49 protein-coding genes and 1 pseudogene (1 of these 50 only partly in view) are annotated in these 56,889 nt (G+C 73.2%); 16 read left to right on the forward strand and 34 right to left on the reverse strand.

The features are described 5' to 3' along the window. Positions 1-182: 182 nt before the first annotated feature. The 3 genes and pseudogenes from ACWDD9_RS28785 to ACWDD9_RS28795 form a co-directional block, all read right to left on the reverse strand. The gene (locus ACWDD9_RS28785; protein ID WP_049657098.1) at positions 183-986 is read right to left on the reverse strand and encodes a DUF3710 domain-containing protein; all 804 of its coding nucleotides are present in this window, start codon (positions 984-986) and stop codon (positions 183-185) included. Between the two features lie 2 nt (positions 987-988). Then, positions 989-1,523 (reverse strand): annotated as a pseudogene (gene dut / locus ACWDD9_RS28790) (dUTP diphosphatase). Next, a complete protein-coding gene (locus tag ACWDD9_RS28795) occupies positions 1,520-2,098 on the reverse strand; it encodes a PaaI family thioesterase (RefSeq protein WP_049657100.1) in 579 nt (192 codons plus the stop codon). Before ACWDD9_RS28795 ends, dut begins: the two are co-directional and overlap by 4 nt. Positions 2,099-2,232: 134 nt before the next feature. Here ACWDD9_RS28795 and ACWDD9_RS28800 point away from each other — a divergent pair, with 134 nt between their 5' ends. Then, on the forward strand, positions 2,233-2,682 hold the full coding sequence (locus tag ACWDD9_RS28800) for a DUF3093 domain-containing protein (protein WP_049657093.1): 450 nt from the start codon (positions 2,233-2,235) through the stop codon (positions 2,680-2,682). A 268-nt stretch (positions 2,683-2,950) separates the two neighbouring features. On the opposite strand, the gene ACWDD9_RS28805 is transcribed toward ACWDD9_RS28800, so the two are convergent. The 4 genes from ACWDD9_RS28805 to ACWDD9_RS28820 all read right to left on the reverse strand — a co-directional run bounded on the left by ACWDD9_RS28805 (position 2,951) and on the right by ACWDD9_RS28820 (position 6,961). Beyond that, complete coding sequence (locus ACWDD9_RS28805; RefSeq protein WP_030285479.1) at positions 2,951-3,250, reverse strand: DUF4193 domain-containing protein; 300 nt, start codon at positions 3,248-3,250, stop codon at positions 2,951-2,953. Between the two features lie 472 nt (positions 3,251-3,722). Further along, on the reverse strand, positions 3,723-4,706 hold the full coding sequence (locus tag ACWDD9_RS28810) for an acyl-ACP desaturase (RefSeq protein ID WP_049657095.1): 984 nt from the start codon (positions 4,704-4,706) through the stop codon (positions 3,723-3,725). A gap of 229 nt (positions 4,707-4,935) precedes the next feature. Next, positions 4,936-6,234, reverse strand: coding sequence for a sensor histidine kinase (locus tag ACWDD9_RS28815; protein ID WP_074005649.1), 1,299 nt, complete (start codon positions 6,232-6,234; stop codon positions 4,936-4,938). Between the two features lie 73 nt (positions 6,235-6,307). Further along, positions 6,308-6,961: a response regulator transcription factor gene (locus tag ACWDD9_RS28820; protein WP_049657097.1), complete on the reverse strand. Its 654-nt coding sequence runs from the start codon at positions 6,959-6,961 to the stop codon at positions 6,308-6,310. A gap of 444 nt (positions 6,962-7,405) precedes the next feature. Between ACWDD9_RS28820 and ACWDD9_RS28825 the strand changes: the two genes are divergently transcribed. Next, positions 7,406-7,591: a hypothetical protein gene (locus ACWDD9_RS28825; RefSeq protein ID WP_030057688.1), complete on the forward strand. Its 186-nt coding sequence runs from the start codon at positions 7,406-7,408 to the stop codon at positions 7,589-7,591. Between the two features lie 189 nt (positions 7,592-7,780). Here ACWDD9_RS28825 and ACWDD9_RS28830 read toward each other — a convergent pair whose 3' ends face one another. Together ACWDD9_RS28830 and ACWDD9_RS28835 are read right to left on the reverse strand one after the other, a co-directional pair. Beyond that, positions 7,781-8,599 carry an inositol monophosphatase family protein gene (locus tag ACWDD9_RS28830; RefSeq protein WP_079272792.1) on the reverse strand — a complete coding sequence of 273 codons (819 nt, stop codon included), beginning with the start codon at positions 8,597-8,599 and terminating at the stop codon, positions 7,781-7,783. Between the two features lie 105 nt (positions 8,600-8,704). Continuing rightward, positions 8,705-9,847, reverse strand: a complete 1,143-nt coding sequence (locus ACWDD9_RS28835) for a ferrochelatase (RefSeq protein WP_449813173.1) — start codon at positions 9,845-9,847, stop codon at positions 8,705-8,707. Positions 9,848-9,978: 131 nt separating this feature from the next. On the opposite strand from ACWDD9_RS28835, the gene ACWDD9_RS28840 reads away from it, so the two are divergent. After that, entirely contained in the window at positions 9,979-11,247 is a 1,269-nt protein-coding gene (locus ACWDD9_RS28840) for an MFS transporter (RefSeq protein ID WP_449813174.1), read from the forward strand. A gap of 104 nt (positions 11,248-11,351) precedes the next feature. Further along, complete coding sequence (locus ACWDD9_RS28845; RefSeq protein ID WP_449813175.1) at positions 11,352-12,674, forward strand: D-arabinono-1,4-lactone oxidase; 1,323 nt, start codon at positions 11,352-11,354, stop codon at positions 12,672-12,674. Here the strand turns inward: ACWDD9_RS28845 and ACWDD9_RS28850 are convergent. Further along, entirely contained in the window at positions 12,671-13,552 is an 882-nt protein-coding gene (locus ACWDD9_RS28850) for a hypothetical protein (protein ID WP_449813176.1), read from the reverse strand. The genes ACWDD9_RS28845 and ACWDD9_RS28850 overlap by 4 nt on opposite strands. 517 nt (positions 13,553-14,069) lie before the next feature. Between ACWDD9_RS28850 and sepH the strand changes: the two genes are divergently transcribed. Then, positions 14,070-15,152, forward strand: coding sequence for a septation protein SepH (sepH, locus tag ACWDD9_RS28855; protein ID WP_074005654.1), 1,083 nt, complete (start codon positions 14,070-14,072; stop codon positions 15,150-15,152). Between the two features lie 55 nt (positions 15,153-15,207). Here sepH and ACWDD9_RS28860 read toward each other — a convergent pair whose 3' ends face one another. Continuing rightward, on the reverse strand, positions 15,208-16,086 hold the full coding sequence (locus ACWDD9_RS28860) for a sulfurtransferase (protein WP_449813177.1): 879 nt from the start codon (positions 16,084-16,086) through the stop codon (positions 15,208-15,210). Between the two features lie 251 nt (positions 16,087-16,337). Between ACWDD9_RS28860 and ACWDD9_RS28865 the strand changes: the two genes are divergently transcribed. Further along, on the forward strand, positions 16,338-17,081 hold the full coding sequence (locus tag ACWDD9_RS28865; protein ID WP_310593192.1) for a VOC family protein: 744 nt from the start codon (positions 16,338-16,340) through the stop codon (positions 17,079-17,081). Between the two features lie 11 nt (positions 17,082-17,092). On the opposite strand, the gene ACWDD9_RS28870 is transcribed toward ACWDD9_RS28865, so the two are convergent. The 4 genes from ACWDD9_RS28870 to ACWDD9_RS28885 form a co-directional block, all read right to left on the reverse strand. After that, complete coding sequence (locus ACWDD9_RS28870) at positions 17,093-17,749, reverse strand: thymidine kinase (RefSeq protein ID WP_049653322.1); 657 nt, start codon at positions 17,747-17,749, stop codon at positions 17,093-17,095. Between the two features lie 61 nt (positions 17,750-17,810). Further along, positions 17,811-18,998, reverse strand: a complete 1,188-nt coding sequence (locus ACWDD9_RS28875; protein ID WP_049653320.1) for an alkaline phosphatase family protein — start codon at positions 18,996-18,998, stop codon at positions 17,811-17,813. Positions 18,999-19,042: 44 nt separating this feature from the next. Beyond that, positions 19,043-19,642: a DUF5998 family protein gene (locus ACWDD9_RS28880; RefSeq protein ID WP_049653318.1), complete on the reverse strand. Its 600-nt coding sequence runs from the start codon at positions 19,640-19,642 to the stop codon at positions 19,043-19,045. Between the two features lie 91 nt (positions 19,643-19,733). Next, positions 19,734-22,550: a bifunctional acetate--CoA ligase family protein/GNAT family N-acetyltransferase gene (locus ACWDD9_RS28885; RefSeq protein ID WP_449813178.1), complete on the reverse strand. Its 2,817-nt coding sequence runs from the start codon at positions 22,548-22,550 to the stop codon at positions 19,734-19,736. Between the two features lie 228 nt (positions 22,551-22,778). Between ACWDD9_RS28885 and ACWDD9_RS28890 the strand changes: the two genes are divergently transcribed. After that, entirely contained in the window at positions 22,779-23,060 is a 282-nt protein-coding gene (locus ACWDD9_RS28890; RefSeq protein WP_049653316.1) for an HPr family phosphocarrier protein, read from the forward strand. Between the two features lie 88 nt (positions 23,061-23,148). Here ACWDD9_RS28890 and ACWDD9_RS28895 read toward each other — a convergent pair whose 3' ends face one another. The 3 genes from ACWDD9_RS28895 to ACWDD9_RS28905 form a co-directional block, all read right to left on the reverse strand. Then, on the reverse strand, positions 23,149-24,342 hold the full coding sequence (locus tag ACWDD9_RS28895) for an RtcB family protein (protein ID WP_449813179.1): 1,194 nt from the start codon (positions 24,340-24,342) through the stop codon (positions 23,149-23,151). 317 nt (positions 24,343-24,659) lie between these two features. Beyond that, positions 24,660-26,024, reverse strand: a complete 1,365-nt coding sequence (locus tag ACWDD9_RS28900; protein WP_074005706.1) for a M16 family metallopeptidase — start codon at positions 26,022-26,024, stop codon at positions 24,660-24,662. Between the two features lie 20 nt (positions 26,025-26,044). Next, the gene (locus ACWDD9_RS28905; RefSeq protein WP_049653313.1) at positions 26,045-27,394 is read right to left on the reverse strand and encodes a M16 family metallopeptidase; all 1,350 of its coding nucleotides are present in this window, start codon (positions 27,392-27,394) and stop codon (positions 26,045-26,047) included. Positions 27,395-27,691: 297 nt separating this feature from the next. On the opposite strand from ACWDD9_RS28905, the gene ACWDD9_RS28910 reads away from it, so the two are divergent. The 6 genes from ACWDD9_RS28910 (at position 27,692) to ACWDD9_RS28935 (ending at position 34,679) form a co-directional block, all read left to right on the forward strand. Continuing rightward, the gene (locus tag ACWDD9_RS28910) at positions 27,692-30,142 is read left to right on the forward strand and encodes a DNA gyrase/topoisomerase IV subunit A (RefSeq protein WP_449813180.1); all 2,451 of its coding nucleotides are present in this window, start codon (positions 27,692-27,694) and stop codon (positions 30,140-30,142) included. A gap of 191 nt (positions 30,143-30,333) precedes the next feature. Continuing rightward, positions 30,334-30,627, forward strand: a complete 294-nt coding sequence (locus tag ACWDD9_RS28915; protein ID WP_147409165.1) for a type VII secretion target — start codon at positions 30,334-30,336, stop codon at positions 30,625-30,627. A gap of 30 nt (positions 30,628-30,657) precedes the next feature. After that, positions 30,658-31,920: a WXG100 family type VII secretion target gene (locus ACWDD9_RS28920; RefSeq protein WP_449813181.1), complete on the forward strand. Its 1,263-nt coding sequence runs from the start codon at positions 30,658-30,660 to the stop codon at positions 31,918-31,920. A gap of 12 nt (positions 31,921-31,932) precedes the next feature. Next, positions 31,933-33,003 (forward strand): hypothetical protein, encoded by a 1,071-nt coding sequence (locus ACWDD9_RS28925; protein WP_449813182.1) that lies wholly within the window; start codon positions 31,933-31,935, stop codon positions 33,001-33,003. 17 nt (positions 33,004-33,020) lie between these two features. After that, the gene (locus ACWDD9_RS28930; protein ID WP_449813183.1) at positions 33,021-33,752 is read left to right on the forward strand and encodes a hypothetical protein; all 732 of its coding nucleotides are present in this window, start codon (positions 33,021-33,023) and stop codon (positions 33,750-33,752) included. Between the two features lie 24 nt (positions 33,753-33,776). Then, entirely contained in the window at positions 33,777-34,679 is a 903-nt protein-coding gene (locus ACWDD9_RS28935) for a sucrase ferredoxin (RefSeq protein ID WP_117489758.1), read from the forward strand. A 57-nt stretch (positions 34,680-34,736) separates the two neighbouring features. Here the strand turns inward: ACWDD9_RS28935 and ACWDD9_RS28940 are convergent, their stop codons facing one another. The 3 genes from ACWDD9_RS28940 to ACWDD9_RS28950 are packed head-to-tail and all read right to left on the reverse strand — an operon-like array spanning position 34,737 to position 37,550. Further along, positions 34,737-35,798: an ABC transporter substrate-binding protein gene (locus ACWDD9_RS28940; RefSeq protein WP_074005667.1), complete on the reverse strand. Its 1,062-nt coding sequence runs from the start codon at positions 35,796-35,798 to the stop codon at positions 34,737-34,739. Positions 35,799-35,833: 35 nt separating this feature from the next. Then, a complete protein-coding gene (locus ACWDD9_RS28945; RefSeq protein ID WP_375876178.1) occupies positions 35,834-36,751 on the reverse strand; it encodes an ABC transporter permease in 918 nt (305 codons plus the stop codon). Next, on the reverse strand, positions 36,741-37,550 hold the full coding sequence (locus ACWDD9_RS28950) for an ABC transporter ATP-binding protein (protein WP_049650781.1): 810 nt from the start codon (positions 37,548-37,550) through the stop codon (positions 36,741-36,743). The genes ACWDD9_RS28945 and ACWDD9_RS28950 overlap by 11 nt, the downstream gene beginning before the upstream one ends. Positions 37,551-37,825: 275 nt before the next feature. Here ACWDD9_RS28950 and ACWDD9_RS28955 point away from each other — a divergent pair, with 275 nt between their 5' ends. Both ACWDD9_RS28955 and ACWDD9_RS28960 read left to right on the forward strand, forming a co-directional pair. Beyond that, a complete protein-coding gene (locus ACWDD9_RS28955; RefSeq protein ID WP_117489753.1) occupies positions 37,826-39,421 on the forward strand; it encodes a sensor histidine kinase in 1,596 nt (531 codons plus the stop codon). Continuing rightward, positions 39,421-40,107, forward strand: coding sequence for a response regulator (locus tag ACWDD9_RS28960; RefSeq protein WP_049650784.1), 687 nt, complete (start codon positions 39,421-39,423; stop codon positions 40,105-40,107). Before ACWDD9_RS28955 ends, ACWDD9_RS28960 begins: the two co-directional genes overlap by 1 nt. Positions 40,108-40,202: 95 nt before the next feature. On the opposite strand, the gene ACWDD9_RS28965 is transcribed toward ACWDD9_RS28960, so the two are convergent. The 6 genes from ACWDD9_RS28965 to ACWDD9_RS28990 all read right to left on the reverse strand — a co-directional run bounded on the left by ACWDD9_RS28965 (position 40,203) and on the right by ACWDD9_RS28990 (position 47,399). Further along, positions 40,203-41,984 (reverse strand): solute symporter family protein, encoded by a 1,782-nt coding sequence (locus ACWDD9_RS28965; RefSeq protein WP_234348313.1) that lies wholly within the window; start codon positions 41,982-41,984, stop codon positions 40,203-40,205. Further along, the gene (locus ACWDD9_RS28970) at positions 41,981-42,430 is read right to left on the reverse strand and encodes a DUF485 domain-containing protein (RefSeq protein ID WP_181970691.1); all 450 of its coding nucleotides are present in this window, start codon (positions 42,428-42,430) and stop codon (positions 41,981-41,983) included. Before ACWDD9_RS28970 ends, ACWDD9_RS28965 begins: the two co-directional genes overlap by 4 nt. Positions 42,431-42,750: 320 nt before the next feature. After that, positions 42,751-43,443, reverse strand: a complete 693-nt coding sequence (locus ACWDD9_RS28975; RefSeq protein ID WP_049650785.1) for a response regulator — start codon at positions 43,441-43,443, stop codon at positions 42,751-42,753. Then, a complete protein-coding gene (locus ACWDD9_RS28980) occupies positions 43,440-44,615 on the reverse strand; it encodes a sensor histidine kinase (RefSeq protein WP_449813184.1) in 1,176 nt (391 codons plus the stop codon). Before ACWDD9_RS28980 ends, ACWDD9_RS28975 begins: the two co-directional genes overlap by 4 nt. 30 nt (positions 44,616-44,645) lie before the next feature. Then, positions 44,646-45,131: a DUF1453 domain-containing protein gene (locus tag ACWDD9_RS28985; RefSeq protein WP_449813185.1), complete on the reverse strand. Its 486-nt coding sequence runs from the start codon at positions 45,129-45,131 to the stop codon at positions 44,646-44,648. Positions 45,132-45,287: 156 nt separating this feature from the next. After that, positions 45,288-47,399: a DNA gyrase/topoisomerase IV subunit B gene (locus tag ACWDD9_RS28990; RefSeq protein WP_049650787.1), complete on the reverse strand. Its 2,112-nt coding sequence runs from the start codon at positions 47,397-47,399 to the stop codon at positions 45,288-45,290. 538 nt (positions 47,400-47,937) lie between these two features. On the opposite strand from ACWDD9_RS28990, the gene ACWDD9_RS28995 reads away from it, so the two are divergent. Next, on the forward strand, positions 47,938-48,171 hold the full coding sequence (locus tag ACWDD9_RS28995) for a DUF7455 domain-containing protein (RefSeq protein WP_049650788.1): 234 nt from the start codon (positions 47,938-47,940) through the stop codon (positions 48,169-48,171). 311 nt (positions 48,172-48,482) lie between these two features. Here the strand turns inward: ACWDD9_RS28995 and ACWDD9_RS29000 are convergent, their stop codons facing one another. The 7 genes from ACWDD9_RS29000 to ACWDD9_RS29030 form a co-directional block, all read right to left on the reverse strand. Then, entirely contained in the window at positions 48,483-49,283 is an 801-nt protein-coding gene (locus ACWDD9_RS29000) for a S1 family peptidase (RefSeq protein ID WP_049650795.1), read from the reverse strand. Between the two features lie 302 nt (positions 49,284-49,585). Continuing rightward, on the reverse strand, positions 49,586-51,238 hold the full coding sequence (locus ACWDD9_RS29005; RefSeq protein WP_380741608.1) for an RNA polymerase sigma factor: 1,653 nt from the start codon (positions 51,236-51,238) through the stop codon (positions 49,586-49,588). 608 nt (positions 51,239-51,846) lie between these two features. Continuing rightward, positions 51,847-52,779 (reverse strand): FadR/GntR family transcriptional regulator, encoded by a 933-nt coding sequence (locus ACWDD9_RS29010; protein WP_049650790.1) that lies wholly within the window; start codon positions 52,777-52,779, stop codon positions 51,847-51,849. A 189-nt stretch (positions 52,780-52,968) separates the two neighbouring features. Beyond that, a complete protein-coding gene (locus tag ACWDD9_RS29015) occupies positions 52,969-53,874 on the reverse strand; it encodes a hypothetical protein (protein ID WP_449813186.1) in 906 nt (301 codons plus the stop codon). A gap of 3 nt (positions 53,875-53,877) precedes the next feature. After that, positions 53,878-55,509: an ATP-binding cassette domain-containing protein gene (locus ACWDD9_RS29020; RefSeq protein WP_449813187.1), complete on the reverse strand. Its 1,632-nt coding sequence runs from the start codon at positions 55,507-55,509 to the stop codon at positions 53,878-53,880. Positions 55,510-55,846: 337 nt separating this feature from the next. Next, on the reverse strand, positions 55,847-56,125 hold the full coding sequence (locus ACWDD9_RS29025) for a hypothetical protein (RefSeq protein ID WP_387829430.1): 279 nt from the start codon (positions 56,123-56,125) through the stop codon (positions 55,847-55,849). A 207-nt stretch (positions 56,126-56,332) separates the two neighbouring features. Further along, positions 56,333-56,889 carry the 3' portion of an NUDIX hydrolase gene (locus ACWDD9_RS29030; RefSeq protein ID WP_074005708.1) on the reverse strand. Its footprint extends 202 nt past the window's final position, so 557 of the gene's 759 nt are visible here — the last part of the coding sequence; the start codon falls outside the window, past its right edge; the stop codon is at positions 56,333-56,335.

A 56,889-nucleotide genomic window follows, 5' to 3' on the forward strand; every position in this document is an offset into this window, starting at 1 on the left:
TCCGCTCCGTTTTCCGGAGTTTCATTCATCGGATTCACTTTCCGCTTTGCCGCCCCGGTCTCCCGCGGCGACTCCGGAACTGTACGGGCACCGGCACGTCACATGCAAATCGCCCCTGCCCGGGCTCCCGGGCAGGGGCGATCAGTGCCGATCAGGGCCGGCCGAAGCCGGCCCGAGCCGGGTCAGCGAACCTCGGTGATCTCCGGGCCGCGCGCGAACGGGTCGAGCGCGGTACCGCCGAAGCGGTTCTCGCCCTCACCGGCGGCGGCGGTCGCCCCGCCACCGTCGGCGACCATCTGGGCGTCCTCGGGAAGCTTCAGGACGATCGGGTCGCGGGGAGCCATCGGGGACTCGCCGCGCACGACGACCGTCTGCCGGAAGACCTGCTCCAGGATCCCGGCCATCTCCGGCTGCACGGCGGCCTGGCCCGAGATCACGCCGCGCAGGAACCAGCGCGGACCGTCGCAGCCGACGAACCGCACCAGCTGCACGCCCTGAGTGCCGTCCGGCAGCTGCACGGGGACCCGGGCGCGGAGGTGCCAGCCGAGCGGGCCCTCCTCCTCCTCGATGAGGCCGCCCTGCGAGGTGATGCCGTTGGCGATCTCCTCCCGGACCTCCCCCCAGATGCCCTCCGACTTCGGGGCCGCGAAGGCCTGGAGCTGGATGGCGCTGTTTCCGAGCACAAGGGTTGCCGCCACGATCGCGTCACCGGCGACCTCGACGCGCAGCTCCATGCCCTCGACGCCGGGGACCAGCAGACCCCCGAGGTCGACGCGCCCCTCCTCGGGGTTCTCCAGCTCGGAGTGGTCCCACGGACCGTCCGGCCGGGGGGCCGGCGGCAGGCCGACCCTGTCGGCCGGGTCCAGCTCGGTCACGTTCTCGCTCTCGGCGGAACCTTCGACGTCATCGGCCGTCTCGTCGGCGCTGATGGCGTCGTCGGCGAGCTGCTCGACAGCGTCCTCGCTCTTCTGGCGACGACGGAACACGGTCACTGCCCTTCCCGGTCCAAGACCGATGCGAATGCCTGCTCGGCTTCCTGCGAGGCCGCGGGCATGCTAGACCGCGGCATGGCCGCCGGTCGACCCGAACCCGCCCTCGGCGCGTGCCGACCCAGGCAGCTCCTCCACCTCGTGGAAACGGGCCTTCTCGACCTGCTGGATCACCAGCTGGGCGATTCGGTCCCCTCGGCGGAAGCTGACCCCCTCGCGCGGGTCCAGATTGACGACGATCACCTTGATCTCTCCACGGTACCCGGCATCGACCGTCCCCGGGGCGTTCACGAGGGCAACACCGCAACGAGCTGCCAGGCCCGACCGGGGGTGGACGAAGGCCGCGTAGCCGTCCGGCAGGGCGATGGCGATGCCGGTGGGCAGCATGACCCGCTCGCCGGGGGCCAGCTCCGCGTCGACGGTGGTGCGCAGGTCGGCACCGGCGTCCCCGGGCTGCGCGTAGGCGGGCAGCGGCAGCTCGGGGTCGATGCGCTTGATCAGGACGTCCAGCTGCGGGCGGGGGGTGTCGCTCAAGGGTTCACCTCAAAGGCTCGTGCGCGCTTCATCAGATCCGGGTCGTCGAGGACCTTCTCGATGTCCTCGGGACGACCGTGCGTGGTGAAGTGTTCCAGCTTTACCTGGATGAAGAGGGCCTGGGACCGGACGGCGACCGGCCCGTCCGGTCCGCCGATCCGCGCCTCGGCGGCGCTGTAGATCTTGCGGCCGTGCACGCCGGTGATCCAGGCGCGCAGGTGCAGCACCGAGTCGACGGGCACCGGGCTGAGGAAGTCGGTCTCCAGCCGGCCGGTCACGGCGGGGGCGTGCAGCAGCCAGTTGAGCGTGCCGAGGGTCTCGTCCATGGCGGTGGTCAGCAGCCCGCCGTGGGCCAGGCCGGGGCCGCCCTGGTGGGCGTCGCGGACGGCGAACTCGGCGGTGACGTCGAGTCCCTCGCCGGCGACCGCGTCGATCCGCAGGCCGCCGGGGTGCTGCGGGCCGCAGCCGAAGCAGTGCTCGTAGTGGGAGCCGAGCCGGGTGCCGGGGGCGGGCGCCTGGGGGTGGCGCTCCGGCAGGACGGCGTCCGGCGGCGGGGTGGTCGGGGACGGCGGTATGGCGGGCGCCGGCCGGTCGGTGGGGGTGCTGGGGGCTGTCGTACCGGTCACGGGGCCCCAGCCTACCCAGGGGTAGCGGGCCTCCGGTGGGGGTGGCGTCCCGGGCCGGACGTCAGGGCGACCACAATGGAGGCATGTACGACGAACGCCTCACGGTGCCGCGCTCCTGGTGGCTGCTCCCGATCGCGCTGGGCCTCACGTTCGCGCTGATCCTGATCCGGGTCAGCGGTCCGGCCGCGCTGATCGGACTGGTGGTCGGCATCGCCGCCGGCGCGGTCGCGATCAGCAGCTACGGCTCGGCCCGCATCCGCGTGGTCCAGGGCTCCCTGGTGGCCGGCCCGGCCCGGATCCCGGTGGACGCGCTCGGCGACGCGCAGGCGCTGAGCCCCGCCGAGGCGGCGGCCTGGCGCGGCCGGAAGGCCGATCCGCGCGCCTTCATGCTGCTGCGCAGCTACGTCCCGACGGCGCTGCGGGTCGAGGTGACCGATCCGACCGACCCGACGCCGTACCTCTACCTGTCGACCCGCTCGCCGATGAAGCTGGCGGAGGCGCTGGAGGACGCCCGGCGCGGCGCCCGCACCTGAGGCGGACCGGGCCGGCCGCGAGGCGGTCGGGCCCGGACACGAGCCGGACGGAAGAGGCCGGACAAACGGAGAGGGACGGTTCCGCTGCTGCGGGACCGTCCCTACGACTTTGTCCTGACCGGTCGACCGGCCGACTCCGTCCTCCCGGGCCCGTCCAGACGGACGATGCCCGGACCTGCCGTCCGGCCCCGCTGCCCGGGGCCGGAAGGAGCGGTGTACCGGTCCCGCGGGCGCAGCCGCGGGCACCGGGTCCTGTCCGCCGCGGTGCTCAGGCGCCGCAGTCCCGGCAGATCGGGTTGCCGTTCTTCTCGCTGTAGAGCTGGCTGCGGTGGTGCACGAGGAAGCAGCTCATGCAGGTGAACTCGTCCGCCTGCTTCGGCAGGACACGGACGGCGAGCTCCTCGTTCGAGAGGTCGGCACCGGGGAGCTCCATGCCCTCGGCGGCGTCGAACTCGTCGACGTCGACAGAGCTGCCGCCCTTGTCGTTCCGCCGAGCCTTGAGCTCCTCGATGCTGTCTTCGTTGAGCTCGTCGTCGGTCTTGCGTGGGGTGTCGTAGTCGGTTGCCATTTTTCGCTCTCCCCCTCCGGGTTGTGCGGTGTGTGCGGTATCTCCAGCGCACGTAACGCATGGGGGGTCGGTCTTGTGCCCGACCCGAGGCGGAGATTTTGCCTTACTTCAAGCCCTGTTACTCAATCGACACTCAGCCCGGGCTCCATCGGGGTGATCCCCAGGGCTGTGGAAGGCCTCACGCTGGGCCATCACCAGCCTTCCGGGGACCCGGTAAACCGACCACGCACAGTGAGCACAATCGGTGTGGATGTCTGGGGAATCCCTTGTCCATCAGGGATGCCGACCGATTCCGCGGACCGACCGGCGACCGGAATCCGGTCACGGACGGCGATCGACACCCCTGATCAGGTGATCACTCTCCGGGGTTGCCCGGAATCGTGGAGCGACACGGTGTGAGCTTGGTCACGTTCAGAATCATCCAGGGCAAACCGCGGGAAATCCACCCACTCCGACCGCTCGGTCCAGCATCTCAGCCGGCGTTCCTCCGGGCCTCCCGGCGTGCCAGCAGGGCGGCCTGGCGCTCCTCGAACTTCCGGGCCTGGCCGTCCAGCCCGTCGAGGAAGACGCCCAGCTCGTTCTGCGCCAGCAGGCCCTCCGGGCCGAGCCCGCCGATCTCCATCACCTTGAGGTGGCGCAGCACCGGCTGGAGCACGTCGTCGTGGTGGATGCGCAGGTTGTACACCCCGCCGAGGGCGATCTGCGCGGCGGCGCGCTCGAAGCCGGGGATGCCGTGGCCGGGCATCCGGAAGTCGGTGACCACGTCGGCGACGGCCCGCATGGCCTGGTCCGGGGCGATCTCCAGGGCGGCCTTCAGCAGGTTCCGGTAGAAGACCATGTGCAGGTTCTCGTCGTTGGCGATCTTCGCCAGCAGCTGCTCGCACAGCGGGTCGCCGGCGTACCTGCCGGTGTTGCGGTGCGCGATGCGGGTGGCGAGCTCCTGGAAGGCCACGTACGCGACGGAGTGCAGCATGCTGTGCGCGTTGTCGGACTCGAAGCCCTCCGACATGTGGCTCATCCGAGCCCGCTCCAGCTCCACCGGGTCGACCGCGCGGGTGGCGAGCAGGTAGTCGCGAATGGCTATTCCGTGCCGGCCCTCCTCGGCCGTCCAGCGGTGCACCCAGGTGCCCCAGGCGCCCTCGCGGCCGAACATGGTCGCGATCTCGTGGTGGTAGCTGGGCAGGTTGTCCTCGGTCAGCAGGTTGACCACCAGCGACACCCGGCCGACCGGGGTCACCTTGGAGTGCTCCAGCGACCAGGCCTCGCCGCCCAGCACGCCGTCGAAGTCGCGGCCCTGGCTCCACGGGACGAACTCGTGCGGCATCCACTCCTTCGCCACGCCCAGGTGGCGGTTGAGCTCCTTCTCGACGACCTCTTCGAGGGCGAGGATCAGCCGCGCGTCGGTCCAGCCGCTCGCGACGAGCGGGGAGCTGCTCTGCACAGGGGCGATGGTCACGGTGGTGCTCCTGAGGGGACGGCACGCGCTGGGACGGGCGCGCTGGACGGGGACACGTCGTGGACCCGTCGGCGGGGCGCCGACGGACTCACCTACGGTTGCGTAGGTTACGACACCGTAAGTTGCTCGGGCCGGAAAAGACAAGCCGCCCCCGCCAGGCCTTATGTCGTCTTGACGGGCCTGGCGGGGGCGGCTGGAAACGGTCGCCCGCGGAAGGGGCGTTCGACCCTTACGGCGAGGGGATGCGGACCCTCATGGTGAGGCCGCCGCCGGCGCGCGGCGTGGCCTCGATGGTGCCGCCGTGGGCGCGCACCACCGAGCGGACGATGGACAGGCCGAGCCCGACCCCCTTGTCGCTGCGGGTGCGGTCGGCGCCCTTGACCCGGCGGAACGGCTCGAAGATGTGCTCCAGCTCGTACCCGGGCACCACCGGGCCGGTGTTGGAGACCACCAGCTCGCCGCCGCCGGGCACCGCGGTGGTGGCCAGCTCGACCCAGCCGCCCGGGGTGTTGTACCGGACGGCGTTCTGCAGCAGGTTGAGCGCGAGCCGCTCCAGCAGCACGCCGTTGCCGGCGGCCATCGCCGGATCGAGCTTCGAACGCAGCTCGACCTCGCGCTTGTCGGCCTCGCCCCGGGTCTGCTCCAGCGCCCGGGTGGCCACCTCGGACAGCTCCACCGGGCGCCGGTCGGTCAGCTCGTTCTCGCTGCGGGCGAGCAGCAGCAGGCCCTCGACGAGCTGCTCGCTGCGCTCGTTGGTGGCCAGCAGGGTCCTCCCCAGCTGCTGGAGGTCGGAGGAGGTCGCCGGGTCGGAGAGCTGGACCTCCAGCAGGGTGCGGTTGATCGCCAGCGGGGTGCGCAGCTCGTGCGAGGCGTTGGCGACGAAGCGGCGCTGGGAGTCGAAGGAGCGGTCCAGCCGGTCCAGCATGCCGTCGAAGGTGTCGGCGAGCTCCTTGAGCTCGTCGTCCGGGCCGTCCAGCTCGATCCGGCGGTGCAGGTCGGAGGAGGCCACGTCGCGGGCGGTGCGGGTGATCCGGCCGAGCGGGCGCAGGACCCGGCCGGCCATCGCGTAGCCCGCGGCGAAGGCGATCACGGCGAGGCAGAGCAGCATGGTCAGCGACTTGCGCAGCAGGGTGTTGAGCGCGGAGTCGGAGCGCGCCAGGAAGTCGGCGGCCTGCAACTGGTTGTAGCTCGTGCTGTTCATCGTGGAGTGGACGCCGTCCGGGCCGGTGACCTGGATGCTGCCGTCGAAGACCAGGTTGCGGGGTGCCAGGTACGAGACGGCGTCCTGGAAGAACACGTACATCAGCAGCAGCAGCACCACGCCGGCCATCAGGAACATCCCGCCGTAGAGCAGGGTGAGGCGCATCCGGATGGTGGGGCGGAAGGGGAACCAGGCGAGCATGCCGTCGCCGGGGACATAGGGCCCGGGGCGGTGGACGCGCGGCGGGGTCAGGGGCTTCGGCGGGACGGCACGCGGGCCGCCGGCGGGCGCGCCGGAGGCCCCGCCGGCCGGGGGCGGGGTGGTCATGATGGTCCTCTCGGGGCGTCCGCCGGGGCGGGCGCTTACGGCGGGGAGTCTCGGGGTGGGCGGACTCCGGTCGTCAGATCCGGTAGCCGGAGCCCGGCACGGTGACGATCACCGGCGGGTCCCCGAGCTTGCGGCGCAGCGTCATCACGGTGACGCGCACGACGTTGGTGAACGGGTCGGTGTGCTCGTCCCAGGCCTTCTCCAGGAGCTGCTCGGCGGAGACGACGGCACCGCCGGCCCGCATCAGCACCTCCAGGACGGCGAACTCCTTGGGGGCGAGCTGGACGGTGCGCCCGTCGCGGATCACCTCGCGCCGGCCGGGGTCGACCGAGATGCCGGCCCGCTCCAGTACCGGGGGCAGCGGGATGGTCGCGCGGCGACCCAGCGCCCTTACCCGGGCGACGAGTTCGCTGAAGGCGAACGGCTTCGGAAGGTAGTCGTCCGCGCCGATCTCCAGGCCCTCGACCCGGTCGCTGATGTCGCCGGAGGCGGTCAGCATGATCACCCGGGTGGCCAGGCCCTGCTCGACCACCTTGCGGCAGACGTCGTCCCCGTGGACCAGCGGAAGATCGCGGTCCAGGACGACGACGTCGTAGTCGTTGACCGCGATGCGCTGGAGCGCGGCCTCCCCGTCGTACACAACGTCGACGGCCATCGCCTCGCGGCGCAGACCGGTCGCGACGGCCTCTGCAAGCAGCTGCTCGTCCTCGACGACGAGAACCCGCACGGTCGTTGTCCCTTCTCCAGGCCGGCCCCGGAAGCGGACGCACGGCTCCGACGGTGCCTCCATCCTGCCTGGTCGGGCGGTAAAGCAGCGATAAGCTGCCCCTCGGGCACGGAACCCGGGTCCGCGGCGGTCACTGTTCGCATCCGCACCACTCCGCTTGGACTGTGACACGGGCAACTTTCTCGCGCCGAAAGGTTTCCCCGCCCTGGGGGCGGGGAGGACAGCTGCACACCCGCGATCTGGCTGACGGCCGATCGCACCCACCCGCCGTGCGTTCATCCGCGCCGGCCCTGGGGCTGGGACATCACCGGGAGCGGCCGAAGGGCCGTCTCCGCACCCGTCCGGACTGCCACCACCTTCCGGCCTGGGTGCTTTCACCGGCTGGACCTTCCCCGGGGCGGAGAGCGCACGACCGTGCACGTCCGACACAGTAAGGGGGCCCGTATGGACGCCTTCAAGGCCGGAATCCTGCAGCGCATAGCCAACGCCGAGCAGGACCTGCACCGCGCGATCGAGGCCGGGGACGAGTTCCTCGCCGAGGTGGAGCAGTCCGAGCTGGACGACCTCCGCCGACTCGCCGCCGAGCACGGCGTGGACACGGTGCTGGAGCGCCACCGCACCGCTGCCTGACCCGTCCGGCACACCGACCCGTCGCCGGACCTCCGGCACCAGCGGCCCTACGGGGGCCGTGCGAAACCCAGGCCCTGGCATCCCCCGTATGTCAGGGCTCTTCGCATGTCCGGGGCCTTCGCACCCGGGCCCGTCGCACGTCCGGGCCGTCCCGCCGCCGGGGTTCCGGCGGCGGGACGGCGGAACCGGTCAGTCCGCCCAGGCGCGCAGCGCGGCCAGCCGCTCCTGCAGCGGCTGGTACACGCCCGGAGCGGCGGCCACGGTCAGCTCGCCGTCCGGCCCGTGCCCGGGCCGGCCGCCGACCAGGGCGCCGGCCTCGGTGGCGATCAGGCAGCCGGCCGCCCGGTCCCAGGGGGCCAGGCCGCGCTCGTAGTAGCCGTCCAGCCGCCCGGCGGCGACGTCGCACAGGTCCACCGCGGCCGCCCCGCCCCGGCGGATGTCCCGCACCTCCGGCATCAGCGCCAGCAGCACCTCGGCCTGCCGGACCCGCACCGGCTGGACGTAGTTGAAGCCGGTGGCGATCAGCGCCTGGCCCCAGGGCGGGGCCGGGCGGGCCGAGAGCGGGCGGCCGTCGAGGCGGGCGCCGCGGCCCAGGACGGCGTGGAACAGCTCGCCGCGGGCCGGCGCGTACACCACGCCGACGACCGCCCGGCCGTCCACCTCGGCGGCCACGCTGACCGCCCAGGAGGGCAGCCCGTAAAGGTAGTTGACCGTTCCGTCGAGCGGGTCCACGACCCAGCGGACCCCGCTGGTGCCCGGCCGCTCGGCGCCCTCCTCGCCCAGGTAGCCGTCCTCGGGGCGGCGGTCGGTGATCAGCTCCAGGACGAGCTTCTCGGAGGCGAGGTCCATCTCGGTGACCACGTCGACCGGGCTGCTCTTGGTACCGGCCACGCCGAGGTCGGCCGGGCGGCCGTCGCGCAGCAGGGCGCCGGCCTGCCGGGCCGCGTCCAGGGCGACCTCCAGCAGGTCGTCGAGGAGGCCGTCGTCGGGCAGGGCGGGGGTGGGCACGGGGGTTCTCCTCCGGGGCGACGGGACGAGCGGGACGGGCAGGACTGGCGGGACGGGTGGAGCGGGCGGGACGGGCGGGACGGGCGGGACGGGCGGGACGGGCGGTCAGCGCTCGGCGACGGCCGGGCGCGGGGCCCGCGGGTTGGGGCAGCAGGCCACCGCGCACACGTCGTGGCTGGGGCCGAGGGCGCCCAGGGCGCAGCGGGTCACCGGCTCGCCGCGCTCGGTGGCGGCGCGCTCTAGGACGAGCTCGCGCACGGCGGCGGTGAACCGGGGGTCGGCGCCGACGGTGGCGGCGCGGGAGACCGGCAGGCCGATCTCCACGGCCTTGGCGACGGCCTCGGTGTCGAGGTCGTACTTGACCTCCATGTGGTCGGAGACGAAGCCGATCGGGACCATCACCACGGCGGGCGCGCCGTCGGCGTGCTGGGCCTCCAGGTGGTCGCAGATGTCGGGTTCCAGCCACGGGATGTGCGGGGCCCCGCTGCGGCTCTGGTAGACCAGCTCCCACGGCCGGTCGGCCACGCCGGTGCGCTCGGCCAGCGCGGCGGCGATCAGCCGGGCCACGTCCAGGTGCTGGGCGACGTACGCGCCGCCGGGCTCGCCGCGGGCCGGGTCGTCCGGGGCGCCGGAGGACTCGGCCATGGAGTGCGGGATGGAGTGGGTGGTGAACGCCAGCCGGGCGCCGGCGCGGACGGCCTCGGGCAGCTCCTCCAGGGCGGCCAGGGCGGCGTCGACCATCGGCTCGACGAAGCCCGGGTGGTTGTAGAAGTGCCGCAGCTTGTCGACCCGCAGGGCGGGCCCGCCCTCCTCGGCGAGCGCGGCCAGCGCGTCGGCCAGGTTCTCCCGGTACTGGCGGCAGCCCGAGTAGCCGGCGTACGCGCTGGTGGCGAGCACGGCGATCCGGCGGTGCCCGTCGGCGGCCAGCTCCCGCAGGGTGTCGACCAGGTAGGGCGCCCAGTTCCGGTTGCCCCAGTAGACCGGGAGGTCCAGCCCGTGCTCGGCGAAGTCCTCGCGCAGCGCGGCGAGCAGCTCGCGGTTCTGCCCGTTGATCGGGCTGACCCCGCCGAACATGAAGTAGTGCTTGCCCACCTCCTTCAGCCGCTCCTTGGGGATGCCGCGGCCGCGGGTGACGTTCTCCAGGAACGGGACGACGTCCTCGGGGCCCTCGGGCCCGCCGAAGGACAGCAGCAGCAAGGCGTCGTACGGGGCGGCGCCGGACGGGGAGGGTTTGCGCGCGTCGGACATGGAACCGATCCTGCCACTGAGGGACCGGGCACCGTCGCCGGGGCCGCGCGAGTGCCCGGAAAATACCGTTTGCCAACGTACGTAAGCTGTGTTTGCCAGCCTTGTTCCTTACTCCCCCGCCCGGAGCTCCCGTGCTGTCCAGCTACCGCCAGATATTCGCCTCCCCCGGCACTCTGGCCTTCTCCACCACCGGCTTCGTCTCCCGACTGCCGATCTCCATGACCGGGATCGGCATCGTGACCATGCTGTCCCAGCTCCGGGGCTCCTACGGGGTCGCCGGCCTGGTCTCGGCCTGCCTCGCGGTCTCCGCCGCGATCCTCGGCCCGCAGGTCTCCCGGCTGGTGGACCGGCACGGCCAGCGCAGGATCATCGTCCCCGCCATGGCGCTCACCATCGTCGCCGTCACCGGCCTGCTGCTCTGCGCCCGGCTGGAGGCCCCGGACTGGACGCTGTTCGTCTTCGCCGCCGGCATGGGCGTGATGCCGAGCACCGGCGCGATGGTCCGCGCCCGCTGGGCCCACCTCTACCGCGAGGACACCGGCAAGCTGCACACCGCCTACTCCTTCGAGGCCGTGGTCGACGAGGTCTGCTTCATCGTCGGCCCGATCCTCTCCATCGGCCTGGCCACCTCCGTCTTCCCCGAGGCCGGCGTGCTGCTCGCCGGGATCTTCCTCGCCGTCGGCGTCCTGCTGTTCGCCGGGCAGCGCTCCACCGAGCCGCCGATCCATCCGGCCGCCCGGCAGGAGGGCGGCTCGGTCATCCTCAACCGCGGCCTCCAGACGCTGATCCTGACCTTCGTCGCCACCGGCGCGATCTTCGGCTCGGTCGAGGTGGTCACCGTCGCCTACGCCGAGGCCCAGGGCCACAAGTCGATCTCCAGCGTGATCCTCGCCCTGTGGGCGCTCGGGTCCTGCCTGGCCGGGGTCGTCTTCGGCACCCTCAAGCTCACCGGCTCGATGGCGGTCCGCTTCCTCGTCGGCGTCCTGTTCATGGCCGTCAGCATGGTGCCGCTGCTGCTGGTCGCCCATGCGGTGCACGGCATCGGCGGGCTGGTCGTGGTCGGAGCCGCGCTGCTGGTCGCCGGCATCGCCATCTCCCCCACCCTGATCACCGCGATGGCCCTGGTCGAGCGGCTCGTCCCGGCCGCCCAGCTGACCGAGGGCATGACCTGGACCACCACCGGCCTGGCCCTCGGCGTCGCGGCCGGCTCCTCGGCCGGCGGCTGGGTGATCGACGCCTCCGGCGCCGCCGCGGGCTACTGGGTGCCGCTGGCCGCCGGCCTGCTCGGAGTGGTCGCCGCCCTCGCCGGCCTCGGCCGGCTGCGCGCCGGCCTGACCGCCGAAGCCGGCGCCGGGACGGCCGCCGAAGGGGCCGGACGGACCGTAGACGCCGAACGGTGAACTGACTAGCCTCGCCCTACCCACGGGGCTACCCATGGGTAGGGCGGCTGCGCCGCCCCGGACCCGCGCCGAACCCGTTCGGCCACGGAGCAGGAGGCAGCGCAATGCCCCAGGCCAGTACCGCGACCCCCACCCGGTGGACCAACTGGGCCGGCAACCAGAGCGCCCGGCCCGCCCGGGCCGCCGCCCCCGGCACCGTGGAGGAGCTGGCCAGGGAGATCCGGCGGGCCGCCGAACAGGGCCGCACCGTCAAGGCCGTCGGATCCGGCCACTCCTTCACCTCGATCGCCTCCGCCGACGACGGCGTCCAGATCCGCCCGCACGCGCTCACCGCCGTCCGCGAGATCGACCGCGAGGCCGGCACCATCACCGTCGAGTCCGGCCTCCCGCTGCACCGGCTCAACCGCGTCCTCGCCGCCGAGGGCCTCTCGCTGACCAACATGGGCGACATCGAGGTCCAGACCGTGGCCGGCGCCACCAGCACCGGCACCCACGGCACCGGCCGCGACTCCGGCTCGCTGGCCGCCCAGATCCGCGCACTGGAGATCGTCCTCGCCGACGGCACCGTCCGGCACTGCTCCCCCACCGAGAACCCCCGGCTCTTCCAGGGCGCCCGGCTCGGCCTCGGCGCCCTCGGCGTGATCACCGCGCTCACCTTCGGCGTCGAACCGGCCTTCCTGCTCACCGCGCACGAGCAGCCGATGGGCTTCGACGAGGTGCTGGAGCGCCTGGACGACCTCACCGCCGTCAACGAGCACTTCGAGTTCTACTGGTTCCCGCACACCGACCGCTGCTCCACCAAGCGCAACAACCGCAGCCAGGGCCCGGCCGCCCCGCTGCCCCGGTTCAAGGAGTGGCTGGAGGACGACTTCCTCTCCAACACCGTCTGGGAGGCGGCCTGCCGGGTCGGCCGGCGCTTCCCCGGCTCGATCCCCTCGATCGCCTCGCTGGCCAGCCGGGCCTGGTCCGAGCGCAGCTTCACCGACACCGCGTACAAGGTGTTCACCAGCCCGCGCAAGGTCCGCTTCGTGGAGATGGAGTACGCGGTGCCGCGCGCGGCCGTCGGCGAGGTGCTGCGCGAGCTGAAGTCCCTGGTCGAGCGCTCCGACTGGAAGGTCGGCTTCCCGGTCGAGGTGCGCTTCGCCCCCGCCGACGACCTCTGGCTCTCCACCGCCTCCGGCCGGGACAGCGCCTACATCGCCGTCCACCTCTACCGGGGCACCGCCGACCAGGGCTACTTCACCGGCGTGGAACAGCTGATGACCGCCCATCAGGGACGGCCGCACTGGGGCAAGCTGCACACCCGCGACGCCGCCTACCTGGCCGGCGTCTACCCGCACTTCGGCGACTTCACCGCACTGCGCGACGAGGTCGACCCGCGGAGGCTGTTCGGCAACGACTACCTGCGCCGGGTGCTGGGCGACTAGGGCGTCGCCGCGTTGTTCCCGTCGGCCGGCGGCGGGGCCACCGGCGCCTTCGCCGGTTCGTTCGCCGGGGCGCTGTTCGGCGCCGTCGGCTGCGGGGTCGCTCCGCCGGTGGGCTTCCCGCCGCCCGCCGACGGGGAGGCGCCGGCCGACGGGGTCGCGCTCGGGCCGGCCGAGGGTGAGCCCGTTCCCGCGCCGGTGCTCGGCGTGTCGACCGGCTCCCGGCTCGGCCGGGTGGTCGACGGGGCGGAGGCGCCACCGGAGGGCGCGTTGTCCTGCCCGTGCTTCCCGTTCCCGCCCGGGGACGGCCGCTCCGGCGGGGCGTCCTGTTGCCGGGAAGGCTTGGGCGCCACCGAGCCGCCGAAGGACGTGCCGTTGCCGGACTCGCCCTTGACCGTCGCCGACACCGGCTGCCCGGTGGCCAGTTCGAACACCACGATCGGCGTCATCGCCAGCACGAAGACCAACCCGGACACCGCCGCGTACGTCTTCCAGCCCCACCGGCGACGCGCCCGGACCACCTGCGGCTCGTTCCACTCCGAGGTGATCACCGGCGGCTGCACCCGCGTCTGCGGCAGCTCGGACTCGACCGGCACCTGGCGCAGGGTGTTGGCGGCCTGGTTCGGCCCCCGGTCCACCGCCTCGCGCAGCTGCTCGCCGGTCCGCTTGAAGATGTGCTGGAACACCGCGCCGCCGGTGGTGGCCCCGATGCTCACCACGGCGGCGCCCAGGATCGTGCCGTACACCCCCAGTTCGGAGGCCAGCAGCGCACCCACCACCGTGGCCAGCGCACTCGCCGCGACCTGAGCCACACTCAGATCGATGCGCCTGCGCTCCTCCTTGGCCTTGCCGCCCTCCTCGGCGGGGCTCCGCTCCGGCATCAACATCCCTCGGTCCCTACGACTGTTCTTCGTACAAGGCTCTCCATCTTGCCCAAAGAAGGACACAAGGGACGAAAATGCGGTTCTCGGCGCCCGGATTGTGTGAAGATGATCACCGTCCGTCCGGCGGTGGTCCGCCATCGGGGGAGCACGCTCTTGAGATTCCCGTGAATCGCGGGAGACTTGAGCGGCGAGCCGCCCCTGTGGATGCCACGAATGGAGTACTGTTCGTAAAGCCCGAGCCTTGGGTCGACTTGTCGACTGCGCCCCCACCGGCAGCTTGACAAGGAGACACGGACCGGGCACGCACGGCGACGCCCGTCCCGGATCGTCGCGTTCACTGCGCGTGCGAGGACGGCCGGGACACCCAGGCGCGACGTCAACCGATGGCGTGGCAAAAAGGCAACCGTGCCACAGCGGCGTGCGCGGGCGTAAGCCCGACACGCCGGGGAACTCAGCAAGGTTGTGGCCAGTCGCGAGTGGGCAGGCCACACTCAGTACGGGAGCAGCGACGCAGGTGACGTCGGCAGGCACCACCCGGGAGGTAACCGTGCCCGAACTGCGGGTTGTGGCCGTCAGCAACGACGGCACACGGCTGGTGCTCAAGGCTGCCGACAGCACGGAGTACACCCTTCCCATCGACGAACGGCTGCGCGCCGCCATCCGTGGCGACCGGCCGCGCCTCGGCCAGATCGAGATCGAGGTCGAGAGCCACCTCCGCCCCCGGGACATCCAGGCGCGGATACGAGCCGGTGCCTCCGCGGAGGAGGTCGCCCAGGCCGCCGGGATCTCCGTCGACCGCGTCCGCCGCTTCGAGGGCCCGGTGCTCGCCGAGCGCGCCTTCATGGCCGAGCGCGCCCGCAAGACCGCCATCCGCCGCAACGGCGAGTCCCCCGGCCCGCAGCTCGGCGAGGCCGTCGCCGAGCGGCTCGCGCTGCGCGGCGCCGAGAAGGAGACCGAGCGCTGGGACTCCTGGCGGCGCGACGACGGCACCTGGGAGGTCATCCTCTCCTACCGGGCCGACGGCGAGGGCCGCAGTGCCTCCTGGACGTACGACCCGCCCCGGCGCCTGGTCCAGCCCAACGACGACGAGGCCCGCGCGCTGATCGGCGAGAACGTCGAGCGCGAGGAGGAGTCGGTCTTCCCGTTCATCCCGCGGATCGCCCGGCTCCCCCAGGACCGGCCGCCCCGCCCGATGATCGACCGGCCCTCGGCCGACCGCATCATGTCGTCCCGCGAGGTCCGCGAGTCGCGGGAGGCCACCGCCGACGCCCGGGACTCGCTGACCAGCCTGCTCGACGTGGTCCCCGCCTTCCGCGGCGACCTCGCCGTCGGCGCCCCCGCCCCGATCGAGCCGGTGCCCGCCGAGGTCGCCGAGGAGACCGAGGAGTCGGCCGCTGCGGCCGCCGCCCCGGCGGTCGGCGCGGGCTCGGCCTACGCCGACATCCTGATGCCGCGCGCCGTCGCCCCGCACCGCGAGCGCCTGGTCGGCACCACCGACCGGCAGGCCGAGGCGGACGGCGTCCGGCCCGGTCGCCGGGCCACCGTGCCCAGCTGGGACGAGATCGTCTTCGGCAGCCGGCGCAAGAAGCAGGAGTAACGACGCCGAAGGGGCGGGAGGCCCGGCCTCCCGCCCCTTCGGCATGCCCGGGGAATCAGCCCGGCTGGTCGGTGACCGCCACCGGACGCGCCCCGTCGCTCGACCACTCGCTCCACGAGCCCGGGTACAGCGCGGCCGGCAGGCCCGCCACCTCCAGCGCCAGGACCTGGTGCGCCGCCGTCACGCCCGAACCGCAGTACACCGCCGTCTCCCGCTCCCCCGCGCCCAGCCCACGGAACCGGGCGGCCAGCTCGGCGGATGGCCGGAACCGGCCGTCCGGGCCCACGTTGTCGGCCGTCGGCGCCGAGACCGCGCCCGGGATGTGCCCGGCCCGCGGGTCCACCGGCTCGGTCTCGCCCCGGTAGCGCTCCCCGGACCGGGCGTCCAGTAGCAGGCCGCGGCGGGCCCAGACCGCGGCGCCGTCCCCGTCCACCGTCGGCAGCTGCCCCGGCACCGGCTTGAAGTCGCCCTCGCCGGGCTCCGGCAGCTCGGCCGTCACCGACAGCCCGGCCGCCTGCCAGGCCGCGAAGCCGCCGTCCAGCACCCGGACGTCCCGGTGCCCGGCCCAGCGCAGCAGCCACCAGGCCCGGGCCGCCGCCATCGAGGCCGCGCCGTCGTACACCACGACCGGGCGCCCCGCGCTCACCCCGAAGCGGCGCATCGCCGCGCCGAACTCCTCCGGGTCCGGCAGCGGGTGGCGCCCGCCCCGGCCGGGGGCGCCGGGCGGGGCCGCCAGGTCCCGGTCCAGCTCCACGAAGTGGGCGCCGGGCAGGTGGCCGGCCCGGTACTCCTCGGCCGCGGTCGGGCCGCCCGGCGCGGCACCGACCAGCTGGTAGCGCACGTCCAGCAGCACCGGCGGCAGCGCGGAGGCCAGCGCCTCCCGCAGCCCGGCCGCGGAGATCAGCGGGGAACCGTCGTTGTAGGTGGTGGTCATGGCGGCCATTGTCGCGCAGCGCCGCCCCGGCGGCGGGTGATCGGGATTCCCGCCGCCCCCGGACCCGACGGAATCCGACGCGAATCCGGCGGGAATCCGCGGGACACGCCCGACCCGTCGCTCTTTGTGGGGTCTTTGCCGGACTTTCCGCGCGGCCCGAGGGTTGGGCGCCCGCCAGGGTGGAAGCATCACCCTCGCGCGCGAGGATTTCCGTGCGCCAACCACCCACGAGGAGGCCCGCATTGCCCGCGGTGGAACTCCGACTGGCCCAGGGCACGCCCTGCTGGGTCAGCCTGCTGACCGACGACCTGCCCGGCGCCCGCGCCTTCTACGGCGCCCTGCTCGGCTGGACGTACACGCCCGGGCCCGGCCAGCTCGGCGACTACGTCCGGGCCGAGCTCGACGGGGCACCGGTGGCCGGCCTCGGCGTCTCCACCGCCACCGGCTTCCCGGTGCAGTGGACCACCTACTTCGCCGTGGACGACGCCGACCGCACCGCCCAACTGGTCCGCGAGTGCGGCGGAACCGTCGCCGTCGGGCCGCTCCAGGCCGAGCGCGCCGGGCGGATGGCCATCGCCGCCGACGTCTCCGGCGCGGTCTTCGGCCTCTGGCAGGGCGAGGAGCACCTCGGCCGGGAGGCCGGCCGCGAACCGGGCGCCCCGGCCTGGGCCGAACTGCTCACCCCCGACGCGGAGGGCGCCGCCGGCTTCTACTCCACCGTCCTCGACCGCCCGGTCCGCTCCGGCCCGGAGGAGACCGCGCTGCTGGTGGACGGCCGGCCGGTCGCCGGCATCCGGCACCGCGCCGAGCTGCGCGGCCACCCGCCGCGCTGGCGCACCCACTTCGTGGTCCGCGACGCCGAACTGACCGCCCGGCACACCCTCGGACTCGGCGGCCGGGTCCTGGTCGAACCGCACGACACCGCCCGCGGCCGCGCCGCCCGGCTGGCCGACCCGCAGGGCGGGCACTTCTCCGTCCTGGAGGTGCTTCCCTAGGGCCCCGGCTCTCAGGCCTGCTGCTCCTCGAAGGGCAGCACGTCCGGGGAGAGCACCGAGGCGTGCGCCGTCGCGGCGGTCAGCCGGCGGCGGTGGTGGCGGCGGCACAGCACCTCGTAGCCGACCTCGTCCCGGTCCACCGAGATGTCGCCGACCACCACCTGGGCGCCCTCGACCACCATCACCCCGCCGACCGTCCGGGCGTTGTGGGTGGCCCGCGCACCGCACCAGCAGAGCGCCTCGACCTGGAGCACCTCCACCCGGTCGGCCAGCTCGATCAGCCGCTGCGAGCCCGGGAACAGCCGGGTGCGGAAGTCGGTGGTGATCCCGAAGGTGTAGACGTCGATGTCCAGTTCGTCCACCACCCGGGCCAGCTGGTCGACCTGCTCGGCGGCGAAGAACTGGGCCTCGTCGCAGATCAGGTAGTCCACCCGGCCGCCGGCCGACAGCCGGTGCACCACGTGCGCGTGGAAGTCGAAGTCGTCCGTCACCTCGACCGCGTCGGCGCGCAGGCCCAGCCGGCTGGAGATCGTCGCCGCGCCCGCCCGGTCGTTGCGGGTGAGGATCACGCCCTGCCGGCCGCGCGCCGTGTGGTTGTGGTCCATCTGCAGCGCCAGCGTCGACTTGCCGCAGTCCATCGTGCCCGAGAAGAACACCAGTTCAGCCATGGGTGGAGCAAGGGCCTTTCACATCAAGGGAATTCGGGCGCAGAAGAGTCGATCGAGCGGCTCAGCCGCGGACTTCGAGCAGCGGCACGAACTGCTCGACCGGGGTCATCGAACCGTGCAGACCGATCATCGCGGACTCGCCGGGCTCGTTGCGGGAGGCGGTGATCGCGATGTCGTCGCGCGCCGCGGCGACCACGTCGCCGATCCGCGCGTACACCCGCTCGTCCACGGCCGGACCGAACCAGCCCGCCGCGATCGCCTGGTCCCGGGTGGCCACCCACATCCGGTCGCCCAGCACCTCGCTCCAGACCGCGTGCACGTCGGCCGCGGCCCCCGGCACCGCGTACACGTGCCGGGCCCGGCCCTCGCCGCCGAGCAGGGCGACGCCGGCGCCCAGCTCCCAGTCCTCGTCGAAGTCGATCCGGTCCTCCGGGGCGATGTCGATCATGCCGTGGTCGGCCGTCACGTACATCGCCGAACGCGGCGGCAGCTGCGCGGCCAGCCGGCGGGCCAGCCGGTCCACCGCGTCCAGCGTCATCCGCCACTCGTCCGAGTCCACGCCGAAGCGGTGGCCCGCGCCGTCCAGCTCGCTGACATAGGTGTACACCAGCGCCCGGTCGTGCTCGGCCAGCCAGGAGGCCGCCAGGTCCATCCGCTCCTCGCCCGTGGTGCGGCCGAGGAAGGTGCCGCCGGACAGCGCCACCCTGGTCAGCGGGGTCTGGGCGAACAGCGGGGAGGAGACCTGCGCGGTCGCCACCCCGGCCTGGTGGGTGCGCTCGAAGACCGTCGGGTACGGCTGCCAGGCGTGCGGCTCGGTCGGCGGCTGCCAGCGCAGCTGGTTCATCAGGTAGCCGGCGCCCGGCACCGCCACCGTGTACCCGGCCAGGCCGTGCAGGCCCGGCGGCGTACCGGTGCCGACCGAGGCCAGCGAGGTCGCCGTGGTGGACGGGAAGCCCGCGGTCAGCGGACGGCCGCTGCCCCCCATCGAGCTCCCGGCCAGCGAGGACAGGAACGGCGCGTACTCGGGGTGGCGCAGCAGCAGCTCCCAGCCCAGGCCGTCCACCAGGAACACCACCACCCGGTCCGCCGGGGCGATCGGGAGCGTCGCGGTGAACCCGGGGACGCCCAGCCCCGCCGCCACCGAGGGCAGCAGGTCGCACAGCGAACCACTGCCGTACGGGGGCGCGGGGGCCGTGGCCGGGTCAAGGATCTCGAAGGCGTCGTAGCCGTCGGCAGGAACGAAGGACATGGAACCGGATTCGTAGCGGTGCGGTCGGTCGGAAGCGGCGGAACTCAGACCCGCGGGCCGGTGCTGATCGTCGCGTCGGACAGCGCCCGGGCGAACACCAGCGCCTGGGACACCGTCTCCGGGCCGTCGCCGGCCTCGCTCACCCGCAGGGAGAGGTCGTCGGCCGTGGCCGAGCCGGTGTAGCCGTGGTCGGCCTCGCAGTTCGGGTCCGAACAGCCGGCCGGCTCCAGGTCCAGGCGCTGCACCGCGCCCCAGCCGATCGTCAGCACCACCTCGCGCGGCAGGGTGCCCGGGGTGTACGTCTCCGGGTTCGCCACCATCCGGCTCACCACCACCGAACCGATCCGGTCCAGCCGGACGCTCTCCGTCGAGGTCGTCGCGAACGGCACCGCCGGGCTGCCCTCGGCCCCGGACTGCTCGTCCGTGTGGCTCACCACGAACCGGGTCGGGGTGAGGACCAGCACCGTGACGTGCCGGCGCACCTCGTTGGCGTCGAAGGTCGTCTCCTGGTGCACCAGGTAGGAGCTGATCGGCTCCGGGCCCACCGCGGACTCGACCGCCTCGGACACCAGGGCCGGGTAGTAGCCGCTGCGCTCGATAGCCGAGCGCAGGTCCTGAGTGGTGGTGGTACCGGTCTTCGCCATATCTCCATCCTGGCATGGTCCGCCGACGAAGCGGGCGGCACGGCGCCGAGCTTCGGACAACAGCGCCCGGGCAGGGCGCAACCAAGGAAGGTTACAGCGTGCTCATCGCGCGCGGGCCCAGATCGCTGCGGACCGGCAGCGGCGCCACCCGCACCCGCGCCCCCAGGATCGCCAGTCCGTGCGGGGCCACGACCACCGGTTCGAGATCCACCGAGGCGATCTCCGGCACGTCGTCCACCAGCTGCGACACCCGCAGCAGCAGTTCCTCCAGCGCGTCGGTGTCCACCGACTCGGCGCCGCGCCAGCCGAACAGCAGCGGCGCCGCCCGCACCTCCCGGATCAGCCCGGCGACGTCCTGGTCGGTGGCCGGAACCAGTCGGTGCGCGGTGTCGCCCAGCAGTTCGGCCGGGGCGCCGGCCAGGCCGAAGGAGAGGATCGCGCCGACCGCCGGGTCCACCGTGGCGGCGATCACGGTGTCCACGCCGCGCGGCGCCATCCGCTGGACCACCAGCTCGGCCTGCGCGGCGCCGCCGAGCAGCGCGTCCAGCTCGCGGTGGGCGCGGCGCAGGCCCGCCTCGTCGGTCAGGTCCAGCCGGACGCTGCCCAGGTCGGGGCGGTGGCGCAGGTGCGGGGCGGTCGCCTTGAGGGCCACCGGGTAGCCGAGCGCCGCGGCGGCCGCGACGGCGGCCTCCTCGTCCGGGGCCGGCCGCACCGGCGAGACGTCGATCCCGTAGCGGGCCAGCAGCTCCTGCGCCTCGGCCTCGGACAGGGTGATCCGGGCGCCGCCGGGCTGGGTGCGTGCGGCGACGGCGGCCCGGGTGCTCAGCGCCGCCTCCACCAGCCGGCGGGCGCCGGGCTCGTCGATCCGGTCCAGCTCGGGGACGCGCGCCGTCTCCTCCGCCGCGGCCGTGCGGCGGCGCCACTGCGCGTAGTGCACGGCGTGGGCGAGGGCGTGCACGGCCCGCTCGGGCGCCGCGTACGCGGGGATGCCGCCGGGGCGCAGCCGGACCGGCAGGTCGGTCAGCGCCAGGTGGGTGAGCAGCAGCGGCTTGCCCAGCTCCCGGGCGCGGCCACCGGCTTCGAGCAGCGCGGCGGCGATCTCCGGGTCGTCCGAGCCCATCGCGGGGTCGTCCTCGCCGGTCAGCCGGCCGCCCATGAAGGCGTGGGCGGAGGTGCCGATCGGCGGGATGGCGACGGCGATCACCGCGTCCACGGCCGGATCGGCGAGCGCGACGTCCAGGGCGATCCGGAAGTTCTCGCCGGTCGCGGCGGTGGTGAGGTCGACGGGCGTGCACGGGCGCAGGCCGGCGCTCAGCAGGGCGTCGTAGGTGAGCAGGCCGAGCGAGTCGGAGTTGCCGACCACCGCGACCCGGTTCCCCGGCGGCAGCGGCTGCTGGGCCAGCAGCTCGCCGGTGTCGTACAGCTCGGTGATGGTCGACACCCGGATGACGCCCGCCTGCTCGAACAGCGCGTCCACGGTGGCGTCGCGCAGGCCGGTGGCGGTGGCGGGGACGGCGTGGCCGGGCGGCAGGCTGCCGGTGTGCCGGGCGCCCTTGACCACCACGACCGGCTTGACGGCGGCCAGCCGGCGGGCGATCCGGGTGAACTTGCGCGGGTTGCCGAAGGACTCCAGGTACAGCAGCACCACCTGGGTGGCCTCGTCCTCGGCCCAGTACTGGAGGAAGTCGTTGCCGGAGACGTCGGAACGGTTGCCGACCGACGCGAAGGAGGAGACGCCGAGGCCGCGCTTGTGGGAGGCCTCCAGCAGGGCCACGCCGATCGCGCCGGACTGGCAGAAGATCCCGAAGCCGCCGCGGCCGGGCAGGCGCGGGGCGAGCGAGGCGTTCAGCGGGCGCTCGGGATCGGTGTTGATCAGGCCGAAGGCGTTCGGGCCGATCACCCGCATGCCGGCCGCGCGGGCCTGGCGGACCAGCGCGCGCTGCCGGTCCCGGCCCTCCGGACCGGTCTCCGCGTAGCCGGCGGTGACCACCACCAGGCCCTGCACCCCGTGGGCGCCGCACTCGGCGACGGCGGCCGGGACGGCGCCCTCGGGGACGGCGATCACCGCGAGGTCCACCGGCCCGGGAATGTCCAGAATCGAACGGTGGACCGGGACGCCGTCCAGCTCGGTGCCGGGCGCGGCGTTGCGGTTCACCGCGTACACCGGGCGGTCGGCCGGGGCGTCGTCCCCCAGCAGGTCGCGCAGGATGGCCCGGCCGACGGTCTGCGGGGTGCGGGAGACCCCGATCACCGCCACCGAGCGCGGGGTGAGCAGGCGCTGCACCGAGCGCGCCTCGGCGCGGTGCTCGCGGGCGCGCATCACGGCGAGCGAGCGGTCGGTCTGCTCCAGGTCGAACTCCAGGTGCACCACGCCGTCGGCGAAGCTGCGGTGCTGGGTGTAGCCGGCGTCGGTGAAGACCTTCACCATCTTCCGGTTCTCCGGCAGCACTTCGGCCTGGAAGCGGCGGATGCCGCGCTCCTGCGCGACCGCCGCGATGTGCTCCAGCAGGGCGGAGGCCACGCCGCGGCCCTGGTGGGCGTCCTGCACCAGGAAGGCCACCTCGGCATCGGTGCCGGTCTCGGAGGGGCGGCCCTCGGCGTCGATCCGGTCGTACCGGACGGTGGCGATGAAGCGGTCGCGGACCACCACCGCGAGGCCCACCCGGTTCACGAAGTCGTGGTGGGTGAAGCGGCGGACGTCCTTGTCGGAGAGCCGCGGATAGGGGGCGAAGAACCGGAAGTACTTGGACTGGTCCGACACCTGCCCGTAGAACTCCACGAGCCGTCCGGCGTCGTCGGGGGTGATCGGCCGGATCCGGGCCGTACCTCCGTCACGCAGCAGGATGTCCGCTTCCCAGTGCTGCGGATAGTCGGGTTGCGCGGGGTTCGCCACCGCGGGGTCTTCCACATTCGTCAGGTTATCCGGCGGCGAGCCGAATGGCGCCGGGCGCGTGCTCACGGCAGGGTGGACAGGGCCGTCGACCGGGGTTTATGCCCCGAAAAGAAACAATCACAAGTCCTGAACGCTGCGGTTCCCAGGGGCCGCCTGCGTGCAACACTGGTCTAGACAACATGGCCGTTTCCCCCCCGCTCACCGAGCACGGCCGTGACCAGCTTCACCGGAAAGGCACGTCTCATGGCTGAGCGCCGCGTCACCATCGGTTGGGCCGAGGGCCTGCACGCCCGTCCCGCCTCCGTCTTCGTCCGGGCCGTCACGGCCACCGGCGTGCCGATCACCATCGCCAAGCCGGGCGGCAACCCGGTCAACGCCGCCTCCATGCTCGGCCTCCTCGGCCTGGGCGCCCAGGGCGGCGACGAGGTCATCCTCGCCTCCGACGCCGAGAACGCCGACGACGCGCTCGACCGCCTCGCCAAGCTCGTCTCCGAGGGCCTCGACGAGCTCCCCGCCGCGGCCTGAGCCTCGCAGCACGCACCCGATCGGGGTGCCGCCGGATTCCGGCGGCACCCCGATCGGCTTTCCGGCCGCCGTGCTCCGGCCGGCCTGGTCAGCCCTTGACGCAGACGACCTGCTTGAGGTGCGCGACCACCTCGACGAGGTCCTTCTGCTGCTCGATGACCTTCTCGATGTTCTTGTAGGCGCCCGGGATCTCGTCCACCACGCCGCCGTCCTTGCGGCACTCCACGCCCTTGGTCTGCTCGACCAGGTCCTGGGTGGTGAACCGCTTCTTCGCGGCGTTGCGGCTCATCTTGCGGCCGGCGCCGTGCGAGGCCGAGTTGAACGACGACGCGTTGCCCAGGCCGCGGACGATGTAGGAACCCGTCCCCATCGAGCCGGGGATGATCCCGAGATCGCCGGAGCCGGCCCGGATCGCGCCCTTGCGGGTCACCAGCAGGTCGACGCCGTCGTACCGCTCCTCCGACACGTAGTTGTGGTGGCAGCTGATGACCTCGTCGAAGGTCACCCCGGCCTTGGTGAACTCCCGACGGACGACGTCCTGGAAGAGCGCCATCATCAGCGCGCGGTTGAGCTTCGCGTACTCCTGGGCCCAGAAGAGGTCCTGCCGGTAGGCACCCATCTCCGGGGTCTTCGCGAGGAAGACCGCGAGGTCCTGGTCGATCAGGCCCTGGTTGTGCGGCAGCGAGCGGGCGACGCCCATGTGGTGCTCGGCCAGCTCCTTGCCGATGTTGCGCGATCCGGAGTGCAGCATCAGCCAGACCGCGTCAGTCGTATCAACGCACAGTTCTATGAAGTGATTTCCTCCGCCGAGCGTCGCCATCTGCTGCATCGCCCGCTCGCGCCGCCACTTGACGTCCTCCGCGATGCCGTCGAAGCGCTGCCAGAAGTCGTCCCAGCCCGCCGTGCGGAAGCCGTGCAGCTTGGACGGGTCCACCGGGTCGGCGTGCAGGCCGCGGCCGACCGGGATGGCCCGCTCGATCTCGCGGCGCAGGCCGGAGAGGTCGTCCGGGAGGTCCTCGGCGGTGAGCGAGGTCTTCACCGCGCTCATCCCGCAGCCGATGTCGACGCCGACGGCCGCCGGGCAGACCGCGTCCTTCATGGCGATGACGGAGCCGACCGTCGCGCCCTTGCCCAGGTGGACGTCGGGCATCACGGCGAGGCCGTGCAGCCAGGGCAGGGAGCTGATGTTGCGCAGCTGCTGGAGGGCCTGGCCCTCGACGGTGGCCGGGTCGGTCCACATCCGGATCGGGACGCGGACGCCGGGTACCTCGGTGTACGACATGGGTGAACGACCTCCAGAGGTCGGGTGGTTCGGGGAAGGTGGTGCCGCGCGAGGAATCCCGGCACGGCTCGGGGAAGTTCAGGGGGTGGGGCTCAGGCGCCCGGGGCGACGGTGCAGGGGGAATACGGCCTCGGGGAGCGTCGTATGGCTTGCTCGACCCGCATGGTGACCGCCTCCCTTCCTTCGTCGCAGTTCGCACGTGCTGTGCGTCGGGGAACATCTATCCACGGAACGGGCGCGGCCCGCAACGGATTTAAAAACGCGTCCGGCCCGGCGGAGCGGGTGCTCCACCGGGCCGGACGGCAGCGGATCAGGCGTCAGCTGACGACGGTGACCTCGCCGATGCCGAGCGCCCGCACGTCGTCGGCGATCACGGCGGCGTCGCCGACCAGGACGGTGACCAGGCGGTCCGGCGGGAAGGCCGCGACGACCGCCTCGGTGGCGGCGGCGGTGGGCAGTTCGGCGAGCTGCCGGTAGACCTCGGCCTGGTAGTCGTCCGGCAGGTACTGCTCGACCTGGTCGGCCAGGGTGCCGGCGACCGAGCCCGCGGTCTCGTACTTCAGCGGGGCGACGCCGACCAGGAACTGCACGGCCTCGTCGCGCTCGGCGTCGGTGAGGCCCTCGGCGGCGAGGGTGCGCAGGATGACCCAGGTGTCGGCCAGCGCGGGGGCGGTGGAGGCGGTGTCCACCGAGCCGCTGATGGCGAGCATGGCGCGCCCGCTGCCGTCGGCGGCCGAGCGCAGCGGCTGGGCGAAGGCGCGCACGCCGTAGGTGTAGCCCTTCTCCTCGCGCAGGACGCGGTCCAGGCGGGAGGTGAGGGTGCCGCCGAGGCAGTAGGTGCCGAGGGTCTGGGCAGCCCAGACCGGGTCGTGGCGGTCGGGTCCGATCCGGCCGATGAGCAGCTGGGTCTGGACGGAGCCGGGGCGGTCCACGATGACGACGCGGCCGTGGTCGTCGCCGGTGACCGGGGCGTGGACGGACGGCTCGGCGGCCGTTCCGGTCCAGGTGCCGAGGGTGCTCTCCAGCAGCGCGGGCAGGTCGACGCCGGTGAGGTCGCCGACCACCACGACGGTGCTGGTCGCGGGGCGCACGTGGCCGTCGTAGAAGGCCTTGACGGCGGCGCGGTCGATCGACTTGACGGTGTCGGCGGTGCCTGCGCGGGGCCGGGAGAGCCGGTCGGCGGCGTCGAAGAGCTCGGCGTACAGGGCCTTGGCGGCGCGCCGGGCGGGGTTGGCCTGCTCGTGGACGATCTCGTCCAGGCGGTTGGCGACCAGCCGCTCGATCTCCGCCTCGGGCAGGGCCGGGGCGCGCAGGGCGTCGGCGAGCAGGGACAGGCCGCGCTGGAGCCGGGAGGCGGGGACCTCCAGGGAGATCCGGATGCACGGGTGGTCGGCGTGCGTGTCGAGGGTGGCGCCGGCGCGCTCCAGCTCGGCGGCGTACTCCTCGGCGCTGAGGGTGTCGGTGCCCTCGCTGAAGGCGCGGGCGAGGATGCCGGCGACGCCGTCGAGGCCCTCGGGCTCGGCGGCGAGCGGGACGTCGAGCAGGACCTCGACGGCGACCAGCTGCTGGCCGGGCCGGTGGCAGTGCAGGACGGTGATGCCGTTGCCGAGGGCGGCCCGCTCGGGGGCGGGGAAGTCCCAGGGGCTGGGCGTGCCCGGCCGGGGCTGCGGGTGGAAGGTCATGGCGGGGACGTAGTCGGTGCTCATACGGCGGCACCCTCCTCTTCGGAAGCGGCGTCGGAGTCGGCGTCGGTCTCGGCGGCGGCGGTCGGCTCGTAGGCGAGGACGGCCCGGTTGTCGGGGTGGAGCCGGGCCTTGGCGATGGCCTGGACCTCCTCGGCGGTGACGTCGAGGACCTTGGGGAGGGCGTCGTTGAGCAGCTCCGGGTCGCCGAACAGGACGGCGTAGCGGCACAGTTCGTCGGCCCGCCCGGCGACGGTGGTGAGCCGGTCGAGCCACTCGCGCTCGATCTGGGCCTGGGCGCGTTCGAGCTCCTCGGCGGTGGGGCCCTCGGCGGCGAAGCGGGCGAGCTCCTCGTCGACGGCGGTGCCGATCTGCTCGATGGTGGCGTCGCCGGAGGTCTTGACGTCGAGCCAGCCGAGGCTGGGGGCGCCGGCCAGCCGCAGCAGGCCGAAGCCGGCGGCGACGGCGGTGCGGTCACGGCGGACCAGCCGGTTGTAGAGGCGGCTGGACTCGCCGCTGCCGAGGATGGTGAGGGCGAGGTCGGCGGCGTCGGCCTCGCGGGTGCCGTCGTGCGGGAGGCGGTAGGCGGCCATCAGGGCGCGGGAGGGGACGTCCTCGTGGACGTCCTCGCGGATCTCGCGGCCGATCGTCTCGGGGAGCTCGCCCGAGCGCGGGGGCTGCTTGCCGTCGTGCGCGGGGATGGAGCCGAAGTACTTCTCGACCCAGGCGACGGTCTGCTCGGGGTCGATGTCGCCGACGATCGAGAGGACCGCGTTGTTGGGCGCGTAGTACGTCCGGAAGAACGTCCGGGCGTCCTCCAGGGTGGCCGCGTCGAGGTCGGCCATGGAGCCGATCGGGGTGTGGTGGTACGGGTGGCCGTCGGGGAAGGAGAGCGCGGTGAGCTTCTCGAAGGCGGTGCCGTACGGGACGTTGTCGTAGCGCTGGCGGCGCTCGTTCTTGACGACGTCGCGCTGGTTCTCCATGGACGTCTCGTCGAGCGCGGCGAGCAGCGAGCCCATCCGGTCGGCCTCCAGCCAGAGCGCGAGCTCCAGCTGGTGGGTGGGCATGGTCTCGAAGTAGTTGGTGCGCTCGAAGCTGGTGGTGCCGTTGAGCGAGCCGCCGGCGCCCTGGACGAGCTCGAAGTGCCCGTTGTTGGTGACGTTGGCCGAGCCCTGGAACATCAGGTGCTCGAAGAGGTGGGCGAGGCCGGTGCGGCCCTTGACCTCGTGCCGGGAGCCCACGTCGTACCAGAGGCAGACGGCGGCGACCGGGGTCAGGTGGTCCTCGGAGAGGACTACGCGCAGGCCGTTGGCCAGGCGGTGCTCGGTGATGGCGATGCCTCGGCTGGAGGCGGGGGCCGGGTTGGCCATGCGCTCGGGTCCTTCCCGTCGTCGATGTCGGGGGTTCGTGTGGCGTCCCCCATTGTGGTGCAACGTGCGGGAGCCGTGTTCGTGTCCGCGCGGACGGGGCCGTTCGCCAGGGGCGGAAGAGGGCCGCTGACCGGGAGTGTCGGCCCGAGGGTCCACAATGGGGGCGCCGCGCCCTGTCGACGGCGCCCGGTTGACGGGTCCGGCGGCGGGACGGTGCGGAGACGAGCGACGACCGCCCCCCGGCGTTCGGCGACCGACCGAGACACAGCCAGCGACACGTAAGGGAGCCCCGCCGCGATGGCCCGCCGCAGTTCGCAGACCCCGCCGCCCGGAGACTTCGAGGAGCGGATCCTCGACGTCGACGTCGTGGACGAGATGCAGGGCTCCTTCCTGGAGTACGCCTACTCGGTGATCTACTCGCGTGCACTGCCCGACGCGCGGGACGGCCTGAAGCCGGTGCACCGCCGGATCCTGTACCAGGCCAACGAGATGGGCCTGCGCCCGGAGCGCGCGCACGTGAAGTGCGCCCGCGTGGTGGGCGAGGTGATGGGCCGGCTGCACCCGCACGGCGACCAGTCGATCTACGACTCGGTGGTGCGCATGGCGCAGCCGTTCTCGATGCGGCTGCCGCTGATCGACGGGCACGGCAACTTCGGTTCGCTGGGCAACGACGACCCGCCGGCCGCGATGCGCTACACCGAGTCGCGGCTGACGGCCGCCTCGATGGCGATGGTGGAGTCGATCCACGAGGACACCGTCGACTTCGGCCCCAACTACGACGGCAGCGAGCAGGAGCCGCTGGCGCTGCCGGCCGCGTTCCCCAACCTGCTGGTGAACGGCGCGACGGGCATCGCGGTCGGCATGGCGACGAACATGCCGCCGCACAACCTGTCCGAGGTGGTGGCCGCGGCCCGGCACCTGATCAAGCACCCGAACGCGGACCTGGACACGCTGATGCGGTTCGTGCCCGGTCCTGACCTGCCGACCGGCGGGCGGATCGTGGGCCTGTCGGGCATCCGGGACGCGTACGAGTCGGGCCGCGGCACGTTCAAGATCCGGGCGACGACGACGGTGGAGGCGGTGACGGCCCGCCGCAAGGGCATCGTGGTCACCGAGCTGCCGTACAACGTCGGCCCGGAGAAGGTCATCTCGAAGATCAAGGACCTGGTCAACGCGAAGAAGCTCCAGGGCATCGCGGACGTCAAGGACCTGACCGACCGCGAGCACGGGCTGCGGCTGGTCATCGAGGTGAAGAACGGCTTCGTGCCGGAGGCGCTGCTGGAGCAGCTGTACAAGCTGACGCCGCTGGAGGAGACCTTCGGCATCAACAACGTGGCGCTGGTGGACGGGCAGCCGCTGACGCTGGGGCTCAAGGAGCTGCTGGAGGTCTACGTCGACCACCGCTTCACCGTGGTGCGCCGGCGCAGCGACTTCCGCCGCCGCAAGCGCGAGGAGCGGCTGCACCTGGTCGAGGGCCTGCTGGTCGCGCTGCTCGACATCGACGAGGTCATCGCGATCATCCGGTCGAGTGACAACGCCCAGCAGGCGAAGGAACGCCTGATGGAGCACTTCTCGCTGTCGGAGACGCAGACCGCGTACATCCTGGACACCCCGCTGCGGCGGCTGACCCGCTTCGACCGGGTCGAGCTGGAGCAGGAGAAGGAGAAGCTGACCTCCGAGATCGCGGACCTGACCGAGATCCTGGAGTCGGACACCAAGCTGCGCAGCGTGGTGTCGTCCGAACTGGGCGCGGTGTCCAAGCAGTTCGGCACCGAGCGGCGCACGGTGCTGCTGGAGGCGGGGGCGGTGCCCTCGGCCGCGCTGGCCGTGCCGCTGGAGGTCGCGGACGACCCGTGCCGGGTGCTGCTGTCGTCGACGGGCCTGCTGGCGCGGACGGCGGACGGCGAGCCGTTCGAGGAGTCGGAGAAGCGGGCGAAGCACGACGTGATCGTCTCGGCGGTGCACGCGACGGCCCGGGCGGACGTCGGCGTGGTCACGTCCGCGGGCCGGGTGCTGCGACTGCCGGTGATCGACCTTCCGGCGCTGCCGCCGACACCGTCGCCGACGCTGGCGGGCGGGGCCGCGGTGGGCGAGTTCCTGCGACTGGAGGACGGGGAGCGGGCGCTGGCGCTGACCACCCTGGACGAGTCCTCGCCGGGGCTGGCACTGGGCACGCTGCAGGGCGTGGTGAAGCGGGTGGTGCCGGAGTGGCCGGCGAACAAGGACGAGTTCGAGGTGATCGCCCTCAAGGAGGGTGACGAGCTGGTGGGCGCGGTCGAACTGCGCACCGGCGAGGAGGACCTGGTCTTCATCGCCTCCGACGCCCAACTGCTGCGCTACCCCGCGGGCCAGGTGCGTCCGCAGGGCCGCCCGGCGGGCGGCATGGCGGGCATCAAGCTGTCGGACGGCACGCGGGTGCTGTCCTTCACGGCGGTGGACCCGGCGGCGGACGCGGTGGTGGTCTCGGTGGCCACGGCCACGGGCACGCTCTCCGACGACGAGCAGACCAGCTGGAAGGTCACCCCGTTCGAGCAGTACCCGCGCAAGGGCCGCGCCACCGGCGGCGTGCGCTGCCAGCGCTTCCTGCGCGGCGAGGACGCCCTGGCCTTCGCCTGGGCCGGCGCCGCCCCGGCCCGCGCCGCCACCGCCAAGGGCGCCCCGGTCGACCTGCCCGAGCGCGACCCGCGCCGCGACGGCTCCGGCACCCCGGTCACCACCCCGATCGCGGTGGTCGCCGGCCCGGCGTAACGGCTCCCGCCCGAGCGGAGGGGCACCGGACGATGTCCGGTGCCCCTCCGCTTTTTCGTGCCCGCCCGGCCGGGGATGCGGAACGGTGATCACCATTTCCCGGCCATGGCCCGAACTTTGCCCTCCCATGGGTTAGGTTCACCGAACAGGTGTGCTCGACACCTCGTCACCAGCCTTGGGGGGCATGGCAGTTGGCTGAGGAATTCAAGATCGACATGGGCCGGATGAGAACGGTGTCCAAACAACTCGACGAATGCGGCACCCGCATGGGGGCGGTCGCCAAGAGCCTCGAGAACCTCGGCAAGGGAAAGCAGTTGGGCACCGCACGGCTCGACGCGGCGTGCAAGGGCTTCGAGGACCACTGGCACGGCGGCATCGGCCGGATGGCCAAGCTCGCCCACGGCCTGCGCGAGGGCCTGGACGCGACGCTCAAGAACTACGGGGAGAACGAGCAGGGCACGGCCAAGGGATTCGGCGCGACCTGAGCCGACCAACAGGGGGACTGACTTTCCACCATGAGTGACAAGAACTGGCCGGGCCTCGGCTTCTGCCCGGCCCCGGGGGACCTTCCGGCCATCGCCAAGATGTACGCGGACGTCGACGCCGTCGCCCGCGAACTGGAGGAACTGCGCCACACCCTCGCCGACCTCGGCTCCGACGGCAGCGCCTGGCAGGGCGAGGCGGCCCGCAACTTCGCGGGAAAACTGGGCGAACTGCCCAAGTACCTCACCCAGGGCCACGATTCGATGGCCGCCTGCTCCCGGGCCCTCAAGGCCTGGCACACCCAGCTCACCGGCCTGCTCGCCAACGGCCGGACGATGGAGGCCCAGGCCGTCGAACTGCGCTCCCGGCTGGGTGACATGAACGTCCAGTGCTACGCTGCGGGAAAGGCCCTCGACGCCTCCGCGCAGTCCACCGACGCGGCGGCCCAGTCGAAGGCCAAGGCCGACTTCGAGGCCAAACTCCAGGCCCAGCAGCAGCTCGCGCACCAGCTCGACGAAGTGGTCGCGAACGGCCACAAGCAGCTCGCCGACCACAAGAACAAGGCCGAGGCGGCCGCCAAGGCGATCATGGAGGCGTCCCGCCACCACCCGCCGGACCCGAGCTTCTTCAAGCGGATGCTGGACAAGGTGGAGCACGCCTGGCAGAAGTCGCTGGACTTCCTCGCCGAGCACGCGGACGACTTGTCCAAGATCTCAGCCGTGCTGGCGATCGCCGCACTGGCGGTCCCCGTGGCGGGCCCACTGCTGGGCGCCGCGGCCATGCTGACCAGCGCGGCCGCGATGGCCGGGCACGGCATCGCCAAGTCCCGGGGCCAGGACGTCTCCTGGCTGAAGATCGGACTGGACGGACTCGGGGTGATCCCGGGTGTCGGCGCCATCAAGGGCTTCGCCACCGCCGGGAAGTCGATCACGAAGGTCCAGGGCGTCGGTGTCGTCAACAAGGTGATCCGGGCCCCGATCCGGAACGTCAGGACCTCGGTGGCGGCCGAGGGGGCCGGCGCCGCCGAACGCACCTCGGCCGCCGGCGCGGGCCTGTTCGAGAAGACCATGAACCCGATATCGACCAAGCTCATCGTCGGCGGGCTCAAGAAGGCGGGCGTCGCAGTGGACCCCCGCACGGTCACGATCACGAACAAGGCGAACGGGCTCGCCTACGGTTTCTACCAGGACGGCGAGAAGGAGAAGGCCCGGGCGTCCCACGTCGAGGCCCCGGGACCGCTTCCGAAGCCCGCGTACCGACCGGCGTCCGCGCCGTTCCTGAACGCCGTCGGCTGAGAGGACAGGCGCATGGTCAAGGACGTCAACGTGACGCTCCCCGTCTCGGGCGGACAGCTCGCCGGCGTGCCCGAGGTGGCCGAGGCGGCACGGCGGGCCGAGGGCCTGTACGGGGTCACCCTGCTGAACGATGATGTGGCCCGCAATGTGGTGATCCGGCACCTGCGGATGCGGGACCAGCAGGACTGGCACGACGAGGCCGGGGCCATCCTCGTCCTCGGGGGGATCATGGTCGCCGCGATCATCGGCTTCTCGATGAAGTCGCCGGTGGAGCCGCGGGAAGTGGTCGGCATCGTGGCGGCGATCCTGGCGATTCCGGCCGGAATCGCGATCTGGGTGCGGGGCCACGACCACGGACACAGCAAGCAGACTGCCTCGGTGCACTTCACCGCGTACCTCGGGCTGCTGAACCAGGCCAGGCGCGCGGGGCTGACGGTCCGGATCCCCGCCGAGTGGGGATCCGATGCCGAACGGGCCTCGTGGGACGCGGACGCCCAGCCCGCTCCGCAACCGCAGCCACCGGCCGCGTATCCCACCGGTCCGGGCCCGTACACCCCCGTTCCCCCGCCCTCTGTCGCTGCGCGGCCCGGCTCGTGGTGGCCGCCCGACGCGGTGATCGACCCCGCCTTCCCGGTACTGCCGCCCGCCGCGCTCGCACAGCACTGGCCGCTGGCCACCCGGGCCCGTGAACTCGGTGCCCCGCACGGCCTCGACTTCCTGGACGAACAGGCGGTCCGGGGCCTGCTCACCGCGCAGCGGCGCACCGTCCGCCGGAGACTGGTGTGGACCAATGTCTCCGCCCTGGTCTTCTGCCTGGCCGTGCTGGTCGGCTTCCTCGGCTCGGACTTCAGCTATTCCGAGCAGCGCCGGCAGTCCATCCTCGTCATCGGCGGCCTGGTGGCCTTCTGCGCGCTCACCGCCCTCCCCGCGCTGAGGGCGCACTGGACCTGGCACCGCTCCGGTCTTCGCGACCGTGCCGCCGCCTACCTCGACCTGCTCGTCGAAGCCCGCGCGTACGGCGTCCCGGTCCCCGTCCCACCGTCCTGGCTGGACGTCCGCAACCGGATCCGCAAGCCGTCATGACCTCCCAGGAAAGCTCGATGCCCGACATACCGACGGCCTACCGTCCCGCCGAGGACGCGCGGCTCCAGATCCGCTTCGTCGTCCCGCCCGCCTTCCACGAGGTGCCGGTGCTCGGCACCGACGACCAGGTGGCCGAGGAGCTGTGGGAGCTGGTCTGCGAGGTGCTGGCCTCCCAGCCCGAGGAGGTGCGGGTGCGCTGGGCCGTGGCACTGGCCGGGCTGATCCCGTCGATGGCCGAGGCCGGGGTGATCCACGCCGGGATGTGCCTGGTGGACGTGGACGGCCGACCGAGCACCGCGTCGATCACGGCCTCGGTCTGCCCGCTGGTCGGCACCGACTACCCCGGCGCGGTGGACTTCCTGCTCACCCGGCTGGCCCTGTCCCGTCCGGAGGCGGAGGTGACCGCGGTCGAGCTGCCGGCCGGGCGGGCCGTCGCGGTGATCGACGCGGTGGCGACCGCGGTGGACGACGGGTCGACCCCGCTCGACGGCCTGGCGGTCCCGCTCGTCGACGGGGTGCTGACCACCTCGGTGATCCAGGTGCACCTGCCGCTGCCGAACGAGTCGCAGCTGCTCTCGCTGGAGCTGAGCACCCCGTGCCCGGAGGACTGGGTGCTGTACTCGGAGCTGTTCGCGGACGTCGTCCGCAGCATCCACCTGGAGTTCGCCGACCTCCCGACCGTCTCCGAGCCGATGTACGACACGGTGGACGAGGAGGTCGCGCAGCGGGTGAAGGCCGCCTTCGGGTGATCGAGTGAGGGTAGCCTTGCCGGCGTGAGCACTTGTGCGACCGTGTCGCGTGAACTTTCGGAGCCGCTGGCCGCGACGGCGGCGGTGGCGAGCACCTGGCTGCTGGTGGAGCAGAACGGGCCGTGGGGCGCGAAGGCGCTGGGCGAGAGCCATCTGGACGCGGCGGTGGGGCGGGCGCTGGAGGCGGCCGCGGCCGGGACGGGCGTGCGGGTGGCGCTGATCCGGCGGCCCGGGCGGCACGCCGACTGCCTGCCGACCCCGCGCCACGAGGTGCTCGTGGCGCACACGGTGCCGGGCCGCGACTGGGTGCGCCGGGCGGCGGTGGCGGATCCGGCGGAGCTGCTGGGCCTGGACTTCGCGGCGCTGGGCGCCGGGGACCACACCGGCTTCGGTGCGGAGCACGTCGGCGGCCCGGTGGCCCTGGTGTGCACCAACGGGCGGCGGGACCGCTGCTGCGCGCTGCTGGGCCGTCCGCTCGCGGCGGAGCTGGCGGCGGCCGGGCACAGCGAGGTGTGGGAGGTCACCCACCTGGGCGGGCACCGCTTCTCCCCCACGATGCTGGTGCTGCCGTACGGCTACGCGTACGGGCGGCTGACGCCGGAGACCGCCAAGGAGGTGCTGGCGGCGACGGCGGCCGGGCACACGGTGCCGGAGTGGTCGCGCGGCTGTTCGGGCTGGGAGCGTCCGGGCCAGGCGGCCGAGCACGCGGTGCGGCTGGCGACCGGCGAGACCGGGGTGGACGCGTTGACGCTCGTCCAGCGGCCGGACGGTGAGCGCCGCTGGCTGGTGACGGTGCTGCACCGGGACGGCCGGTCCTGGGAGGTGGACGTGATCGAGACGGTGAGCGAGCCGGCGCGTCCGGAGAGCTGCGGCAAGGCGGCGGGGACGCCGTCGCGGATGGACGTGCTGTCCGTACGAGGGGTCTGACGCACAACGGCCCCGCGCCCGTGGGGGTGGGCGCGGGACCGCTGTCGGCGGCGGGGCTCAGCCGGCGGCCTTGGCGACGAACTCCGTGGTGTAGGTCTTCGCCAGGTCGATCGACCCCTCCTTGCCCTTCACGTCCGGGTGGAACGCGGCGAGCACCGAGAGCACCGTCTTCGGCCCGTCGGCCGGCATCACGCCGTCCGTGGTGAACATCGGCAGCGTCGCCTTGATCGCCGCCGCGTACTGCTCGGCGCCGCCCTGGGCGTAGTCGGCGGGCATCTTCGCGGCGATCTCCTCGGGGCTGTGGGTGGACATCCACGTGAGGGTCTTCACGAAGGCGTTGGCGAGCTTCTGGGTGGTGTCCTTGTTCTTCTCCACCCAGTCGGTGTTCATGTACAGCGACGAGGACGGGTAGAGCCCGCCGAGCGCCTCGCGCGAGCCCTCGGGGGTGCGCATGTCGTAGAGGACCTTGCCGAGGCCCTTGTCCAGGACGGCGGCGACGGTCGGGTCGGTGGTCATCCCGGCGTCGATGCTGCCCTGCTGGAGCGCGGCGATGAAGGTCTGGCCGGCGCCGACCGCGATCGGGCTGAACTCGCTGACGGCGGTGCCGTTCTTGACCGCGAGGTACTTGGTGAGGAAGTCGGTCGAGGAGCCGAGGCTGGTGACGCCGAGCTTCTTCCCCTTGAAGTCGGCGCCGGACCTGATCGCGTCGGCCTGCTTGCTGGAGACCACCTCGACCTCGCCGGGCGCCTGGGCGAACTGCACCACGGACTCGACCTTCTTGCCCTTGGCCTGGAGGTCGATGGTGTGGTCGTAGAAGCCGACGGCGCCCTGGACGTCCCCGGCGAGCAGCGCGGTGGTGGCGTTGACGCCGGCCGGTTCGGTCATCAGCTCGACGTTGACGCCGGCCTCGGCGAAGTAGCCGAGCCGCTGGGTGAGCATCGCGGGCAGGTAGATGACCTTGTCCAGGCCACCGACCATGATCTTGACCTTGGGCCCGTCGACCTGCTGCCCGGCGGGGGCGGCGACCGCGCCGTGTCCGGCGGTGGCGGCGTCGTTGGCGCAGGCGGAGAGCGGGAGGAGCAGGAGGGCGGCGAGGGCGGCGGCAGCCGTTCTGCGCATGGGTGGGGGCCTCTCTTCGTACGGGCGGGGGAGGTTCAGCGGCCGTCGCCCGCGTCGGCGGGCTTCCAGCGGAACAGCTTCTTCTCGGCGAAGGTCAGCAGCCCCTCGGTGAGCAGCGCGACGACGGCGAGGATGGTCATGGCCGCGTACACGCCAGCCGCGTTGAAGGTGCCCTGGGCGGCCGCGACGAGCAGGCCGAGGCCCTTGGTGGCGCCGATGTACTCGCCGACGATGGCGCCGATCAGCGCGAAGCCGAAGCTGACGTGCAGGCTGGTGAAGATCCAGGTGGTGGCGGCGGGGATGACCACCTGGAGGGTGACCCTGCGGTTGTCGGCGCCCAGGATGCGGGCGTTGGCGACGAGGTTGCGGTCGACCTCGCGGGCGCCCTGGAAGGCGTTGAAGAACACCGGGAAGAACACCAGCACCACCGCGGAGGCGACCTTGGAGGCCGGGCCGAGGCCGAACCAGATCAGGAAGATCGGCGCGAGCACGATCCGCGGGATCGCGTTGAGCACCTTGATGTACGGCCCGAACACGTCGGCCAGGAAGCGGATCCGGCCGAGCGCGATGCCCAGCAGCACGCCGCCGATGACGCCGATCACCCAGCCGGCGAGGGCCTCGTACAGGGTGTAGCCGATCTGCTCGCCGAGCGAGCCCTGCGCGGTGCCGTGGGTGACCCACTGCCAGATCTGGTCCCAGATCCTCGACGGCTGGGAGAAGTTGAACGGGTCGATGACGTCGGTGCGGGCGCAGACCTCCCAGAGCCCGAGGAAGGCGAGCAGCACCGCGACCCGGGCGCCGTAGACGACCAACCGGCGGTTGCGGGCGGCCCGTTCGCGGGCCTCGGTCCTCGTCGTGACGGCCGGGGGCTTCCCGGCGCCGGCCGACGCGGCTCCCGGCGCGGCTCCCGACACGGACTCGGGCACGGAATCGGACGCGGTCTCAAGCGGCACGACCCGCTCCTCTCTCCCGGGTGATGCGCACCTCTTCGCCGAGCGAGGCCCAGATCTCGCGGTACAACTCGACGAACCTCGGCTCCAGCCGGACGGCCTCCACGGTGCGCGGGCGCGGCAGGTCGACGGTGAAGACCTCCTTGACGGTGGCCGGTCCGGCCGTCATGACGACGACCCGGTCGGCGAGCGCGATGGCCTCGTCCAGGTCGTGGGTGACGAAGACGACCGACGAGCCGGTGCCGGCCCACAGCTCCAGCAGCTGGTCCGACATCAGGGCCCGGGTCTGCACGTCCAGGGCCGAGAACGGCTCGTCCATCAGCAGGATCGCCGGGTCGTTGACGAAGGTCTGGGCGAGCGCGACGCGCTTGCGCATGCCGCCGGACAGCTGGTGCGGGTAGCGGTCCTCGAAGGCGGCCAGGCCGACCCGGCCGAGCCAGTCCCGGGCCCGTTCCCTGGCCTCGGCGGCGGGCACGCCGCGGAAGCGCGGGCCGGCCATCACGTTGGACAGGACGGTGCGCCAGGGGAAGACGGCGTCCTGCTGGAAGACGAACCCGACCTTGGGGTCGATCCCGCGCACGGGCTCGCCGTACACCCGGACCTCGCCCTCGGTGGGCTCCTCCAGGCCGCTGACCAGGGTCAGCGTGGTGGACTTGCCGCAGCCGGTGGGGCCGACGACGGCGACGAACTCGCCCTGGGCGACGGTCAGATCGAGATCGCGGACGGCGGTGTGCAACGCCCCCGAGGGGGTGCGGAAGCGTTTGGTCGCGCCGGTCAGCTCGATCGCCGGGGTCTCGGTCATGCATTCCTCCCGGTTCTGTGCTTGCCCCGGAAAGGTAGGAGCGGGCCCGGCCCCGGCGGGAGCCTTCTTCGCGTAGTGCGACTTCTCCGCATAGAGGGGTGTTCTGCTCGTTTTGCTTGCGCTACAACTGCGGGGACGCGGCTGACAGAAACAGCGCGGAAACATAGGGTGTCCCGACCCACCCCACCGGAGGCGCCCCCACCCCGCTCCCGCTCCCGCTCCCATCCCCGCTCCCGGACATCCGATTCCCCCGCAGCCGCCGAGAGGAGGCCCGGATGAAGCTCGCCCGCCGGCCCCGCCGGGTCTTCGCCCAGCTGCTGCTGAGCCAGACCGTCGTCACCGTCGGTGTCACCGCCGTGACCGCCGGACTGTTCCTGGCCCCGGTCAGCAGCGAGCTGGACCACGACGCGATGCAGCGGGCGCTGTCGATCGCCCAGGCCACCGCCACCGACGAGAACATCGCCCGGGCCGCCGCCGGCCGCGACGTGGTGGCCGCGCAGCGCAACGCCGAGCAGATCCGGCTGGCCACCGGCGCCAGCTTCGTCGTGGTCACCGACCTGGACGGCATCCGGCTCTCGCACACCGACCCGGGCCGGATCGGCCAGCGGGTCAGCACCGACCCGGAGCCCGCCCTCAGCGGCCGCAGCGTCACCGCCATCCAGCAGGGCACCCTGGGCCGCACCGCCCGGGGCAAGGTGCCGCTGCGGATGGCGGACGGCCGGATCGTCGGCGAGGTCTCGGTCGGCATCAGCGACGACTCGATCCGCCGCCGGCTGCTGAAGATGCTCACCGGGATCCTGCTGTGCGCGGGCGCCGGCCTCGCCGCCGGGACGCTCGCCACCCTCCTCCTGGCCCGCCGCCTCAAGCGCCGCACCCACAACATCGCGCTGGCCGACATCTCCGCGCTGCTGGTGGAGCGGGAGGCGATGCTGCACGGCATCCGCGAGGGCATGGTGGCGCTGGACGAGCACGGCCGGATCCGGCTGGCCAACGACGAGGCGTTCCGGCTGCTCGGCCTGCCCGAGGACTGCGCCGGCCGCCCGATCGGCGCGGTGCTGCCGCCGGGCCGGCTGGCGGACGTGCTCGCCGGGCGGATCGCCGGCGCCGACCTGCCGGCCGTCCGGGACGACCGGGTGCTGGTGGTCAACCGGACGGCCACGCCCGAGGGCGGCGCCGTGGTGACCCTGCGGGACCGCACCGAGCTGGAGTCGCTGGTCCGCGAGCTGGACACCACCCGCAGCCTGACCGAGGCGCTGCGGGCCCAGGACCACGAGCACGCCAACCGGATGCACACCCTGCTGGGCCTGCTGGAACTGGGCCGTCACGAGCAGGCGGTGGCGTTCATCTCGGAGCAGTCCGGCTCGCACGCGGTGGTCGCGGCGCGGATCGCCGAGCAGGTGCAGGACCCGCACGTGGCGGCGCTGCTGGCGGGCAAGAGCGCGGTGGCGGGCGAGCGCGGGGTGCGGCTGGCGCTGGCCCCGGCGGCGCACCTGCCGGACGCCGTGGTGGACGCCCGGGCGCTGGTGACGGTCCTCGGCAACCTGATCGACAACGCGGTGGACGCGCTGGCCGCGGGCGGCGGGGGCCGGGTGGAGGTGAGCCTGGCGGCGGCCGGCCCGACGCTGCTGCTGCAGGTCGCGGACAGCGGCCCGGGCGTGCCGGAGGAGCTGCGCGAGCAGGTCTTCGAAGAGGGGTGGAGCAGCAAGGACGCGCCCGCGCACCGTCCGCGCGGGCTGGGGCTGGCGATGGTGCGGCGGCTGGTCGAACGGACCGGTGGCCGGATCGTGCTCGACACCGGGCCGCTCGGCGGCGCCCGGTTCACCGTCGAGCTGCCCGAGGCCCTGCTCACCACCCAGCTCGTGGAGGCGTGATGATCGACGTACTCGTGGTGGACGACGACTTCCGGGTCGCGGACGTGCACGCCGCCTACGTGGCCAAGGTCCCCGGCTTCCGGGTGACCGGCACCGCGCACTCGGCCGGGGAGGCACTGGCCGCCCTGGAGCGCCGACCGGTGGACCTGCTGCTGCTCGACCACCACCTGCCGGACGAGACCGGCCTGGCCCTGGTGCGCCGGCTGCGGGAACGCCAGGTGGCCTGCGACGTGATGATGGTGACGGCCGCCCGGGACGTGTCGACGGTGCACGCCGCGATGCAGCACGGCGCGCTCCAGTACCTGGTCAAGCCGTTCACCTTCGCCGGGCTGCGGGAGAAGCTGGTGGCGTACGCCCAGCTGCGGCACGCGCTCGCCGCCCCTGCCCGGGAGGCCGGCCAGGACGAGGTGGACCGGCTGTTCGCGACCCTGCGCAGCGCCGCCGCCCCGGCCGGGCCGCTCCCCAAGGGCCACTCGGCGCCCACCACCGACCTGGTGATGGGCGTCCTGCGCCGGGCCGGCCGGCCGCTCTCCGCCCAGGAGGTCGCCGACGCCACCGGGCTGAGCCGCTCCACCGCGCAGCGCTACCTCAAGCAGCTGGAACGGGACAGCCGGCTGCGGCTGACCCTGCGGTACGGCGACACCGGCCGCCCGGAGCACCGTTACGGCCTGGCGGCCCGGGCGTAGCCGCTCCGGTCGGGGCCGATGACCGCCGGACCGGGCCCGGACAGGGGGGAACCCCGGCGGCCCCAGGCCCGCCGGGGTTCCCCGGGCGCGACGGCTCAGGCCGCGCCCGCACCGGTGAGAGCACGTACCTCCAGCTCGGCGAACCGGTCCGGGTCGGCGGGCTCGGACGAGGTGACCGTCCCGAGCCACCCGGCGAGGAAGCCGAGCGGGATGGAGACGAGGCCCGGGTTCTCCAGCGGGAACCAGTGGAAGTCGAGGCCGGGGAAGAGCGCCTCGTGGGAGCCGGACACCACCGGCGAGAAGAACACCAGCACGATCGCCGGGACCAGCCCGCCGTACACCGCCCAGACCGCGCCGCGTGCGGTGAACCGCGACCAGAACAGGCTGTACAGCAGCACCGGCAGGTTCGAGGAAGCGGCGACGGCGAAGGCCAGGCCGACCAGGAAGGCGACGTTCAGCTGCTGGGCGAAGAGGCTGATCACGATCGCCGTCGCACCGATCCCGGCGGCGGCGAACCGGGCGACCACCACCTCCTGCTGCTCGCTGATCCCGGACACCGACTCCTCCGACCGGGAGGCCGGGACGGTCTCGCCCCGACGACGGCGGCCGCGACCGTTCTTCGCCTGCTCGCGGGCGGGCCGGGCGCGCCAGGCGCCGGCCCAGACGTCGTGGGCGAAGGCCGCCGAGGAGGCCAGGGTGAGCCCGGCGACCACGGCGAGGATGGTGGCGAAGGCGATCGCCGAGATCAGGGCGAACAGCACCACCCCGCCGGTGCTGCCGTTGCCGCCGCCGAGCACCAGGGCGAGCAGCGGAACGGCGGTGTTCCCGGCCGAGTTGGCGTGCCGCACCTCGGCCGAGCCGATCAGCGCGGTGGCGCCGAGGCCGAGCACGATGGCCATCAGGTAGAAGCTGCCGACCAGGCCGATCGCCCACATCGTGGAGCGGCGGGCGGCCCGCGCGGTGGGCACGGTGTAGAAGCGGGACAGGATGTGCGGCAGGCCCGCGGTGCCGAGCACCAGGGCGAGGCCGAGGCTGACGAAGTCCAGCCGGCTGGTGAGGCTGCCGCCGTACTTGAGCCCGGGCTCCAGGTAGCGGTGCCCGGCACCGCTGTGGTCGGCGGCCTGGCGCATCAGCTCGCCGAGGTCCCCGTGGAAGCGGACCACCAGCAGCACCGTCAGCAGCACCGAACCGCCGGTCAGCAGGAAGGCCTTGATGATCTGGATCCAGGTGGTGGCCCGCATCCCGCCGATGGTGACGTAGACGATCATCAGGGCGCCGACCGCGATGATGGTCCAGGTGCGGGCGTGCGGGCTGCCGGTGCCGAGCAGCAGGGCGACCAGCGAACCGGCGCCGACCATCTGGGCCACCAGGTAGAGCAGGGTGACCACGACGCTGGCGCCGCCGGCCGCGGCGCGCACCTTGCGGCGGCGCAGCCGCAGCGCGAGCACGTCGGCGAGGGTGTACCGGCCGGCGTTGCGGACGAGTTCGGCGACCAGCATCAGCACGACCAGCCAGGCGACCAGGAAGCCGATGCTGTAGAGCACGCCGTCGTAGCCGTAGAGCGCGATCAGCCCGGCGACGCCCAGGAAGGAGGCCGCGGACAGGTAGTCGCCGGAGAGCGCGAAGCCGTTCTGCAGCGGGGTGAAGTCGCGGCCGCCGGCGAAGAAGTCCTCGGCGGCGTTGCCCTGGCGGCCGACCCAGAGGGTGACCCCCAGGGTGACCAGGACGACGACGGCGAACAGCGCGATGGCGAGCGAGTGGTGGTCGCCGGTGGGGGCGACCGGGGGCGGGGTGGCGGTCGACACCACGGTCCGCGCGGCGGTCCTCACGGCGGCCACGGCCGCGTCGGTGGGCACGGTGGCCATCAGGGTCGTCATCGCAGCTGGTCCTGGGTGTCCCAGCGCAGGCCCAGGGCGGCGCGGTCGCGCTTGGTCCGGGCGTTGCGGGCGTAGAGCCAGGCGAGCAGGAAGGTCGAGGCGAACTGCAGAAGTCCCAGCAGCCAGGCCACGTTGAGCGGGCCGGCCACCGCGCGGCGCATCAGGTCGGGGGCACCGGCCTGGGCGGCGACGTACAGCAGGTACCAGGCGAGGAAGCCTCCGGTGATGGGGAAGACGAAGGTCCGGTAGCTGCGGCGGATCTGCCGGAAGGCCGCGCTGGCCTGGACCTCCCGGTAGACCTCGGTCCGGTCGGCGACCGGTTCCTCGTCCCGTGGCGCGAGGGACCCGAGGGGTGCGTGCGGTGCGGCCGGGGCCGCTTGGTCGACGGGGGTGCTCTGGGCGAACGGCTCGACGGCGGGCCCGTGGATCGGTGCGCCGACGGCCACAGGCTCGCCGACTGCCTCTGCCGACCGGTCCGGACGGGTGTGCTCCGTACGGATGGGGCCCGACTGCGCCGGTACCGCCGACCGGCGGTGCGCAGCCGATGGCTCGGCGGGCTCAACGGGGGTGCCGGCGGCCGGAGCGGCCCACCAGTCGAATCGCTGCCCCTGGCCGGGGCTGCTCGTCTGCTGCTGTGGCACTGATGCTCCTGGACGGCCGGATGTTCTGACCCGAACCATGATGGCGGCCCTAGGACAACGCCTCTGACCATCGCAGATACGTTCACTCGATGAGGTGATCGATCATCCGACAGACACTCATCGGACTACTGCTGCGTCCCGGTGATTCCGTGTCGGAAGGCGTAGGCGACCGCCTGAGCCCGGTCCCGTACCGCGGTCTTGGCGAACAGATTGTTGATGTGGGTCTTCACGGTGGCCTGGCTGACGAACAGCCGTTGGGCGATCTCCGCGTTGGACAGCCCCTGGGCGATCAGCGCCAGCACCTCGGCCTCCCGGACGGTCAGCCCGTCGGGCAGCTCCCCCGGCCGGCCGACCGGCGGCCCGGCGGCCGGTCCGGAGCCGCCGGGCTGCTCCGAAAGCCTTTCCAGCAACCGGAGTTGGATCTGCGGGGAGAGCCCGGCGGCGCCCGAGCGGACGTCCGCGATGGCCCGGGCGATCTCCTCGCCGCCGGCGTCCTTGGTGAGGTAGCCGCGCGCCCCGGCCTGGAGCGCCGGGAACAGCGATTCGTCGTCGGCGTAGGTGGTGAGCACCACCACCTCGGTCTCCGGGTGCGCCGTGCGGATCCGCCTCGTCGCCTCGACGCCGTCGCAGCGCGGCATCCGCAGATCCATCAGCACCACGTCCGGGTGATGACGCTCCACCAGGGCGACGGCCTCCTCCCCGTCACCCGCCGCACCGACCACCTCGATACCGGGCAGCAGCCCCAGCAGCATCACGATGCCCTCGCGCACCACCGTCTGGTCGTCCGCGACCAGCACCCTGATCGCCGGTTCCGTCATGCCGGCACCCGCAGCAGCACGCGCCACCCTCCGTCCTCCGGGCCCGCCAGCAGCGTGCCGCCGAGCAGTTCCGCGCGTTCGCGCATCCCCAGCAGACCGTACCCGCTGCCGCTGGCCGCCAGCTCCCCCGACGCCGGCTCGGCCGCGGACGGGCCGCGCGGCGGCCGGGTGTTGCGCACCTCCAGCTCCACCACGCCGTCCAGGTAGCGCAGTTCGACGGCGCAGCGGGCGCCGGACGCGTGCTTGCGGACGTTGGTCACCGCCTCCTGCGCGGTGCGCCGCACCGCGAGGGCGGCCTCGGCGGCGAGCGGCCGGGGCGTGCCGGTGACGGTGAGGGCGGCCCGCTCCCGTCCGGTCAGCTCCACCAGGAACTCCCCGACCGGGGTGAACTCCCCGCGCAGCGCGGACAGCGCCTGCCGGGTCTCGGCCAGCCCGTCCTGCGCCATCCGCCGGGCGGCGACGACCCGTTCGCGGACCTGCTCGCGGTCCGTCCCGGCGTCCAGCATCAGCCGGGCCGCCTCCAGGTGGACGAGCTGCGCGGAGAGGCTGTGGGCGAGCACGTCGTGGATCTCCCGGGCGATCCTGGCCCGTTCGGCGAGCGCCGCGCTCTCCGCCTCGGCGGCCCGGGCGGCCCGCTCCTGGGCGAGCAGCAGGCGGGCGGTGCCGCGCGCCTCGATGTCCAGCCGCAGCAGGAAGCCGACCAGGACGGACCCTCCGATGGTGGCGGCGATGCTGAGCCAGCTCGCCGGGGAGGCCGCCGTGTACGAGCCCAGCGCGACCGCCGCGGCGCACAGCGCGGGCGCGGGCGGCAACCGGATCAGGGCCGTCACGGCCAGCCCGATCCAGAGGAAGTCGGCCAGCGTGTAGGCCAGCCCCTGGTTGGCGAGCCAGCCCGCGCCGACCAGGCCTGCGGCCAGCAGGTACGAGGCCGCCGGGCGCTGCTCCCGGGTGACCCGCAGGTACCCCGCGCTGAGGGCGAAGGCCGCGGCCAGCCCGGCCGCCGCGGCGGCCGCGGCCCAGCCGGCGTACCGGCCGCCGGAGAAGGTCCCCCAGCCGACGACGACCACCAGGACGGTCCGGCCGAACACGGTGAGGACCCGCCGCGGCCGGCTCTCGTCCTCGCGGCCGATCCCTTCCCGGGACGGCCAGCGGGTCCAGTACCACCCGGCCACGGGGGCCTCCTCGATGCTCACGGCGGCGGGTCAGCGCAGTCCGGCGGCGGTCCGCGCGGGCTCCAGCGTGCGGGCCCTCCAGTTCACCACGACGGAGCGGACCAGCAGCAGGACCGCCATGCCCAGCAGCAGCGTGCTGCCCGCCTGGTGGACGTGCAGGGCCGAGCCGACCGCGTACAGGCCGATCCGGATGGCGATCATCCCGCACCAGGCGGCCACGGTGGCCTTGGTGCCCTTGACCAGGACGCCGCCGTCGGGGGCCCGCCAGATCCGTACGGTCCAGCCCCAGACCGTGCCCATCGCGAGCACGGCGACGAGGCCGGCGACCAGCAGCGTGGCGGAGACCGCGGTGTGCTGGTGGTCGACGAGCTGCGGGTCGCGCAGCGCGAGCGCGCCCAGGACCAGCGGCAGCAGCCAGAACCGGCGCTCGGTGTCCAGCCGCTGGACGCGCATCTGGCGCCGGACCACCAGGACCACCACCGCGATGACCACGAGGATGTTGGCGATGGAACTCATCGGATTCTCCGTCCCGAGGAGAGGCTTCTTGCTGACCTCTCCGACGCTACGGATCCGGCGCTTCCCGCTGATCGGAGCCGGGGTGGAGCACGGGTGGAACCGGCGGCTCGAGGGCCCTCCACCCGTGGGTGGAGGGCCCTCGCGTACGGCCGGGAATCAGGCGTCGATGCGGGAGCGGTCCAGGGTGGCCGCCGAGTCCACGATGAACTCCTTGCGCGGGGCGACGTCGTTGCCCATCAGCAGGTCGAAGATCCGCTCGGCCTGCTCCAGGTCGCCCAGGTTGATCCGGCGCAGCGTGCGGTGGCGCGGGTCCATGGTGGTCTCGGCCAGCTGGTCGGCGTCCATCTCGCCGAGGCCCTTGTAGCGCTGCACCGGCTCCTTCCAGCGCTGGTTCTTGCGCTGGAACTCCAGCAGCGTGGAGCGCAGTTCGGCGTCGGAGTAGGTGTAGTGGTACTTCTCCTGGCCGCGCTTGGGACTGGTGAGCTCGATCCGGTGCAGCGGCGGCACGGCGGCGAAGACCCGGCCCTGCTCGACCATCGGCCGCATGTAGCGGTGGAACAGGGTGAGCAGCAGGGTGCGGATGTGCGAGCCGTCGACGTCGGCGTCGGCCATGAAGATGACCCGGCCGTAGCGGGCCTGGTCGATGTCGAAGGTGCGGCCGGAGCCGGCCCCTATCACCTGGATGATCGCGGCGCACTCGGCGTTCTTGAGCATGTCGCTCACGGACGCCTTCTGCACGTTGAGGATCTTGCCGCGGATCGGCAGCAGCGCCTGGAACTCGGAGTTGCGGGCGAGCTTGGCGGTGCCGAGCGCGGAGTCCCCCTCGACGATGAACAGTTCGCTGCGGTCGACGTCGTCGCTGCGGCAGTCGGCCAGCTTGGCGGGCAGCGAGCTGGTCTCCAGCGCGGTCTTGCGGCGCTGGGCCTCCTTGTGCTGCCGGGCGGCGACCCGGGTGCGGGCGGCCGCGACGACCTTGTCCAGCACGGCCCGGGCCTGGAGCTTCTGGTCCTTCTTGGCCGAGGTGAGGAAGGCCTTGAGCTCCTTGGCGACGACGGCGGCGACGATCCGGTTGGCCGCCGAGGTGCCGAGCACCTCCTTGGTCTGGCCCTCGAACTGCGGCTCGGCGAGCCGGACGGTGACGACGGCGGTGAGGCCCTCGGTGGCGTCGTCCTTGGTGATGTCGTCCTCGGCGACGCGCAGCAGCTTGCTCGCGCGCAGCGCCTCGTTGACCGTCTTGGCCAGCGAGCGCTCGAAGCCGGTGATGTGGGTGCCGCCCTTGGGGGTGGCGATGATGTTGACGAAGGAGCGCAGGGTGGTGTCGTAGCCGGCGCCCCAGCGCAGCGCGATGTCCACGCCGAGGTGGCGGGTGACCTCGGTGGGGGTCATGTGGCCGAGGTCGTCCAGGACCGGCACGGTCTCCTTGAAGGTGCCCTCGCCGCGCAGCCGCAGCACGTCGCAGACCGGCTTGTCGGGGGCCAGGAACTCGCAGAACTCGGCGATGCCGCCGTCGTAGCGGAAGACCGTCTCGTCGATCTGCTCGCTCTCGGTGAGCCGCTCGTCACGCACCACGATGGTCAGGCCGGGGACCAGGAAGGCGGTCTGCCGGGCGCGGCTGTGCAGCGTCTCCAGGGAGAGCTTGGCGTCCTTGAGGAAGATCTGCCGGTCGGCCCAGTAGCGGATCCGGGTGCCGGTGCGGGTCTTCGGCACCTTGCGGGTCCTGGTCAGGCCGTTGCCGGCCTCGAAGGGCGCGTCCGGGCTGGTCTCGGTGAAGATGCCGGGGGTGCCGCGGCGGAAGCTGATCGCGTGGGTGTGCCCACTGCGGTCGACCTCGACGTCGAGGCGGGCGGAGAGCGCGTTGACGACCGAGGCGCCGACGCCGTGCAGACCGCCGGAGGCCGCGTAGGAGCCGCCGCCGAACTTGCCGCCGGCGTGCAGCTTGGTCATCACGACCTCGACGCCGGACAGCCCGGTCTTGGGCTCGACGTCGACCGGGATGCCGCGCCCGTTGTCCCGGACCTCGACCGAGGAGTCGGGGTGCAGCACGACGTCGATGCGGTCGCAGTAGCCGCCGAGCGCCTCGTCGACGGAGTTGTCGATGATCTCCCAGAGGCAGTGCATCAGACCGCGGCTGTCGGTCGAGCCGATGTACATGCCGGGGCGCTTGCGGACCGCCTCCAGGCCCTCCAGGACGAGCAGGTGCCGCGCGGTGTAGTTGGAACCGTCGTCGCCGGCCAGCAGCGCGGACGGCACGGTCGTTTCGGCACTCACGCGGCACTCTCCTCGGTGAAGATCTGTCTCATCGGTCACATCCGGACGCATCCGGACCAAACGCCAGTGCAGCACGCCGCACCGACACCCGTCGCCCTGCGTGCCCGAACCCGTGCGCCGGGTGCACAGCACGACGGACCGGCCCCGCGCAGCTTGTACGCGCTGCGCGAACAAGCACCGCACCCGGGTGTGGGCCCCGGGGGCGCCATCTCCTCCCGGTACCACCGGTCCTGGCGGATCGTGGGGCCCGGCGCAGGCTCCGGAACTGCCGTTATGCAGGCTACCGGGGCCCGGGACGGGGCTTATGCTCCAACCCGGCAGAGGATTATGCTACGCGGACCTCGCACCCGATCCCGATCGGGCGTTCGAGCGAAGGGCGGATCCCGGAATCCGGCACGCATGAACCACCGGCGCCCGGGGCACGTCCTCATCAACACAGCAGAATCCTCAGAGAAGAAAAGCCACGAGCGGGAACGTTTTCGGCCTGGTTGGATGTTGACCCTGGTACGACAGCTCGTCGAGCTAGAGAAGAGGCGACGTGACTACTGTTCTGACCCCTGCGAGCCCGCTCACCGCGGCTGACCGCTGCGACCGCTGCGGCGCCCAGGCCTACCTGCGCGTCGTACTCGCCAGCGGCGGAGAGCTGCTCTTCTGCGCCCACCACGGCCGGAAGTTCGAGCCCGAGCTCAAGAAGATCGCCGTGGAGATACAGGACGAGAGCGGCCGTCTCACCACCGCGACCACCGTGACGGCCACCGACGACGAGCGCTGATACAGGGCGCCACCAACAGCAGCCGGCCTCGAGCTGTGTCCGGTCGCGCACCACGCGCGACCGGTGAGCCGGGCGACGGACCCCTTCGGGGGCCGGTCGCCCGGCTCTGCTGTACCCCGGGCCGCCCTCCCGGGCCCGGCCGTTGCCCCGAGCCGTGACCCCCACAGCGTCCGACGCGGCGTCAGAACCCGGTGCCGGCACGTGACCGACCGCTCACCCGCCGCGACGACCGCGGCACCGGAGGCGCCTCGTTCGCGGCTGCCACCGGCGTTCGCGGGCGTTCACCGGTGGTTGCGAGTGGTCGCGGGTGGTCACAGCACCGAGCGCACTGCGTCCGCGACCGAGGACACCCTGGTGTAGACGCCCGGGTGGGCCGCCTCGGCACAGCCCGTCCCCCAGGAGACCAGGCCCACCAGCCGGCCGTCGACGATCATCGGGCCGCCGCTGTCGCCCTGGCAGGCATCCTTGCCGCCCCTCTCCTCGCCCGCGCAGACCATGCCCCGGGCGTCGAACCTCCCGTCCTGCCCGCCCGGATAGGCCTGCGCACAGACCTGGTCCGGCACGACCGGCACGGACACCCCGCGCAGCACGGGCGAGTAGTCGCCCCGCCCCGTGGTGTCACCCCAGCCGTACACCTGGGTCGTGGTCCCGGCCGCGTACGGTTCGGTCTCGCCCTGGCCGACCAGCTCGACCACCGGCAGGGCGCCCTGGGACTCGGCGAGGGTGAGCACCGCGACGTCGTTCATGTTGGCGGCGAAGGAGTAGTCGGGGTGGATCCAGACCGACCGCACCGCCACCTCCCGGCCGGACGTGCCGCGCATGTCGTCCCGGCCGACGATCACCTTCAGGCCCGGCCGGTCCACCCGACCCCTGGCCTCGTCGTAGAAGCAGTGCGCGGCCGTCACCACCTTGGTCGGGGTGACCAGCGCACCCCCGCAGAACTGGCCGGAACGGCCGCTGCCGAACTGCTGGCGGCTGGACAGCGCCACGATCCACGGGTGGTCCGCGGTGCTCACCGCGCTGCCGCCGACCACCCGGCGCTGCGCCTCGGCCGGCGCCGCGGTGCCGAGGGCGACCAGCGGGACGGGAACGGCGGCGAGCAGCGCCAGCACGGCGGCCCTGCGGCGGTGGCCCGCCCGGTCGGCGGCCGGGTCGGCGGGGTCCGCCGGGAACAGGGCGGGCGTCGGCAGGTCTGTGCGGTCCGGCTCGGTCGGCACCGTGACTCCAGGAGGCTCGGAAGCGGGCAACCGGCACAGCGTAGGTGACCGGCTACACGGTGCGACCGCTTCCCGCCGCGCCGCCACCCGGACGAGGGACAACCACCACCCGTACGCTGACGCGCCCGGGCCCGGACAGCCGCGAAGGCCCGGAGCCGTGCGGCTCCGGGCCTTCGCGTGGAACGACTGCCGTCGAATCAGTCCAGGTAGTCGCGCAGCACCTGGGAGCGCGACGGGTGGCGCAGCTTCGACATGGTCTTCGACTCGATCTGGCGGATGCGCTCACGGGTGACCCCGTACACCTTGCCGATCTCGTCCAGCGTCTTCGGCTGGCCGTCGGTCAGGCCGAAGCGCATCGAGACCACGCCCGCCTCGCGCTCGGACAGGGTGTCCAGCACCGAGTGCAGCTGCTCCTGGAGCAGGGTGAAGGAGACCGCGTCGGCCGGGACGACCGCCTCGGAGTCCTCGATCAGGTCACCGAACTCGCTGTCGCCGTCCTCGCCCAGCGGGGTGTGCAGCGAGATCGGCTCACGGCCGTACTTCTGGACCTCGATGACCTTCTCGGGGGTCATGTCGAGTTCCTTGGCCAGCTCCTCCGGGGTGGGCTCGCGGCCCAGGTCCTGGAGCATCTGGCGCTGGACGCGGGCCAGCTTGTTGATGACCTCGACCATGTGCACCGGGATGCGGATGGTGCGGGCCTGGTCGGCCATGGCGCGGGTGATCGCCTGGCGGATCCACCAGGTGGCGTAGGTCGAGAACTTGTAGCCCTTGGTGTAGTCGAACTTCTCGACCGCACGGATCAGACCGAGGTTGCCCTCCTGGATCAGGTCCAGGAAGAGCATGCCGCGACCGGTGTAGCGCTTGGCCAGCGAGACCACGAGGCGGAGGTTGGCCTCCAGCAGGTGGTTCTTGGCCCGGCGGCCGTCCTCGGCGATGATCTCCAGCTCGCGCTTGAGCTTCGGGGCGAGCTTGTCGGCGGCCGAGAGCTTGTCCTCGGCGAACAGGCCGGCCTCGATGCGCTTGGCGAGCTCGACCTCCTGCTCGGCGTTGAGCAGCGGGACCTTGCCGATCTGCTTCAGGTAGTCCTTGACCGGGTCGGCGGTGGCACCGGCGACGGCGACCTGCTGGGCCGGCGCGTCGTCCTCGTCGTCGTCGGAGAGGACGAAGCCCTCCGACTCCTCCTCCGGAGCGGTGCCCTCGGCCTCGGTCTTGTCGCCGGGCAGCGCGACGTCCTCGAGCAGCTCCTCCTCGCCGAGCAGCTCCTCGTCGCCCTTGGCGGTCTTGCCGGCGGCGGTCTTCTTGGCAGCGGTCTTCTTGGCCGGCGCGGCGGTCTTCTTCGCCGCGGCCTTCTTGGCCGGCGCGGCCTTCTTCGCGGGAGCCGCCTTCAGCTCGGAGCCGACCGCGGTCCTCCCCTCGGCGGTGATCTCGGCGGAGACGGTGGGAGCCGAGGCCGTGGCGGCCGCGACGGCCGGCGCCGCGACGGGAGCGCCGGGGGCGATCCGCACGGGCGGCTTGGTCGGGGCCGACGGGGCGGCCGGGGTCCGGGTGGTGACAGCCTTGGTGGCGGTGCGCTTGGTGGGGCTCTTGGCAGCAACGCTCTTGCGCTTGGCGCCGGCCGGTTCGGCCGCGCTGACCATGAGGTCCACCCCCTCCTCAATCAGCACCTGGTTGAGGCTGCGCATGACGTTCTTCCACTTGGTGACCGGGATCTGGTCCGCCTCGAACGCCTGGCGCACGTCGTCACCGGCGATCTGCCCCTGGGCCTTGCCCCGCTCGATGAGCGCCAGCAGAGCCGCGGACTCGGCGATCTCGGGGGGAAGCGAACGGGATGTGCTGGCCGACACGAACAACCTCTCGGACGATGAGTGGATCTCGAACCCGTACCGGCCGCCCGAGCGGGCGGGGAAGGAGATCGCGCGTCGGACGCGCGGTGTCGATTCCGACCGACTCGGGCTTGAGGACTGGGTTTGCAGGACGGCAGCAGCGCCGCGGACCAACACAGCATTCTGACATGTTGGAGTATTCCGGAGCTGCTTCCGCTCAGGACACATCGCTGCTACTCGTCAAGTGTTACGCATGGCCTTCGTGTCGCGGGTCACACCGACCCGGCGCCCGCAACCCGGGGCCGCTTCCATCATCGCGCACTCGCGGGGTGAACTGTTGTCATGGACAAGCTGTGAAATGGACTCGCCTTTCGCCGGGCCGCCTTCCCGGGCCCGGTAACCCCTCCCGGGCGCGACCGGCAGGCCCGGCTTCTCCCCGGCTCTCCCGGCTCCGGCTTCCCCCGGCTTCCCCGTCCTTCTCCCGCCCCCGGCGTTCCCCACGTTCTCCCGACTCCGGTCGACCCGAGGGGTGACGGCATGCGGAGGCCCCCCGGCTGCGCCGCACGATGCGACCGGAGGGCCCTGGCGGAGCGGACCGCCGCCAGCCGGCGCCTCCGCTCGTGGAAACAGCCCGTTCAGTGCTCCCTGGGCGCGGGGACGGACGGCTCGACCTCGGGATGGACGGTGAGCAGCGCCCGCATCGCGACCTCGCCCGCGGTGCCGTCGCCGGCGCCCAGCGCGTCCACCAGCCGGGCGTGCAGGCCGACCGAGGACTCGGAGGGCCGCTCGCAGGAGATCGCCGGGCCGCCCGAGACCTGCAGCGCGCAGGCGACGATCCCGGACAGGTGCTCCAGCATCCGGTTGCCGGCCATCTGGAGGATCAGGCCGTGCAGCTCGGCGTCGGCCCGGGTGTACGTGGAGAGGTCGGCCTGGGAGGCGGCGTGGCCCATGATCTCGACCAGCTCGACCAGGCGCTGCTGGACGTCCTCCCGGCCGTGGCCGGCGGCGAGCCGGGCGGCCAGCGGCTCGATCGCCCAGCGGAGCTCGAACAGCTCCCGGCGCTGCTCGTCCCGCTGCGGACCGAAGGCGCGCCACTCGATGATGTCCGGGTCCAGCAGGTTCCAGTCGCCGACCGGACGGACCCGGGTGCCGACGTTCGGCCGGGCGCTGACCAGGCCCTTGGCCTCCAGCACGCGCAGCGACTCGCGGACGACGGTCCGGGAGACCTCGAACCGCTGGCCGATCTCCTCGGGCACCAGCGGGCGGTCGGCACCGAGATCGCCGGAGACGATCATCTGGCCGAGCTGCTGGACCAGCTGGCCGTGCAGACCGCGGCCGCGGCTGCTGGTGGTCTTGCGGCCGACCCGGCCGATGTCGGACTCGGCGCCCTCCCAGCGGGGCGCCGGCGGGGTCGGCCGGTCGGCGTACGAGAAGCGGTCCAGGTCGCCGGGACCGTGGATGGGCCCATCGGCGGAACGGGCGGGGGTCATGGTGGGGTGCGCAAGGGTACTCACGCCTCCTTTGTCGGCGATCCGCAGGCGTGGCTTGAGAATTCTCGTGAAAAGCACACGAAAGGGTGATCGACCGTGACTGGATAATTGACTTCTTATCAGGAAGAACCGCGCATTACGGTCACTGCTGGTCGATCTTGGTAGCCACGGGCAGGACCGCACCCCGGGGGCTTCCGCAGGACCGGACAGGGCCGCCCACGGGTGCGGCGCCGTGCGGGAGGCCCTGCGCGATGCGCAGCCACGGGCCTACAGGGCGCGGCGGCGGGCCTGGGCCAGCAGGGCGGCGAGCAACAGGAGCCCCGCGGGGGCCGCGACCACGGCGAGCAGTGCCGGATCGGTCAGCGCCGCGCTCCCGGCCACCGCCTCGCGCGCACCGCCGTACACCCAGCCGTAGGCCCACTCGATCCCGGACTGGAACGGCAGCAGCTCGGCCGCCCGGGCCGGCCACGGCCTGCCGGTGTGACGCAGCAGCAGGGCGACGCCGGACTCCAGCAGCGGCGGCAGCGCGCACAGCAACAGCACCCCGGCCGCCGCGCTGCGGGTCAGCGAGGCCGTCAGCACCCCGGTCCAGGCCGCCACCACGGTGAGCAGGACGAAGGCCAGCAGGGCGGCGGGCACCCCGTGACCGGCCGTCAGGCCGAGCGGGGAGAACACGCCCGGCAGGTCGGACAGCCCGGACAGCCCGGCGCCGGTCACCGCCGCGGACACCCGGTCCGACAGCGCGGCCGGGTCCGCCCAGGCCGCCACGGTGACGCCGTCCGGCAGCGCGAGGTGCACGGCCAGCGTGTCGAGCAGCAGGGTGGTCAGCGCCAGCAGGGCCGCCACCGGCCCGATCACCAGCAGCTTGGCCAGCAGCAGTCGCACCCGGCGCGGGTACGACACCTGCGAGGCCGGCAGCCCCGGGTGGCGCACCTCGTGCCCGTACGAGAGCGCGCCCAGCACCCCGGCGCCGAGCGCCGCGAAGGGCAGCGGGACCAACGGGACGGCGGCGGTCAGCAGCCGCACCCCGGCCGGGGCGGCCAGCGGGCCGTCCGGGGCCTGGTCCGCCAGGACGGCGGCCACAACGGCGTCGCCGAGCAGCACGGCGGCGAGCAGCAGCCAGGTGGAACGCAGGCCGCGCAGGCGGCGCAGCTCGTAGGCCAGGACACGCACGGTTCACTCGCTCCGGTGGTCGTCGGGGGTGGCGGGGGCGGGGGCTGCGGGGACGGCGGGGGCCGTGGGGGCGGCGGGGGGCTGGGCGGTGGAGACCCGGACGGCGCTCGTGCCCGAGGCGGGGCGACGAAGGCGGACGGTGTCGTCGGTGAGCAGGTCGTCGGCGCTCACCCGGCGGCCCGGCGGCCGGACCCGGGCGGGCGGATGCGGCAGGGCCGGGGCCGGGTCGTCGCGGAAGAGCCGGTCGACGGCGACGATGGGCGCGGGGGCGGGCTTGGCGGGGGCGTCGGACCCGGCCTCCGCGGTCGGCTCCGGCCGACGGCCGACGGGCCCGGGGCGGCGGCCCGCCGAACCGAGGATGGGGAGCGCGGCGGCGGGGAGTGCGGCGGCGATTGCCACGGCGGGCAGGGCGCGGGTGGGCAGGGAGCCGTCCTCCCGGCGGCGGGGGGCGTTGTGCTTCGGGGCGGTGGCGGCACGGGGGACGGGGGTGGTGGCTTCGGGGGCGGAGGCTTCGAGGGCGGAGACGGTGGCCGGTTCGGCCGGCGTCGTCACGGCTCCGACCGGGGTGGGCTCGGCGGCCGGCTCGGGGATCCGCTCGGCGGCCGACTGCGGGCCTGGCTCCGACTTCGGTTCCGGGTTCGGTGCCGGGTCCGGTTCCGGGTTCGGTTGCTCGGCCGACTCCGGGCTCGGCCCCGCCCCGGGTTCCGGGTGGAGGCGGAGGTGGCCGGAGCGGCCCGAGCCGACCGGCAGGACGACCCGCGGCGCCGGCTGCTCGACCACCCGGTCCGCCAACTCGTGCAACAGGATCCCGTGGCGGTAGGCGAGTTCGCCGATCTCGGTGCGGTCGATGCCGGCCACCGCGAGGCCCACGCTGCCGTCCCGTCGGACGTCCGCGCCCTGGCTGACCAGCAGGTCCGCCAGCCGCGCCATCTGCGGCCCCCGGACGGCCACTTCGGGGCTGAGCCTGGTCCGCCGGAACTCCGCTACCGGCTGGTCGGCCACCAGTCGGCCGCGGTCCAGGGTGACCACCCGGTCCGCGAGCTGCGAGGCCTCCTGCGGCGTGCGGGTGGTCACCAGGACCGTTCCACCGGCGGCCCCGAAGGAGCGCAGGAAGGAGTGGAACCACTCGACGTTGCGCGGTGACAGGCCGTCGGCGGGCCCGTCCAGCAGCAGCGCGCCGGGGTCGCCGAGCAGGGCGGCGGCCAGGGCCAGGCGGCGGTGCATGCCGGGCGAGAAGGTGCGCAGCCGCTGCCCGGCGACGGCGGCCAGCCGGGTCTGCTCCAGCAGTTCGTCGGCCCGCTGGGCCGGGACGCCGACGGCCGCGGCGAGCATCCGCAGGTGGCTGCGCGCCTTGCGGCCCGGATGTCCGGCCACCGCGGCCTCCCCGGTGCCGGGCAGCAGCACCCCCACCTCGCGCTCGGGGTGGCGCAGCCGACGGTAGCGGCGGCCGTCGAAGAGCGTGACGCCCTGGCCGCGTTCGAGTTCGAGCATCAGCCGCAGGGCGGTGGACTTGCCCGCCCCCTCGGCGCCGAGTAGCGCGGTCACCGTGCCGGGCCGGGCGTCGAAGGTCAGGTCGAGCACTGCGGGCGGAGCGCCCTTGCGGTAGACCTTGGTCAGTCCGGTGATCTGGATCATCGCTGGCTGCTCCCGTGCCCTCGGCCGAGCTGTTCGACGCGGAGCACCCCTGACGGGCGGGCATGCACCCGCGCGGCTCCGCGCCAGCACATTAGGGGGCGGCGGCGGCTATTCCGGGCATTACGGGAACGGCACGGGCCCGCCGGCTGCCCACCTCACCCGATCAGGGGACAATCCGATCCTGCGATTCACGGTCGACCGGTCCGTTCCGGGTCCCGGCGGAGTCGGTTGCTTCGGTGACTTCGGTGGCTCCGGTGGCCTCGGTGGTGCCGGTGGTGTCGGCAGCTTCGGTGGCGCCGGACGGGCGGGGCTCCGTGTCCGCTGAGGGGTGCGGCCCCTACCGGGAAGGCCAGGGCGGTGGCGGGAGCTGCTCACCGCCGCACTCCGCGTGGAACTCGTCGACGGCTGCCTGCCCCTCGACCACGATCTCGCCCAACCGCTCCCGCTCGGCGGCCAGCCGTTCCTCGACGGCGGCGATCGACTCGGGCGCCGCGTGCTCGGCCTGCAGCTCGGCCAGTTCCTTCTCCGTTGCGGTGGTGGTCCTGTCCAGGCTCCGGTAGTCCGCCGCCAGCCCCTCGATGAGGATTCGCTGGTTGGCGCAGTCCTTGATGGCCATCGCGGGACTCCCTGGGCCGGAGGCCTCCGGCCCGGGCGGTCGGAGCGTCCACCGACACTCTGCGCCGACGCCTCCGGGTCCGCAGCCAGGCCAGGCCATTCGGCTGCCCGGTACCGCAGAACGGCGGGTCGGTACCGGGTTCGGGCGGGCCGAACGCCGGGCTTGGCGGAGGGCTGGGGACAGGACCGGGCACAGGGCCCGCGGGGGTCAGGACTCCGGGCGGAGCATGGGCGGGTTGAGGACGGTCGCACCGCCGGCGGTGAACAGCTGGGCCGGGCGACCGCCCTGACGGGTCGTCGTGCCGCCCGAGGGCAGCAGGAAGCCGGGGGTGCCGGTGACCTTGCGGTGGAAGTTCCGCGGGTCCAGCACCACTCCCCAGACCGCCTCGTAGACCCGGCGCAGCTCACCGACGGTGAACTCGGCCGGGCAGAAAGCGGTGGCGAGGGAGGAGTACTCGATCTTGGAGCGGGCGCGTTCCACACCGTCGGCGAGGATCAGGCCGTGGTCGAAGGCGAGCGGGACGCCGTCGGCCGGGTTCTCCCCGAGGAGTTCGCCGACCGGGGCCCAGCGGGCGCCGCTGGCGTCGCCGCCGGCCCGGGGCGTCGGCAGGTCGGGGGCGAGCACTAGGTAGGCGACGCTGACCACGCGCATCCGGGGGTCGCGCTGCGGGTGGCCGTAGGTGGCGAGCTGCTCGAGGTGGGCGCCGGCCGCACCGGGGCCGACCGCGTCCTGGCCGGGGGCTGTGTGGGCGCGCAGGCCGGTCT

It is taken from the genome of Kitasatospora sp. NPDC001119 (genome assembly GCF_053598475.1).

Bases quoted from the DNA above. Each gene is read 5' to 3' on its own strand.
- ACWDD9_RS28800 (WP_049657093.1), top strand. From the start codon at position 2,233: ATGTACGACGAACGCCTCACGGTGCCGCGCTCCTGGTGGCTGCTCCCG.
- ACWDD9_RS28805 (WP_030285479.1), bottom strand. From the start codon at position 3,250: ATGGCAACCGACTACGACACCCCACGCAAGACCGACGACGAGCTCAAC.
- ACWDD9_RS28815 (WP_074005649.1), bottom strand. From the start codon at position 6,234: ATGACCACCCCGCCCCCGGCCGGCGGGGCCTCCGGCGCGCCCGCCGGC.
- ACWDD9_RS28825 (WP_030057688.1), top strand. From the start codon at position 7,406: ATGGACGCCTTCAAGGCCGGAATCCTGCAGCGCATAGCCAACGCCGAG.
- ACWDD9_RS28835 (WP_449813173.1), bottom strand. From the start codon at position 9,847: ATGTCCGACGCGCGCAAACCCTCCCCGTCCGGCGCCGCCCCGTACGAC.
- ACWDD9_RS28845 (WP_449813175.1), top strand. From the start codon at position 11,352: ATGCCCCAGGCCAGTACCGCGACCCCCACCCGGTGGACCAACTGGGCC.
- ACWDD9_RS28850 (WP_449813176.1), bottom strand. From the start codon at position 13,552: ATGCCGGAGCGGAGCCCCGCCGAGGAGGGCGGCAAGGCCAAGGAGGAG.
- ACWDD9_RS28860 (WP_449813177.1), bottom strand. From the start codon at position 16,086: ATGACCACCACCTACAACGACGGTTCCCCGCTGATCTCCGCGGCCGGG.
- ACWDD9_RS28870 (WP_049653322.1), bottom strand. From the start codon at position 17,749: ATGGCTGAACTGGTGTTCTTCTCGGGCACGATGGACTGCGGCAAGTCG.
- ACWDD9_RS28875 (WP_049653320.1), bottom strand. From the start codon at position 18,998: ATGTCCTTCGTTCCTGCCGACGGCTACGACGCCTTCGAGATCCTTGAC.
- ACWDD9_RS28880 (WP_049653318.1), bottom strand. From the start codon at position 19,642: ATGGCGAAGACCGGTACCACCACCACTCAGGACCTGCGCTCGGCTATC.
- ACWDD9_RS28890 (WP_049653316.1), top strand. From the start codon at position 22,779: ATGGCTGAGCGCCGCGTCACCATCGGTTGGGCCGAGGGCCTGCACGCC.
- ACWDD9_RS28895 (WP_449813179.1), bottom strand. From the start codon at position 24,342: ATGTCGTACACCGAGGTACCCGGCGTCCGCGTCCCGATCCGGATGTGG.
- ACWDD9_RS28900 (WP_074005706.1), bottom strand. From the start codon at position 26,024: ATGACCTTCCACCCGCAGCCCCGGCCGGGCACGCCCAGCCCCTGGGAC.
- ACWDD9_RS28905 (WP_049653313.1), bottom strand. From the start codon at position 27,394: ATGGCCAACCCGGCCCCCGCCTCCAGCCGAGGCATCGCCATCACCGAG.
- ACWDD9_RS28910 (WP_449813180.1), top strand. From the start codon at position 27,692: ATGGCCCGCCGCAGTTCGCAGACCCCGCCGCCCGGAGACTTCGAGGAG.
- ACWDD9_RS28920 (WP_449813181.1), top strand. From the start codon at position 30,658: ATGAGTGACAAGAACTGGCCGGGCCTCGGCTTCTGCCCGGCCCCGGGG.
- ACWDD9_RS28925 (WP_449813182.1), top strand. From the start codon at position 31,933: ATGGTCAAGGACGTCAACGTGACGCTCCCCGTCTCGGGCGGACAGCTC.
- ACWDD9_RS28930 (WP_449813183.1), top strand. From the start codon at position 33,021: ATGCCCGACATACCGACGGCCTACCGTCCCGCCGAGGACGCGCGGCTC.
- ACWDD9_RS28940 (WP_074005667.1), bottom strand. From the start codon at position 35,798: ATGCGCAGAACGGCTGCCGCCGCCCTCGCCGCCCTCCTGCTCCTCCCG.
- ACWDD9_RS28950 (WP_049650781.1), bottom strand. From the start codon at position 37,550: ATGACCGAGACCCCGGCGATCGAGCTGACCGGCGCGACCAAACGCTTC.
- ACWDD9_RS28955 (WP_117489753.1), top strand. From the start codon at position 37,826: ATGAAGCTCGCCCGCCGGCCCCGCCGGGTCTTCGCCCAGCTGCTGCTG.
- ACWDD9_RS28960 (WP_049650784.1), top strand. From the start codon at position 39,421: ATGATCGACGTACTCGTGGTGGACGACGACTTCCGGGTCGCGGACGTG.
- ACWDD9_RS28965 (WP_234348313.1), bottom strand. From the start codon at position 41,984: ATGACGACCCTGATGGCCACCGTGCCCACCGACGCGGCCGTGGCCGCC.
- ACWDD9_RS28975 (WP_049650785.1), bottom strand. From the start codon at position 43,443: ATGACGGAACCGGCGATCAGGGTGCTGGTCGCGGACGACCAGACGGTG.
- ACWDD9_RS28985 (WP_449813185.1), bottom strand. From the start codon at position 45,131: ATGAGTTCCATCGCCAACATCCTCGTGGTCATCGCGGTGGTGGTCCTG.
- ACWDD9_RS29020 (WP_449813187.1), bottom strand. From the start codon at position 55,509: ATGATCCAGATCACCGGACTGACCAAGGTCTACCGCAAGGGCGCTCCG.
- ACWDD9_RS29025 (WP_387829430.1), bottom strand. From the start codon at position 56,125: ATGGCCATCAAGGACTGCGCCAACCAGCGAATCCTCATCGAGGGGCTG.